Source organism: Saccharibacillus endophyticus (assembly GCF_013185185.1).
Taxonomy (GTDB): Bacteria; Bacillota; Bacilli; order Paenibacillales; family Paenibacillaceae; genus Saccharibacillus; species Saccharibacillus endophyticus.
Genome location: NZ_JAAZWE010000005.1, coordinates 518,701 through 572,013 on the forward strand (window position 1 = coordinate 518,701; position 53,313 = coordinate 572,013).

Below are 53,313 nucleotides of genomic sequence, written 5' to 3' on the forward strand. Positions count from 1 at the left end.
AAGTATTTGCGGAGCATAAGGGTGGAATCGATCGATTGGTTGTCGAAGCCTACGATCACGTCGTTGAGCTTGATCCCGGCGTCTTTGGCGGGGCCGAGGGATTCGAGGACGACGACGCCTTTTTCGACTTCTTTCGGCAGCTTCAGTTCTTCGACCTGTTCCTCGTCCATCGGGGCGTAAGGGTTATTCAGGTCGAGGGAGTAGACGCCCAGGTAAGGTCGGCTGATTTTGCCGGTGGTCAGCAGCTCTTCGGCGGTGTTCATGACTTGGTTGATCGGGATGGCGAAGCCGATGCCTTCGACGCCGGTGCTGGCGATCTTCATGGTGTTGATGCCGATCAGCCGGCCGTCGAGGTCGACCAGGGCTCCGCCGCTGTTGCCTTCGTTAATCGCGGCGTCGGTCTGGATGACCTGCTGCTCCCAATCGTAGACGCCGTCTTCGTTCAGCGATACGGGCATGACCCGCTTCGGATAGCTCACGATGCCGGAGGTGAGCGTATCGCCGAGGCCGAGCGGGTTGCCGAGCGCGATTACCGTCTCGCCGAGATCCAACGTATCCGAATCGCCGATTTGCGCGATCGCGGCCACTTTCGCGCTGCTGATCTCCAGCACGGCTACGTCGGTAATGACGTCGGAGCCGACCAGTTTCGCCTTTAGGCTTGTTCCGTCGACCAGCACGGCTTGCAGCTCTTCCGCGTCCGCGACGACGTGGTGATTGGTGATCACGTACGCTTTGCCGCCTTCTTTTTGAAAAATCACGCCCGAACCCAGTGCCGCGCTGTCCGGCGACGTGTCGCCCGCGGTGCGGTGGCTCACGATGCTAACCACTGCAGGTCGGACGGCGGCCGCGGCCTGCACGATTCGATCGTAAGGATTGGCTCCTGCGGAGATGGCTGTCGTATTCATCCGCGGCAAGACAAAACCCGCGAACAAGCCGCTGAGCAGCAGAGCCGTAAGCAGCGAGGCGAGAATCGCGCTAAAAGCAACGGCACGCGTACCGCCGGAGCGGCGACCGTTAGACTCGTAACCGCCGGAGCGTCTCCGGCCTCGGCGAGGACTGCGTTCGCTGAAACCGCGCCTTTTCCCGCTCCCGCCATAATATTCATCGTCAAACAGCCCCATGTGCATTCATCCTTCCATCCGTATGCGCCGCATTTTCTTGCCCTTTTCCTGCCTGCTATCCATTAAACCGATTATCGGCATAACGACGCCTTTTCCAAAGCCCGCTGCTGATCGTTATTCGCCCGTTTTGCTGCCCACCTCGTCCCACGGCGTCGGCATGTTCCAATACGTATCGCGCAGTTCGAATTCGCTATCTTTGAAGAAAATGCCGCAATCTTCCATCGAGCAGCGTACGGTCATTTTCGCGATATCCATCATGTTATGGTCGCGGCTGAGGTGGGCCAGGTACGTGCGCTTCAAGCGGCCGTTCAGCAGCTCGCTGAGCGCTTCGCCCGCCGCGTTGTTGGATAAATGGCCGATGTCGCTGAGGATGCGCCGTTTGATGTTCCAAGGGTAGCGCCCCATGCGCAGCATCTCGATATCGTGGTTTGATTCGAGCACCAGCACGTCGGAATCGTAGATCGCTTCTTTGACCTTTTCGCTCATGTAGCCGAGATCGGTCGCCAAGCTCAACTTGTGGATGCCGTCGTCGAAGGTGTAGCCGACCGGCTCCGCCGCGTCGTGCGAGATGCCGAACGATTCCGCTCTCAGCGAACCGAAGTCGATCGCCGCGCCGGTTTCCAGAATTTTGCGCTGCTCCGGCTCGATCTGACCGACGTACTTTTTCATGCCTTCCCACGTCTTTTCGTTCGCGTAGATCGGCATCTTGTACTTGCGCGCGAGCGCGCCGACGCCTTTGATATGATCCGTGTGCTCGTGCGTGACCAGAATGCCGCTCAGCTGCTCCGGCGACACCTCGCGTTCGCGCAGCAGTTCTTCGACTCTTCTGGCGCTGAGGCCCGCATCGACCAAGATCGTCGTGCCGCCCAGCTCGATCACGGTCGCATTGCCCGTCGATCCGCTCGACAACACGGTAAAACGCATTCCCATACTCATTGTTGATCTCCTTTTCTCCTGCTCTTGCTGCTTCAGGGACTGATGACGTCTCCGCTGGCTCCCTGCACGTAGTAGACGCTGTACGAAGACGGATCGCCGTTTTCAACCGTAAACCGCCATACCGGCGCAGCCACCTGGGTCTCCGAATCGAAGGTCTGCCCGTAAAAGCCCAGCACGATCTCTTTGACCACCGAGCCTTCCGGCAAATAATTTTCGACCAGCGTGCCCAGTGCTTTTTGCGCGGGCAGCACTTCCGTTTCACCTCCGGCATCCTGAATCTGTACGGGAGAGCCGAGGTAAGCCGTAATCTTCTGATCGGTATAAAAAAGTTCCAGATCCGCGTTGAACAACGGCCACTGCCCTTCGAATAACGGATGCAGCGTGAACGACCCGTCTTCGCTGCTGCCCGCAAAAGCGTCGTAGCTGTAATCCGCGATCCGCGGAATTTCGTTTTTCAGTGCCGATACCAGGTCTCCGGGCGTGAAAATGAGCTTGCTGTCCGCCGGAATCGCCAACTGCACCGGATCGTCCGGAAGCTCCTCGGTATACCGATAAGAAATCTTCGGCAGGCTCGGCGTATCCGCCGGAACGGAGGTCAGCACCTGAATATTTTTATTTTCCATCGCCCGCTGCGTGCTTTCGCTGAGCGAATCGAAGCCCAAGTTGGCGCCCTGCTGCTCGCGGTAATCGCTCCACAGCTGATAGCCGAGCACCAGGTTCAGCAGCAGGAACGCGTAGATCAAGACATTTTTGGCCCTTCCCCAATCCATGTTCCGCTTCCCCTTTCGCCCGGCCGACTTGGACCGATCAATTGAATGTCGCGTTCGTACCGTCGGACAGCACCGCTACCCAGCCCGGCACCAGCCGCAGCGTATCGCCGTTCATGCGCGGCGTGTACGCCGGGTATAAGTCCGTCACTTTCAAGCCGTGCACTTCTTCGACTTTGACGATCCGATCGATCAGATCCTGACCGCCGGACAACGTATACTGCGGCCCTTGCTCGCCTTCTTCCGGAGTCTCGAGCAGCGAACGCTCGTAGAACGAGACCGTCCCCTGCTGAAGCACCAGATCCATATATCCGTAACGGACCGTCCCGCTGCCGAAGATCGGAAGCGAACCGTAATACTGCCGGAAACGCACGCTCAGATCCGCATTGTAATCCTCGCCGCTGCCTGAAGTCAGTTCGGCCCGGTACGTTCCGTTCCAGCCTCCGTGTTGATTGATGAAGTCGACCGCGGACAGCACGCTTTCGGTCGCGTCCGCCCGGATCGCGGGAACCGCCGCCGGATCGGTATACGTCATCCAGCGTCCTTCGTCCTCGATCTGAAGACTCCGCTTGCTGTCCGTATAAATCTCCGATCCGTCCTGTTCATGGATATTGCGCGTCACGGCCGGATCGGCGAACAGATTGCGCTGCATTTGGTCGCTGGTAAACGCATCCGTCTCCAGCACCGCTTCCGCCAACACGATCGGCTTGGACGGCACGTATAACGTATGGTTTTTGAGCGGCCTGTAAGGCGTCCATTCTTCGCCGAACGCCACATGCTGAAGCACGTCCTGTACCGTCAGGTCGAGCTGCTTGGCTTCGTACACGTCCTGCCCGTTCGAGCTGAAGAAGAACGCGCGCGGTTTCTCCTCGCCGCTTCCGGTATAAATCCAGATCCGATCGATGTCGGCCGTTTCGAATGTCGGATCGGCAGCCAGCCGCATCGTTTTTTGCAGCAAAGGTACCGGAAGCCCCGTGCCGAACGACAGCTCGATGCCGGGATTGTTCGCCGCCACCTTTTCCCAATCCTCGGCGGAGATCGGCTGTGCTTGAAAAGCCGCGAAATCCCGTGCCTGAATACGTGCATAAATCAGCTTGTAAAAAGCCGAATTCGGATAAAAAATCGTATGCTTGTCCTCGCCCATATGAATGATCATCCGGTCGGGATACAGCGTATCTTCCACGTTCAGCTGCTCGCCCATCTCGTCGGTTCGGACATAACCCGCCGACGAGACGACGACCTGACCCGTACCCGGCAGCCGATAGATCAACAGATAGCTCTGCACCAGACTGACGGCGACGAGGAGCGTGAGCGCCGCCGTTTTAAGCTGCTCTTTCACGTTAATCCCCGCCTCCTTCGATATGGGCAGGCAGCGTGAACGTTACCCGCGTGCCTTGTCCGAGTTCCGATTCGATCGCGATGTCCCCGCCGTGCGCTTCCACGATCTCCCGCGCGATGGCAAGGCCCAGGCCCGTGCCGCCCATGCCGCGGGAACGCGCTTTATCCACCCGGTAAAAGCGTTCGAAGATCCGTCCCAGCTCTTCTTTCGGAATCCCGATGCCGGTATCCGCGATCACGACCGCATACCGTTTGCCGTCTTCGAGCGGGTAGGCATCCAGCGTGACTTTGCCGCCGTCCGCCGTATATTTCATCGCGTTGGACACGACATTGTCTAGCACCTGGTCGATCTGGTCTCGGTCGACGTCGACGAAACCGAGCTGCGGCGAAGCTTTGAGCGATACGGAGATGCCTTTGTCCCGGAGCGGGAAGGTAAAGCGTTCGGCGACTTCTTCGATCAGCTCGAACAGGTTCGCTTTTTTGCGCCGGACGGCCGTTTCTCTGGAATCCATGCGCGACAGCTGGAGCAGGTCGGTAACGAGGCGAATCATGCGCTCCGTCTCGTTTTGAATGACGCCGACGAAACGACCCGCGACCGTCCGATCATCGAGCGCGCCGTCTTCCAGCGCTTCCGTGTAGCTTTTGATCGTGGTCAGCGGCGTACGCAGTTCGTGCGAGACGTTCGCCACGAACTCGCGGCGCAGCGTATCGAGACGTTCCTGCTCGGTAATATCCTGAAGCACCGCGATCGTGCCGCTGACGCCGATTTCCGTTCCGCTTTCGCGGCGGTGAATCGGGCTGAGCGTCGCTTTGATCGTCATGTCGCCGAGTCCGTCGGGAGCGCCGGGCGAATCCGGAGTGCCGCCGCTGCCGCCGAGAATGATGCTGCGCAGTCCGGCGGACGGCAGCTCTTCGTCTTCTTCCGGCAGATCGAGCAGCTCCGAGATGCTTCGTCCGATGATGTCCGTTTCCCGCATCCCCAGCATGGCGCTGGCCACCCGATTGACCAAAATGACCGAGCCGGACTCGTCCGCCGCGATCACGCCGTCGCTCATATTGGTCAGGATCGAAGCCAGCTTTTCTTTTTCTTCTTCATTGAGCGACAACACGCCCTGCAGACGGCTCGTCATATGGTTGAACGCTTCGCCGAGCTGTCCGATCTCGTCGTTGCCGAACACGGGCATGCGCACGTGGAAACGTCCTTCCGCGACCGCCGTCGCCCGTTTGGTCATTTCTTTGATCGGCTGCGTGACCGTATGCGCCAAGATGACGCCGAGCACGGCCGTCAGGCCGAGCGCGATCAGCACGCCGGAGATAAAGATACCGTTGATCCGCTGCATCGTGTCGTATAGGCTTTGCATCGACGCGACGATATAGATCGCGCCGACGATTTTCCCGCCGCTGAACACGGGCTTGGCGACGACCTTTTTACGCAGATTGTCTTCGTCGATAATATACTCTTCGTTGTCGTCGATCCCTTGCAGCGCGCGGCTGACCACGGTCTGCGTGTTTTTGCTGTTGACCAGGTCGGCATGCGTCGACAGCGACGTGATCAGGACGCGGCCGCTCACGTCGAGCACTTGAATCTCGCCGCTGCTCATGCTGGAAAAGTTGTCGACCAGCGTGCGCAGACTTGCCGCTTTGTCTTCGGCTGCTTCTCCGCTGCCCGACCAGTTTTGTCCGGCCAACACGGAAAGAAGCTCGGCTTGTTCTTTCAGATCGTTAGTGAAGTTATTCGTCAGAGACGTCTTCATCGCGCTGACGAAATACACGCCGATCAGCTGCATCGCGATCAGGATCAGCAGCATGTACACGATAATCAGCTTGGCTTGTACCGAACGGAAAAACGACGCTTTGCGCAGCATCCGTTAAAATCCTCCCGGCTTTTTAGATCGCATCATATAACCGAGTCCCCGCCGGGTCAGGATATATTCCGGCTTGCTCGGATCGTCTTCGATCTTTTCGCGCAGACGACGGATCGTCACGTCGACCGTGCGCACGTCGCCGAAATATTCGAAGCCCCAGACTGCCTGCAGCAGATGCTCGCGCGTCATGACTTTGCCCGCGTTTTTCGCCATATAGTAAACGAGTTCGTATTCGCGGTGAGTCAGATCGAGCTGCTCGCCGTTTTTGTACACCATATACATATCCGTATCGATAAAAAGAGCATCTACCGTCAGTCCTTGCCGTTTCGGCGCTTCCGCCGTCATGCCCGGGCCGCCTGCTCCGGCATACAGCGGCGCGCCCGGCTGGTGCCTGCGCATCTGGGCTTTGACCCGGGCCAGCAGCTCGCGCGTGCTAAACGGCTTGGTCACGTAATCGTCCGCGCCCAGCTCAAGGCCGAGCACTTTATCGATCTCGCCGTCTTTGGCGGTGAGCATGATGATCGGAACCGGCAGCTTGGCGCGCACTTCGCGGCACACGTCCATGCCGTCTTTGCCCGGCAGCATCAGGTCCAGCAGGATCAGGTCGGGCTGCTCGCTCAGCGCAAGTTCGACGGCGGTAATGCCGTCGAACGCGCAGGTAACTTGGTAGCCTTCTTTTTCAAGATTGAATTTCAATATATCCGCAATCGGCTGTTCATCGTCGACAACCAGGATTTTACCCTGCATTTTCTTTCAGCCCCCCTGCTTTGATTCTTCGTTATTTTACCATAGGAGACGGGAAAAAGCGCCGACGGAAAAGGTTCCGGGGGCGCGGGACGTCTTAAATATTCATTTAAAACCAGAAGGCGGGGCGGCTCCGGGGGAAGTCCGTTACGGTCGCGTGTTGTATTTGGGAAGCTTTGATTAGACTCAGAAGGAAGCTTCCCAAATACAAAGGCGAACACTATCGTTCCTTCACGGACTTCCCCCTCCGCCTGTAGCCTTCGGAAATGAACCTTCAAGACATAAAGGCGCCGCCGGAAAATGCCGGCGGCGCTTTATTTTAGAGAGAAGAAGATCAAGGGATATGAACAGCCTCGTCGAATCGATAGGACTCGGCTATTCATATCTTTTAGTGATGCTTACTATTTAATTTCATGGTATTTCTTCATTTCTCGTTTAAGATCACGATCAGCCTGGAATATCTGCATCCGATGTGTTCTCGCCTTTCGAGTTAAGGCAAGTAAGACAAAGGATTTTGAGGGGAACCGCCTTTGCGGATCTCGAAGTGCAGGTGCGTGCCGGTGGAGCGGCCGGTGTTGCCCATGACGCCGATCGATTGGCCGCGGGAGACGGATTGGCCGCTGCTTACGCCGATGCTGCTCAGGTGGCCGTAGCGGGTCTCGTAGCCGTCGCCGTGGCTGATGATGACGATATTGCCGTAGCCGTTCATTTGTCCGGCATAGGTAACGGTGCCTGGGGCGGAGGCCATGATGGTGGAAGGGCCTGTCAGGTCGATGCCGGCATGCAGCTTGCCCCAACGGGTTCCGAACGTGCTGGAGATCGAAGCGCCGCTGACGGGCCAGCTGAAGCCGCTGCCGCTCGACGTGACTTCCTCTTGATTGGAACTTGAAGAATCGTCGGACGAGCTGGACGAGGAAGACTCCGAAGAGGACTCTGAAGACTCGCTGCTTTCTTCCGTCGATTCAACCGAAGCTGTCGATACGGCTTCTTCGACCTGCTCTTCAATCACGGGCTTTTCTTCGACGATAACCTTTGTTCCTTTAACAATAATGATCGGAGCCGAACGGCGTACGACTTCTTGGCCGATCCATTCTTCGCGCACGATCTCGCCGTTTTTTTTGGTCAAGCGGTAATCGACGCGTTTGGAGCCGCTTTTGCCTTGGGAAGCGACGATGCGTTTGCCTGAGGCCAGCTCGGAGTTATGGCGAATAACCATTTCCGGAGCGGTCGGGATCAGTTCGGATACGGACTCGACCGTCGTGACGTTCATCATCGGATCAGGCAGGGTAATGCGCAGCACTTCGCCGATCTGCAGCGTGAACTCTTTGATATCCGAATTATTGGCGTAGATCTCGTCTTGCGTGATACCGAACTTCGCCGCGATCGAACTGACGCTGTCGCCTTCGACAACCGTGTACGTAATCGGATCTTTTTTGCCGATCGTCAGAAGCTTGTAAGCCTCGTCTTCGCTCAAAATGCGCGTAGGCGACGTTTTGGTCTCCGCGTACGTGATCTTGTCGTTGATCTTGATTGAATTCAGCTTGGACGTCGAACCGTCGCTCGAAGCCGCACTTCCTGTGGAAGCCAGCTTTTTGGTCGCCGTTCCGTCCGTTTGCGTGCCTTCTTCGATATAGGAGTTTTTCGCTTTTTCAACCAGCTTTTTCGCCGTGGCTTCGTCTTTGACGATTCCGACGACTTCGCCGTTCACGACCAGTTCCGCGCCGGTAGCGTAAGCTTTGATCGTGCCGTCCAGTTTGCCCAACGTCGCTTCGGTATCGGGCACGATTTTGTAGCCCTGCATTTCTTCCGCGCGGATGCTTGCCGTATACAGCTTCATGTCCGCTCCCGGGTACTTTTTGGAGAACTCCTGCTGCTTCTTGTCGATCAGCTCGTCGAGTTCGGTTTTGTCGGCGATCGTTCCGATCACGGCGTCCCCGGAGTACACGGTATAGTAGGTGTACGTATTCGCTTCTACGTATTTGAATCCGCCGAAGGTCAGTCCGCCTGCGAGCACAACCCCGCCGACGATCCCCGCTGCCCAGCGACGAGTCCTTTTCGATTTTCCCCCAACCACGACGATTTTGCTTTCCTGCTGCATTTCCGACTTCTCGGAAGCTGCCGCCTCGCCCTGGCCTTTATTGTTCGAACTATTCATGATCTTCTCCTTTAAATGGCAAGCTTACTGATTTATTGCGCATCTTCAACATTGCTCTCAAATAGTGTCAAAATTTTAACCTTTTCAAAACCTTTGTCTACTGTACCACAGCCGGCGTCGATAGTTCAACTTTGCTAAACAGCAAAAAACCCGCGCCGGGCGCGGGTTTGGAGGTTTCTAACCAACTTTTTTCATAAGACGATTCAAGTGGTTAGGCTATCTTGCTGCTTTATACGTAGATCGGCAGGACCGGATTCGTTTGCTCGCGGTTGCGGCCGACGGAGAAGATCGCGATCGGAATGCCTGTCAGTTCGCTTACGCGGTTGACGTAATTACGAGTGGTTTCCGGAAGGTCTTCCAGCGTTTTCGCACCCGTGATATCCTCGCTCCAACCCGGCATTTCTTCGTATACCGCTTCGCATTCCGCCAGCTGCTTCAGGCTTGCCGGATAGTGCGAAATGATCTCGCCGCGGAACTTGTAGCCTGTGCAGATTTTAACCGTGTCCAGGCCTGTCAGCACGTCGAGCGAGTTCAGGGACAGACCCGTGATGCCGCTGACGCGTCTTGCGTGACGAACGACGACTGTATCGAACCAGCCTACGCGGCGCGGACGGCCGGTAACGGTACCGTACTCGTGGCCCGTTTCGCGAATCGTATCGCCAATTGCATCATGCAGCTCGGTCGGGAAAGGACCGTCGCCGACGCGCGTCGTATAAGCTTTTGCTACGCCGATCACTTGGTTGATCCGCGCCGGGCCTACGCCCGAGCCGATGCACACGCCGCCCGCGGACGGGTTGGACGAAGTCACGAACGGATATGTGCCTTGGTCGATATCGAGCATCACGCCTTGCGCGCCTTCGAACAGTACTTTTTTATCTTCGTCGATATATTCGTTCAGGACAACCGAAGTATCGCATACGTAAGGACGCAGGATTTCGGCATATTCCAGATAGTTTTTAAGGATTTCTTCAACGTCGACTTTGCCGCCGCCGTAGACTTGCTCGATGATATGGTTCTTTTCTTTTACCAAATGGCGCAGTTTCAATTCGAACTCTTCCGCGTCCATCAGGTCCGCCATGCGGATACCGATCCGAGCGGCTTTGTCCATGTAACAAGGGCCGATGCCTTTGCCTGTCGTGCCGATCTTGTTCGGGCCTTTGCGCTCTTCTTCCAACGCGTCCAGCACCATGTGGTAAGGCATGATGATATGCGCGCGATCGCTGATGGACAGGTTTTTCGTCGTAAAATCGTTATCGTGAATATAATTGATTTCCTCGATCAGCGCTTTCGGGTTGATGACCATCCCGTTGCCGATGACGCAGGCTTTGTCCGTGTAGAAAATGCCCGACGGAATCATGGTTAATTTGTATTTTTTGCCTTCGATCAAGATGGTGTGGCCCGCGTTGTTACCGCCTTGGTAACGAGCGACAACGTCGGCGCCTTCCGCCAAATAATCCGTAATCTTGCCTTTTCCTTCGTCTCCCCACTGCGTTCCCACTACGACTACTGTTGACATTTTTCATTCCTCCGTGGGTGCCTTTGCACCTTTGTATTGGTCGTCCGTCCTCTATCCCGGCAGGAATTTCGTCAGTGGAAAATACCAGCAGAGAAGCGTGCTAACGGACGAGCGGAGACGGCCTTTTCGCGCTTTTTCTTGCCCTGTTGTGGTCCGTGAAAAAGGGAAAAACGCTCCTTATGCTGCTTTAACGCAGCAGTAATAGTGTACCAGCCCGTTTTTTCAAAGTCAAATAAATGACGAACAAATCAGTGAGGATGTAAATTTAATGTTCGGAAAAAGGAGGGTGGGAGGCGCTGCGGGAGAGTTCTGTGTCGGGCGCTGTCTCAACCGGGAAATTTCTGATTGAATTAAAAAGGAGATTCCCGGTTTCAAAGGCTTCCTCTACAGAACTCTCCCTCCGCTGGGGGTTTCCTCGGCATTAAATAGCGGGAAAGGGAAAATAGAACAAGAGCGAGCTTTTTCTTTTTTCGTTTCCACAAAAAGGTTTAAATTGGGATTTCAAAGGTTAAATTAGGCTTGACTTCCCTGAAGGGCATACAGCATGAAAAATACAGCGAGGAGAAGGTGAAAAGTATGATCAAGCTGGTAGTTAAAATGTTGGCGAACGCGGTTGTGGTCGTCGGCTTGACGATGTGGTTCGGAGACGCGAGCTTTCTGAGCGCTTTGCTCGTCGCTCTCTTTCTCGGCGCCGTCGCTTACGTACTTGGCGATATGACGATTCTGCCTGCCGCCGGCAACACCGCAGCCACGGTCGGCGATGCGGCCTTGACCTATCTTGTTTTGTGGGGCGCTTCTTCGATGCTCGGCTGGAACATCTCGTATTTCGATATTTTCGTGATCGCGTTTATCGTCGGCATTTTCGAATTCTTTTTCCATATCTGGCTGCTCCAAGACGGCATTCCCGGCCGCAAAGACAACAACGGCCATGCTCGTTTCCCCGCTCAGCGTTAAGCGGGGAGACGATGTTGATCTCTTTGGAGTTTGATGTCTTTAGAAATGCAACTTTTACTTTTTAGCGCACAGCGAAAAGGCACCGGACGATTTATGTCCGGTGCCTTTTCCTATCCTACTCCACTTTGAATCCGCTGGGTTTGATGGCTTCAAAGTGTCGACAAAGCGCAACGTAGCTGGAAGCGAGAAGACGGAGAGAGAAATTCAGTTCAAGACGCCTTTGAACTCGGAAAATCCCTTATTCAAATCCCATCCATTTTCCGAGTGAGACAGCGGCTTGAACGAATTTCTCTCGCAGTCTTCTCGCTTCCCCCGCACACGTAACTTTCGAGGGCAACGTGAGGCCGTAGAAGTTACCCGGCGAACGAGTCATGCGCCCGCTCATAATTGACGAACTTATTGAAGTTCTTCAAAAACACCAGCTCGACCGTGCCTACCGGCCCGTTACGCTGTTTGGCGATGATGATCTCGATGATGTTCTTTTTTTCCGTATCGGCGTTGTAGTAATCGTCCCGGTACAAGAACGCGACGATGTCGGCATCCTGCTCGATCGAGCCGGATTCCCGAAGGTCGGACATCATCGGGCGTTTGTCTTGACGCTGCTCAACGCCCCGGCTGAGCTGGGAGAGCGCGATAACCGGAACTTCCAGTTCCCGCGCAATTTGTTTCAACGTACGCGAGATATCGGAGACTTCCTGCTGACGGTTCTCGCCCGCTTTGCCGCGGCCTTGAATCAGTTGCAAGTAGTCGATGACGATCATGCCGAGTCCGCGTTCCTTTTTGAGTCGGCGGCATTTGGAGCGAATATCCGCTACCGTGATGCCCGGCGTATCGTCGATATAAATCTCGGCTTCCGACAAGGATGCGATCCCCATCGTCAGCTTGGTCCAGTCTTCGTCGTTTTTGAATTCGCCTGTACGCATGATACTCGCGTCCAAGTTGGCTTCGGCGCAGATCATCCGTTGAACGAGCTGAGCCGCCGACATTTCCAGACTGAAAATAGCGACCGTTTCGCCGGCGCGAACCGAGACGTTTTGCGCGACGTTCAGCGCAAACGCGGTCTTGCCGACGGAAGGACGCGCAGCCAGAATGATCAAGTCGTTGCGTTGGAATCCGGCCGTCATGCCGTCCAGATCGACGAATCCCGACGGAATGCCCGTGGTTCCGGTATTGCCCGCGGTCTGACTCAAAATTTCGATACGGTCGAATACTTCCATCAACACGTCGCGTATGGCGATAAAACCGCCGCTTGAGCGGCGGTTCGAAATTTCGAGGATTTTGCGCTCGGCGTCGCTCAGCATCGCGCCGACGTCTTCGCCGCCGGTATAGCCTTCGCTGACGATTTGCGTCGCGGTGCGAATGAGTCTGCGCAGCATCGCTTTTTCCTCGATCATTTGCGCATAATACTCAACGTTGGCGGCCGTCGGAACGCCGTGCGCCAGCTTGGCCAAGTAACTGACCCCGCCGAGATCTTCCAGCTGTCCTTTATCCTTGAGCAGCGAGGTCAGCGTCACCAGATCGATCGGCTGACTCTCTTCCCCGAGCTGGACCATAGCCTCGAATATCATCTGGTGCGACTTGTCGTAGAAATCGTCGGCCGTGATCTTTTCCATGACGGTGATTAGTGCCTCGGCCTGAAGCAGCACCGCGCCGAGCACGGCCTGCTCCGCTTCCAGATTTTGCGGCGGAATCCGATCGAAAAAGAGATCCTCGCTCATCTTATTCCTCCGAAACCTGAACCTTGAGCGTCGCTTTGACGTCCTTATGAAGTTTGACCGGTACTTGAGTCACGCCGAGCGTGCGAATCGGCTCTTCCAGTTCGATTTTTCGTTTGTCGACTTTGAAGCCTTGCTTGGACAATGCTTCGCCGATCTGCTTGCTTGTGATCGCGCCGAACAGACGGCCGCCTTCGCCGGATTTGGCTTTGATTTGCACCGTGACTTCTTCCAGCTTTTTGCCGAGGTCTACCGCTTCTTGCTTTTCGTTTTCTTTGCGCTTTTCTTCTGCCGCATGCTGATTTTCAAGCGTCTTCACATTGCCGTCGGTAGCAGGCTTTGCCACTCCGTTTTTAAACAGGAAGTTCTGTGCGTATCCTTCCGATACTTCCTTCACGTCGCCTTTTTTGCCTTGACCTTTAACGTCTTTCAGAAAAATTACTTTCATTCGAATAGCCCCTCTTCCTTTTCGATATCTTCAAGCACGGCCATCAGCTTTTTCTCAGCCTCGCGCGGAGAAATATCAAGCTGTACCGCCGCGTTGGTCAAATGCCCGCCGCCGCCCAGGCGTTCCATCACGACCTGTACGTTGATTTTGCCGAACGAGCGGGCACTTATGGCGGTCAGTCCGTCAGGACGGCTGCCGATGACGAACGACGCGTTCACGTCCGTCATGTTGAGCAGCGTATCGGCCGCCTGCGCGATCAACAGCTGCGGGAACTGCCGACCCTCGTCGGTGACGGCGATCGCGACCCCGCCCATCACGACGCGAGCGTTTTTGATAATGTCTGCTTTCGAGATGTACTCGCTCAAATCCTCTTTCAGCATGCGCTGAACAAGAATCGTATCCGCGCCGCTTCGGCGCAAGAAGCCCGCGGCTTCGAACGTGCGGGAACCGGTATGCAGCGTAAAATGTTTGGTGTCCATCGTAATGCCGGCTAACAATGTGGTGGCTTCCAGAGGAGTTAACGTCATGTTGTCGTGAATATATTGCAGCAGCTCCGTGACCAATTCGCTGGCGGAAGAAGCATACGGCTCCAAATACACGATCACCGCTTCGTTAATGAATTCCTCGCTGCGGCGATGATGGTCGATGACCACGACTTGCTTCGCCTTTTGCACAAGCTTGGGTTCGATCGTCAGCGACTGCTTGTGCGTATCGACCACGACAAGCAGCGTTCGTTCGGTCATCTGCGCCAATGCTTCTTCCCGGCCGACGAAACGATCGGCCAGCGTTAAGTCGGCGCGGATACGCTCCATCATTTTGCTGATCGACGGGTTATCTCCGTCCAGCACGATGCTCGCTTCGACCTCCAGACGATCCGCGGCTTTAAGCATGCCGATCGCGGCGCCGATCACGTCCATGTCCGGATTTTGATGCCCCATGATCAGCACCCGATCGCTGCGTTTCATCAGATCGCGAAGCGCATGGGCGATAACCCGTGCCCGCACGCGAGTCCGTTTCTCCACCGCGTTGGATCGGCCGCCGTAGAACGAGAGACGCTGTCCAACCTTGACCGCAGCCTGATCCCCGCCGCGTCCCAGCGCCATATCCAGACTGGATTGCGCCAAAGCCCCGAGTTCGCCGATCTTTTCGTTGCCGCAAGCCAGTCCTATGCTGAGCGTCATCGGAACCTTCAAATCGCTTGTCGCTTCGCGTACTTCATCCAAAATGACAAAACGGCTGTTTTCCAGCTTTTCGAGTGCCGCCTGGTTCAGCAGCATCATGTAACGCTCGCTGGACAGACGTCGCAAATACACATCATACTGGCGTGCCCACCCGTTGATCAAGCTGGTTGCGCGAGCAATCGTCAATGTACGCTGTTGATCGTCCATCCCCTGAAAAGCTTCATCGAGGTTATCGAACAACAGGATGCCGATCGCCAAACTTTCTTTTTCGTAACGTTCGCGCAGCTCCGCCATTTCGGTCATTTTTTGCAGATAGATCAATCGTTCTTCCGGGTACACGCGAACGTCGTAGGTCTCTTTGCCAACCTCGATCTCCGCCCGTACCAGACTAAGCGGTTCTTTGGATCCGTCTTTTTTATCCCGGGTCAGCGGAGGGAGTCCGGGCAGCAATTCGACCAGAGGAACCCCGACCACGCTGTCCGTTTGAAACAACTGGGCGACTTGGCGGTTATGCCACTCGATCGTACGCTCGGCATCATACAGCAGCAAGCCGAACGGCAAGCGACTCGTAATTTCGCCTTCAATGCTATTCACGCGGTAGGAGAGCGTCGTGGTGTATTCGGCCAGTTCATGCCTGAATTTCATCTCTGCCCGAAGCATGACGAATATGACGACAAAAACCAAACACAACGCAAGCAAGCCGATCGGCCAGTTATACGCGGTGACAAATGCCGTTAGCGTCAGCAGCAGCAGAAACGCCCAAACGGTCCGGTAACCGTACCAGCGTTTCAACAAAAAGTTTGGCATGGTTTCCTCACCCTATCGTTTCGGTCTTGTAATGAACTCACGCAGCGGGAAGGCCAGGTCGATAATCCCGATAATGCGCATTGGCGGGAAAATGACCGTCACGATCGCCATCAGGACACTAATCGCCCGATGCCATTTTTTGACGTGTCCGATAAAGAACCAGAATCCGATCGCCTGAATGATAAAGCAGAATTGCAGCAAAGGAAGCAGATTGACCGCGGCCATTTTCCAGAATCCGTCTGCCTGATCGTAAGTCACCATGTCCACGATCAACACGACAAAGTAATAGAAAATCAGCGCGCGCGGAAGCTTCCACTCATGGGCGGCACGAAGTTTGGGAACGGCCACGCCCATCGAAGACAAAGTCGGACGAACGATGGCATGCGTGACGACCGCCAGCACGAACGAACTCACGACCATTCCCAGAGGAATCATCATGACCGTTTGGTTAGCCAGCGCGAAAATGAAATCCGGATTCCACTGATCGCTGCTGATCATCGGACTCATCTCTGCGACAACCAACAGCGGATCGAACGTCTGATGCACGAAATCGCTCACGTAATCGGACAGGTTAAAACCGAAAATCAATTTTCCTGCGGCAAGCATGACTAAGAGCAGACCGAGCAATGTGCCCATCCCGTACATAATCGTCTGAAGGGCGGGAGCACGTTTCTTGTACAGATGCCCCATCACGATACCGACAATCAAAAAATAACCGGCCAATATAAGCGTAACGGGTGCCAATGATCCGGACAGTATGCCGAGAATCGCCAATACGGGCACGATGTGCAGCCAAAATACGTTTACGCGCAGCGAGGCATAAAGTACGGCTACCGGAACGATCATAACCAGCAGCGTGATCGCGGACAGCGGCGTTAACAGCGACAGCAGGACCAGCAGGTACAAGATCGCCCACATCGCCGAAGACAAACGCAATTTCAAGTAGATTCACCTCTTGTGCGGATATGAAAGTTTAACATTCATTATAGCATATTCGTAGCGGCGCCCGATACCGAGCGAGCTCCGCGTTACGTGCTTTGCGATTCCACGTTTTGTCTCGGAACGAAGCCTGCGCAGTATTCGATAATTTGGCTGCGGCGCACGATTCCGATAAAACGGCCCCGATCGTCGACGACCGGAACGAAGTTTTGCGTTTTGGACAGGTTGATCAGGTCCGCCATGTCCGATTCGATCGAGACGGGCTTATTATTCATCCGAAGCGGAAGTTCTTTGAGCATGAAACGTGAAGCGTTCTCAAAAGTAATGCGGCCTTCGGAACGTTTCATATGCCAAAGGATATCCCCTTCGGTCACCGTTCCGGCATATTGGCCTTCTTTATCGATGATCGGAATTGCGGTGTACTGATGGTGCTCCATGCGCTCAATCACTTGACGAAGCGTCGCATCAAGCGTCACAAACGCGACTTCATGCTTGGGAAGCAGGAAAAAAGCAATATTCATAACGGATTTCTCCTTCTTTATTACGTTGTCTTCGCGATCGCAAGCGGCAGCTCGCACTCAAGCAACGCACTATTGGTAAACACGTCGGCGGACGGACATTCTTCTGTTCATCACCCGGAAAATAGAACCTTCAATCCGGTGAGCCTCATTTCTATTATAGCTTAAACTATTCCATTGACCATGTTCAAAACGCAGGTTTATGCTTCGAATAAATTCGTTACTGCAATAACAATGAGCGGGAAAATAAAAATAGCGACCGAATGATCGGTCGCTCAACGTATCGAGAAAGTCCAACGTAGCTGGAAGACAGAAAGCGGAGAAAGAAATTTAGTGAAAAACGCCTTTGAACTCGGAAAAATTCCTTGTTTAAATCTAATTCAACTTTCCGAGTGAGACAGCGTTTTGAACGAATTTCTTTTGGAGCTTTCTGGCTTCTCGCGCACGTGTAACTTTCTCCGCAGCCTGAGCAACCGAATAATCGGTCGCTGGTTTTATTTTCCCTGATCATACAAGCTTCAACCAAGAAGTTGCACGTTCCGCGAACGAACCGGACCTCGCATATCCGTAATCAAGCAGACGTCCGGCAGCCTGGAAACTTTTCTCCCGGCTATCTGCTCCCAAAATGACGACGATCAATCGATGTCCGTCGCGCTGCGCCGTACCGGCCACCGAGTACCCTTCTTTTTCCGAGCCGTAAACCTTCAGCCCGTCCATTCCGCGATAAGCATGAGGCCCTGCAAATTCCGGCAGCATCGCGTTGGTATTCATCATATAAATGCCTCGCGAGCTAATCTCGGTCTGAGCGACCGACGACATCCGCAGCACTTCGGGATGCTCCTCGATCAAAGCCCGGCATAATACGGCTGCATCTTTGGCGGTCATTCGACTGCCGTTCGGCAAGCTGTCATCTGTCGGAAGCGCAGACGCGTCGGCAGCCTCGCCCGGCTTAAACAATGCGGATGACGACATGCCGATTCGGCGTGCCTTTTCGTTCATCATCCAGGCAAAAGACTCTTCCGAGCCGCCCGTATAACGTGCCAGCACCTTCTCCGCTTCACTGGACGACGAAACGGCAAGCCCCATAAACAACTCATTCAACGGAATCTGATCATCGGCTCTTAACGAAATTCCGCCTTTGCCGGAATTAGGCTTAACCGATGCTTGAGATACCTTTTCGTCACCGCCGACGCGCACTGAATCTTCCCAATCCACATGACCGCCGCGAACCGCATCCAGCACCAGCCATTCGGTCATGAGTTGTGCCATTGCCGGAGCAGCCACTACCCGATCTCCTTCGGCTTGCCACAATATTTCTCCCGTCTGCGCATCGATCAGAACGGCTGCCGTCGCTTCGACTTTCGGACGACTGGCCAGCAACTGTTGAGGAATCAGCAGCAATAAGACGGCGATGACGACCAATATGCTCTTTTTCCAAATGCCCCCGTTCTTCAAATCGATCCGCTCCTTTCGTTCATTACTCTTATAGACGCACGAAAATTGATTTTAGTCTACAAAAAGTAAAAAAAATTTAACTATTTTATGAATTTTCTTTTTTTCGCATGATTCTTTCATAAAAGAAGTAACCAATCTATATGCGGAATGCACCATAAAGAAAGAACAAAACGACGATCAAAACGAAAAAAGCCGAGAATCGAACGTATTGTTCGATTCTCGGCTTTATGAAAAGAAGAGCACTGAATTCTTTTAAGCAAAATGGCAGGCTACAAAATGCTCATTGCCTACGTTGCGGTACTCCGGCACCTGCTCTTTGCAAATGTCCGAAGCCATCGGGCAGCGGGTATGGAACTTGCAGCCGGAAGGCGGATTGGCCGGGCTCGGAATATCGCCTTGAAGCACGATTCGTTCGCGCTTCAGGGTCGGGTCCGGAACCGGAATCGCCGACATGAGCGCTTTTGTATAAGGATGCAGCGGATTGCTGAACAGTTCGTCCGTCGGCGCCATCTCCATCATCGTGCCGAGATACATCACGCCTACCCGATTGCACAAATGCTCGACGACGCTGAGATCGTGAGAAATGAACAGATAGGTCAGCTGCTTCTCGCTTTGCAGATCGCTGAGCAAGTTGATGATTTGAGCCTGAATCGATACGTCGAGCGCGGATACCGGTTCATCGGCGACGATGAATTCCGGATTCATGATCAAGGCGCGCGCGATTCCGATCCGTTGACGCTGACCGCCGGAGAACTCGTGCGGGAAACGGTCATAGTGATAATCGGCCAAGCCGCAAATTTTCATCGTTTCGATCACGCGTTCTTTAACGTCTTTTCGACTGACCAAGCCGTGATCGAGCAGAGCCTCGCCGATCGCTTCGCCGACCTTGATCCGCGGGTTGAGCGAACTGAACGGATCTTGGAACACGATCTGCATCTTGGTACGAATTTTACGCAGGTCGCTTTTGGACATTTTGTGCATATCTTTACCTTCAAAATACACTTTTCCGTCCGTTTTGTCGTTCAGTCGAAGCAAAGTGCGACCGATGGTACTTTTGCCGCAACCCGATTCGCCAACCAGACCGAAAGACTCGCCTTTATTGATCGTGAAGGATACGCCGTCGACTGCTTTTACATCGCCAACTCGACGTTGAAATACGCCGCCTGTGATCGGAAAGTACTTTTTGAGATCTTCCACCTGAATGAGGGGTTCGCCGGTACCGCCGACATATGACTTTTCCAAAGGAGCTGCCGATTCGCTCATTGCGCTTTCCCCTCCTCTTCATACAACCAGCAAGCCGTTTTATGCCCATCGATATGTGCACGCAAAGGCGGAGCTTTCGTTTTGCAAATTTCCATACAGAACTCGCAGCGATCATGGAAATGACAATTTTCGCCCAAGTCTACCGGATTCGGTACTTGACCCGGGATCGAATACAATCGTTCTTTACGCTGATTGATGACCGGTTTTGCTTTGAGCAATCCTTGCGTATACGGATGACGAGGCTCTCGGAACAATTCGAGTACCGAAGCTTCTTCGATCACTTTGCCCGCATACATGACGACGACGAAGTCTGCCATTTCCGCGACGACGCCAAGGTCATGCGTAATCATCATGATTGCTGTATTGCGTTTTGTTTTGATATCGCGCATCAAATCGAGAATTTGTGCCTGAATCGTAACGTCGAGCGCAGTCGTCGGTTCGTCAGCGATCAGCAGCTTCGGATCGCAGCTTAACGCGATCGCGATCATGATCCGCTGACGCATGCCGCCGCTCAGCTCATGCGGGTACGAATGGAAGATTTTTTCCGGACGCGGAATGCCAACCATCGTAATCAATTCGATCGCGCGAGCTTTTGCTTCTTTTTGCGTCATATTCAAATGATAGAGCAGCGGTTCCGTGATCTGTTTACCAATCGTAAATACCGGATTCAGTGAAGACATCGGTTCTTGGAAGATCATCGCGATTTCTTTGCCGCGCAATCGGCTCATGTCTTTTTTGCTTAGCTTGAGCAGGTCTTTGCCTTCAAAAAAGATTTCTCCGCCAACGATTTTGCCGGGAGGAGATTCGATCAATTGCATCAGCGACATCGCGGTTACGCTTTTTCCGCAGCCGGACTCGCCGACGACACAAAGCGTTTCGCCTTCTCGAATCGAGAAGCTGACGTCGTTGACGGCTTTGACAGTACCTGCGGACGTTTTAAAATGGGTCTCCAGGTTTCGGAATGCGACTAATTCTTTTGCCATTTCGTCTCTCCTACTTCTTCATTATTTGCGGATCTTATCGGCTTTTCATCTTCGGATCGAGCGCGTCACGCAGGCCGTCTCCGATCAAGTTGATCGCCGTTACGGTAACGAGGATACATACGCCGGGCGGAATCCAGATCCATGGACGTTTGCGGAAATCAATCAGATTGTTAGCCGCATTGATCATATTGCCCCATGAAGGAGTCGGAGGTACGACGCCTAGACCCAAGAAGCTCAATGCCGATTCGGTCAAGATTGCACCCGCTACGCCAAGCGTCGCGGATACGATGATAATCGGAACCGTATTCGGGAGCAAGTGACGGAAAATTTTACGCGAATCGCGCAGTCCGAGTGCTTCTGTCGCTTGCATAAATTCTTGTTCGCGAAGCGTCAGAATTTGGCTTCGCACAAGGCGTGCCAATCCAACCCAACCTAATATCCCGATGATCAACATCAAGAAGTAAATTCGCTTAGACGGTTCGATCTTAAGGTCAGACAAAATCGCGCCAAGGGTAATCAAGATCGGCAGAGTAGGCAGTGCCAAAAAGATATCGGCAATCCGCATAATGATCGTATCGGCGAAGCGGCGGTAAAAACCGGCGACGGCTCCAAGCGTCGCGCCGATAACTACGGAAATCGCCGTAGCCACAAGCCCTACGGTCAACGAGATTCGTCCTGCCAACATCACCCGCAGCAAAACGTCACGGCCCAGCTTATCGGTACCGAGCCAATATTGGGCATTCGGCGCCAGATTTTTGTCTTTTATATTCGTTTGATTCAGTTCGTAAGGCGAGAACAAAGGGCCAAACGCGCAAATGATCGCCATAATGAACAAAATGATAAGCCCGATTAAAGCCAAGCGGTTTTTGGCAAAACGACGAATTGCAATTCTCCACGGAGACTCGGCTTTTACTATTTTGAGCTGCTCTTGCAGCTGCTCGGTTCGGTTTAGCGACGGCTGTTCCACTATGAATCTCCCTCCTACTTAAGACGAATTCTCGGATCGGCAACCCCATACAATACATCGGAAATCAGGTTTCCGAGAAGCGTCAGTACCGCCAAAAACATCGTGAATCCGAGCATCAACGGATAATCGCGCAAATTGAGCGAAGCCAGATAAATCTGACCGATACCCGGCCAGTTAAACACCCGCTCCAAGATCATCGCGCCGCCGAAAAGACCCGGCAGTTCGAAACCCAACAATGTAATCGCCGGAAGCAACGCGTTACGGAACGCGTGTTTAAAAATAACGGTACGTTCTTTCAGGCCTTTCGCACGCGCGGTACGAATATAGTCTTGACGAATGACTTCAAGCATACCGGTACGGAAATAACGAGTTAATCCGCCTACGGAAAGAGTCGTCATGACCACGACAGGCATAAACATATGCAAGCCGACGTCTTTGATGTACGCCCAGCCGGTGGCATTCAGTCCGGCTGTCGTCATCCCCCCGGTCGGCAATAATTTCATATCCAATGCAAAATATTTAATCGCAAGCAGACCGATAAAGAAAGACGGAAGCGACATTAACAAGAACACGAGCAACGTAACGACTTTGTCGAAAAAGGAATATTGGAACTGTGCGGAAAATACCCCGACAAAAGCCGCGATGATCCAACTAAAGACAAAACTGAAAAAGGCAATAATAAACGAGTTCCATACATAAGTGTTAATGACTTTAGTAACCGGCATCTGATGCTGAAGCGATTGACCCAAATCACCGACCAACATATTTTTTGCCCAAACAAAGTACTGCTGAACAGGCGGCAGATCCAGACCGTAAAGAGCGCGCAGTTGAGCAATTCTTTCTGCGGTCAAATTCGGATTTTGCGTAGCCGTGATGTAGTCTCCCGGAACCAACTGAGAAATAGCAAAAACAATGATCGAAATACCGATCAAAGTCGGGATCATCTGTAGCAAACGCCGGATGATGTACTGACTCATTGACACGTCTCCTTCTGGCATATAAATCGATATGCCCAGCTCTGGTTAGGAGCTGAGCATATCGGATAACCGAATATCTTATTAAACGTAATTACTGAGCGATTTCAACTTGGTGCAAGCTCAATGGGAAATCTTTGTACGGGCTGACATCCCATCCATCGAGTCTACCGTTGATACCCAGCATATTCGTTCTTTGATACATCAGAATTTCAGGAGCGTCAGCATTGATCAATTGATAAGCTTCGGCATAGATTGCTTTACGCTTTTCGAGGTCCAGTTCTTTTTTGCCTTCTTTGTACAGTTCGTCGACTTTAGGGTTCGAGTAACCGGAGTTGTTTTGCGCACCGTCCGTGATATAAACCGTGGAATCCGGATCAGGCGTCAAGCCCCACGCCGCGAAGAACATGTCATAATCGCCGCGGTCTTTTTTCTCCATGATCGCGTTGAAGTCGAGTGTTTCCACGACCAGTTTAACGCCTAATTCTTCATAGTTTTGCGTCATGATCGGAATCAGGGCGTCAACAACCGGGTTGTCTGCTGTTGCAGAGAAGTTGACTTCGAACTTTTTGCCGTCTTTTTCGCGAATACCGTCGGAACCTTCAACCCAACCGGCTTCGTCCAGCAATGCTTTCGCTTTTTCGATATCGTAATCGTAAGGATCAATGTTCTCGCTTGTGTAAGCCCACGATACGTCGGATTGCGGGATATTGATGACTTCGGCATAAGGACCGTAAGCCGCTTCCACGACTTCCGCACGGTTCAGGCCGTAAGTCAGTGCCTGACGTACTTTAACATCGGCGAACATCGGATTTTTGTTGTTCATGGCTACATAGCCGTAACCGTTGTTTTTCAAGATGTTTACATCCAGGAAACCGGCAGCTTTCAATTCTTCCACGTTATCTTCCGTAACCGTGATGTTGTCCAAATCGCTTTCGCCGTTTTGCAGCATCGCAAGATTTGTCGTGTCCGTTGTTACTTTGTAAATCAGTTTAGGAATTTTCGGTGCGCCGTCATAGTAGTTTTCGTTGGCTTCGAAGTCGACTTCTTGACCCGCTGCATATTTCGTCAGCTTGTAAGGACCTGCGCCCATAGGTTTTGTGTTGAATTCTTTGACGCTTGCAATCTCGCCTTGTTTGTAGTTAGCGCCGTAATATGCCTCGGAAAGAGGCGCGATACCGCCCAAGTTGACTTGAGTCATTGCATCATAGTCGCTTACAGTCACTTCTACCGTTTTGTCGTCAATGACTTTAATGCCGGAAATGTCCGTTGCCGTACCTTTGTTATATTCATCAGCGCCAACGACGTTCCAGCTGAGCGGATCGGATTGACCGTCATAGCTTGCGTCCATGTACAATTTCATCGTGAACAGATAGTCGCTTGCTTTTACCGGAGTGCCGTCGCTGTAGTTCGCGTCGTCGCGGATATGGAACGTGTATGTTTTGTTATCGTCGGAAATTTTGATGTCGTCGGCAAGATCGTTCTCGTAAGTGCCGTCTGTTTTAACTTTCGTCAAAGAAGGGAAAATAAGATAGTCTACGTAGAAGTCGTAACTTGTTTGGTGGAACAAAGGATTGAAAATACCTTGAGGAGCTACCGTACCGATAATTGCGGAATCCGTGCGAGCCAGTGCAGTATCGTTACCTGTTGCGATATCCTCTGCTTCAGTGAGTCCGATCGCGCTTTCGGAGTCCGTACCCGTTTCTTCCGTTGCCGTTTCATCGGGAGCCGTCGTATCCGTCGCTGTTTCCGTCGGTGTCGTCGTATCCGTGGAAGCAGCTTCTTCACCGCCGCAAGCAGCCAAGATTGAACCGAAGGCCATAAGTGTCACAAGCATCAAAGATAGTCTCTTTTTCATGTAGATCCCCCTAATCGAAGTTTAAAAGCAGCAAAAGCTATAAAAATAATCGGAAATCGCAGAGCGTTCTGATTATTTTAAACAAACTTTACGGCGATCGACATTGGGATGGTTAGCCTCGTGTGTTTCGTCAGCTTTTGTAAACTGCTTACACATCGGGTTCGTCCATCTCCGGTATAAATGCATAAACGCATTTTCAAACTTGTCATTTAACCTTTGGTCGATTTGAAACCGCGTCATGGCTTCTGCCAGAGCGCCAGCTTAATGAACCAGCGGTAAATTTAATGTAAATAATACGTGTAAAAAATACTCACGTCAACACTTTTTTTGAGAGAAAACACCTTTTTTAGTTTCATTTCTAGCTTAAAGATGTATTTTATCTCTTGATAATGTATAAATACACGTTAACAAGCAGCTAAATGAAACCTTTTAGAAAAGAATATGTAATCGCCATGCCCCTAAATGTAAGATTATCTAACAAATATGTACGGTGGAAATCTAAATTTTGAAGGAAGAAGCCTATAAAATAGGGAGTTTTTTCATTTTAGCATATCACAGGCAAAAGGATAGTCTTTTTTGTCATGCCCAGGCTTTTTTATTTTCCTTCTATTATAAGAACGTTTTCATATTTGTACAGCTTTTTTTGTCTTTGTTAACGTTCTTTTCAAAAACAAAAAAAGAGACGACCGGCCAAAGGCCAATCGTCTCTCGGGAAATTCTACTATTCCGTTGTGTAAGGCAGCAGGGCTACCTGACGCGAACGTTTGATTGCAACAGTCAGCATGCGTTGATATTTCGCGCTTGTGCCTGTTACGCGACGTGGCAAAATTTTGCCGCGCTCACTGATAAATTTACGAAGCAGGTCCGTATCTTTATAGTCGATGAAAGTGATTTTATTTACAGTGAAATAGCACACTTTACGGCGCTTGTTGCGACCACGACGGCCGCCGCTAGGACGTCTTTCGCCGTCTCCGGCATCACGTTGTCTAAAGCTCATTCGATTCATTCCTTTCTATAATTAGAATGGCAGGTCATCATCCGAAATATCGATCGGTCTTCCGTCATCGGAAAAAGGATCCTGATTATTGCTGCCGCCTCCGCGAGGAGCTTGGCTACCGCCGCCGCGATTTCCGCCGCCACCGTTACCACCGTAAGATGGTTCGGTACGGTTTCCGCCGCCGCTGCTATTGCCACCACTGTTGCCGCCTCCGTAAGAGGACGACTCGTCGCGGCCCGATCCGCCGCCGCCTTCGCGATTCGGCGATTCCAGGAAACGGACATTATCGGCAATAACTTCGGTCACGTATACACGCTTTCCTTCATTATTGTCGTAGTTCCGTACTTGAATACGGCCTTCTACCGCCGTCAGGCGTCCTTTGCGCAAATAGTTCGCGCAAGTCTCAGCCAGTTGGCGCCAGGTGACTACCGGAATGAAGTCCGCTTCGCGTTCTCCACCCTGGCTCGTAAACGGACGGTCGACTGCAATCGTAAACTGGGTTACGGCTACGCCCGCAGGCGTGTACCGCAGCTCAGGGTCACGTGTCAGCCGGCCGATCAAAATGACTCGGTTCAACATCTCGGTCCCCTCCTTTGCCGCTGGAGTCTATACCGCGACAGCAGCCTATTCGCTTTTGTCCGGATATAGTCTCTTAGATCGACTGTTACTTCGTTGGTACTGCGGTAATCAGGTAGCGGATGACATCATCGGAAATCTTCATGACGCGCTCAAGCTCTGTAACGACAGCTGGTTCAGCCGTGAAGTTAGTCAGAACGTAGAATCCGTCACGATGTTTCTTGATCTCATACGCGAGGCGACGCTTACCCATAGCATCGTGCTTGGTAATTTCGCCGTTACCGTCAGTGATGATGCCCGAGAATCTATTGATTGCGGCGTCTACCGCTTCTTGTTCAACGTCTGGACGAATGATGTACATCACTTCATAGTTACGCATATATTTCACCTCCTCTTGGACTAAGGCCCCCAATCAGGTTGGGAGCAAGGAACGGGCGTTAAGCCCGGACCGTATTATTATATCAGACTTTGCTTATGGCATCAATAAAAATTTCCAGCCCTTCAAAACAAAAAAACGACCCGCGGTCGTTAGTCTGAGTAACAATATGGCGGAGAGGGTGGGATTCGAACCCACGCACGCTTTGACACGCCTAACTGATTTCGAGTCAGCCCCCTTGGGCCTCTTGGGTACCTCTCCGTAAATAAGTGTCACAACAGAATTTATTATATAGCAGGCTCAAACAAAAATCAAGCGCTTTATCGATATTCGCAAAAATATTTCCGAAGTTCGACGAAGCTTCGATCCGAACGCCGATTAAACTCGAATCAGGTCGACGGCTTGCCTTCAGTAAATGAAGACAAGCCGCTAACCCGAAGCCTTTGCTTATTGCTCGTCCGCTGCCGCAGACTTCAGCACCTTCTTCATGTTTTTCTCGAACTTGACGCGCGGGATCAACACGCTATGCTGACAGCCGACGCACTTGATCCGAATGTCCATGCCCATGCGAATGATCTCCATTTCGTTGCTGCCGCACGGATGCGGCTTTTTCATCTGTACGATGTCTCCCAAGCCGAATACTTTGCGTTCCAACCGGGCCACCCCCTTCGCTTACTGTGCCGAATGCGGCTTGTCCTCCGTATTCGGCGTCTTCTCCGCATCGGTTTTTTCCGACTCCGGTTTGCCCGGCCCTTCCGTTTTCGTCTCCGCGATCTCGGATGACGCAGTAGCGGATTCACGGGCTTGTTCCTCTTCTGCGGCTTGAGCCTTGCGCTCGGCCTCTTCGGCCAGCGCCTGCTTCAAAGCATCGCTTCGCTCCATCGCCCGCTTCACCTCGCCCCGGATCAGGCTTTCTACTTCTGCCTGAGCGTTAGGTGCGCAGCTTACCGTAACGCGAAGCGTATACTCCCCGGTCGTCATCGTTTGCACGCCATGAATTTTCGGAGTACCCAATACCTTTTCATTTTCATCGCTAACCTTTTCCAAGGAGTTGGCAACCAGATGGGTCGCTTCATCCAAGGCACGGTCAGCGCTCATCGGAATATCGATTACGGCTTTGGCATCGGCCAATGAGAAGTTCGTTACGTTCGTGATCGTTCCGTTCGGAATCGCATAAACTTCACCGTTCCAATTACGCAGCCGGGTTGTTCGCAGACCAATGACTTCGACTGTGCCTTTGAAGGTGGCAATCTGGACAACGTCCCCTACCGCGAATTGATCTTCAAAGACGATGAAAAATCCGGTAATAACGTCTTTGACCAAACTCTGCGCACCGAAGCCTATCGCAAGGCCGATTACGCCTGCACCCGCAATCAGAGGAGCCAGATCATAGCCGAGTTCGGAGATGATCAGCATCAACATCATAAAGTTAAGCACGATCACGACCATATTTTTGAGCAGCTTGCCTATCGTCACGAACCGGCGCGGCTTGACGCGGAATTTATTTTCCCCGCTATCCTGCTTCTGTTTCAGCAAGGCCCGATCAATCACCTTGTAGGCGATACGAATCGCAATCTGCGCCAAAATGATAATCAACACAATGCGTATCGCCGTATCGGCAAGTCCCCACCACATCGCGGGGTCCGTCACCTGATCCCAAAGTTTTGCGGTAAACGATAACGCCTCTTGGACCGTCTCCGAAGGATCGCCCGCCGGTGCTTCCGGCGCGCTGCCGCCCTCTGTCCCGTCTGTAGCCGTATTCGTCGTTGCTGTACTCAAAAATCCTTCAAACATGCTACCACTCCTTCCTTTTGCAGGGTTTCAGTCGGTCGAGACCGCATACTGGCACAACGCCCGAATCGCATCAGCATCTGGGATAGACACATTGCGACCCGGGCACGGGTACCTCGTTCGTATTCGTTATAGTCGATCAGACCAATTGTTCGAAGGAGCCCTCGCCGGAAGAATCGCTAGCCCGGAAAATTCCGCGGATCTCGATATGTTCTTCTTGCACAACCGCCATGACACGCCCGAGCTCTTCCGTCGAAAAAGAAAGGCTCAACGCACATCCCGCCGTAATGGCTCCGGGAGTCGGAATCATGTCGAAAGCAATGTCCCGCTCTTCCAGCAACATTTCGGCGCGAAGCGCCTGCTGGGAGGAGTCGAATGCCATAACGCGCGCGCCCATCACTGTTGCCCCTCTCGGCGCGCCAGCTCAACCGCTTCTTTTTCTTCCGGCGACAACGCGTATTTCGACGTCCCTTGTTCAAGCGGCTTGGCGTATACGTAAGAGCTGTCCCGGTTATGCAGGCCGCTCAGAACGATACCGTTATCCAGTTCATCCAACAGCGCGAGGGAAAAACTGAGGTCGCTCCCTTGATCGGAAAATGCATTGTAGCGCTTGATGCCGAGCTTAGACTTCGACATCCGCTGACGCTGCTCGATCATCATAAGCGAACGCCGCTGTTTCTCCTGCTCGTCTTCGACGGAATCCGTCTGCATTTTCAAATTGAGCAGCAGCGATTCCAGGTCTTCGACTCCTGCACCCGCCATCATGCGTTCGTACCGCTTACGCAGTCGGCCCAGCTTGACCGATTGTACAATCGCAATAATCAGAAGGATAAGCACCAGTACTGCCAGGAGGGACATTATTACGAATATCTGCTCGGAAACTAACTCATTCAATTCTGTCATGCTTCGACTCTTTCCCTTCTGTCGCTTATCTGCGGCGCGCATGCGAGCGAAACGGATCGACAAGCGGCGATCCCGGCCACTTGCATGCGCGCCGATGTATTGGAAATGCGTAAAAGCGGTCAACGTACGAGGCTCGGGTGCATTTTCGATATTTACCCGATTTTGAGCCGCCTTACACGGAAGCTGCTATGTCCCGCATGGCGATAATCAGTGCTTCGATATCGGCCCGGGTCGTTGTGCAGCCGAAACTGCTGCGTACCGCGCCGCTTATCGACGTGTTGGCCGAATGATGCGCCAGCGGCGTGCAATGATAACCGGCTCTGACGGCGATGCCGTAATCCCGATCCAATCGGAAAGCAATTTCAGCCGAATCCATTCCCTTCAGCGTAAAAGAAACGATGCCCGTACGCGGTTCGCCCAATTGCGGGCCTAGCAAGCGAAGTCCCTCTACCGAGGACAGTTGTTCCATCAGCGATTGCGTTAACTCCCACTCGCGACGACCTATCGCAGCGGGTCCTTCACTTCGAACATAACGAACTCCCGCACCCAATCCGGCAATACCTACGGTATTCGGCGTACCTGACTCATATCGATCCGGACGCACGGACGGTTGATTGGCTTCTTCGGATTGACTTCCTGTTCCTCCATGGATCAAGGGGACAAGATCGATGGAAGGATGGATGTACAGCCCGCCTGTTCCCTGCGGACCCAGTAGTCCCTTATGTCCGGGAAAAGCCAGCATATCGATGCCTGAAGCCCCGACATCGATATCCATGACCCCCGCACTCTGAGCGGCATCCACCAAGAAGAAAGCCCCCCGGCTGCGAGCAATCTCAGCGATATCCGTCAACGGCAATACGTTACCGAGCAAGTTCGAACTGTGGTTGCATACGATCAGGCGGGTGTTGGCGCGACAAAGCGACTTTAGCTGCAGCAGATCAATCTTCCCCGTTTCGTCGACCTGAACGTAATCGATTTGAACACCGTGCTCTTGACGCATGTACTCCAACGGACGACGAACGGAATTATGTTCGATCATCGTCGCGATCACATGATCCCCCGGTCGCAGCAGTCCTTTGATTGCTTGATTCAGCGCAGCCGTGGTATTCGGCATAAAGGCGATATCGCTCGGATTCGAAATGCCGAACAGGCGAGCAAGCTCCATCCGCGTCCGCATCAGCACTCGACCTGCGGCAATCGCCATGCGGTGTCCGCCGCGGCCGGGATTGGCCGCTTCTTCCAGCATCGAATGCCGCATCGCTTCAAGCACCGAATTCGGCTTCGGCCAGGAAGTTGCGGCGTGATCGAGATAAATGACAGGCTTACCGCTTGCTCTGTTCATGTTCGGTTCTCCTTCCGTGCGCGTCCGCCTGACGCGGAACCTTCTATTGAAGCAGGTCCAGCAAACGCTGCAAATCCTGCTGGTTATAATAACTCAATTCGATCTTGCCTTTTTCCTGACTGCCCGGTTTGATCTTGACTGACGTTTTAAAATGCTCCCGCAGCGACTCCTCGACATTTTCAATGTAGGGATCGCGTCTTTTGAGTTTATTTTTCGCTTTGTTTTTCGCCTTGTTTCCCGCTTCTTGAACTGCCTCTTCAAGATCGCGAACACTCCACCCTTCACGGATTGCCTGCTCGGCCAGTTGTATCTGAATCGAAGGATTCTTCAATCCGACGATCGCTTTGGCGTGCCCCATCGAGAGCGTTCCACGTGAAACAAAGTCTTTTACTTCCTCCGGAAGCGTCAGCAGGCGCAAAAAGTTCGCGATATGCGAGCGGGACTTTCCGACTTTGACCGACAGCTCTTCCTGCGTCATCTTGAATTCGTCCATCAGCGATTGATAGGCGACCGCGATCTCCATCGCATTCAAATTCTCGCGCTGAACGTTCTCGATCAGCGCGATCTCCATCACCTGCTGATCGGTAAACTCGCGAACGACAGCCGGAATATCGGTTCGACCTGCCAAAGCGGACGCACGCGTTCGACGTTCGCCTGCGATAATCTCATACCCTTTTAACACGCTTCGAACGATGATCGGTTGGATCACGCCATGCTGACGAATAGATTCGGCCAGCTCTCGCAATCCTTCCTCATCAAACGAATGCCGCGGCTGATACGGATTGGCGCGCAACCGATTCAAAGGAACGTTTACCACATTATCATTTTCGCCTATCGATAACGAAGGAATCAGGGCATCCAGTCCTTTGCCGAGCCCTTTGCCCAATTTCTTATTCACCGATAACCACTTCCTTTGCCAGCTCCATATAGACTTCCGCTCCCTTGGATCGCGGATCGTAGGTCATGATCGTCTGGCCGTGCGAAGGCGCTTCGCTTAAACGCACATTGCGCGGAATAATCGTCCCGTACACTTTATCCTGAAAATACTTTTTCACTTCTTCGATGACCTGAATGCCGAGATTCGTGCGCGCGTCCAGCATCGTCAGCAATACGCCTTCGATCTGGAGTTCGGTGTTGAGATGCTTCTGTACGAGGCGCACCGTGTTAAGCAGTTGGCTCAACCCTTCCAATGCGTAATACTCGCATTGGATCGGAATAATGACCGAGTCGGCAGCCGTAAGCGAATTGATCGTCAGAATGCCGAGGGAAGGCGGACAATCGATGAGGATATAATCGTAGTCTTTTTTGACCAGGTGGATGTTCTTCTTAAGCCTAAGCTCCCGAGTGACGACCGGCACCAACTCGATCTCGGCTCCTGCCAGTTGAATCGTCGCCGGAATCACGTCGAGTCCTTCGATACGCGTCGGCACGATGACTTCTTTCGGATGCACTTCGTTGATGAGAATGTCGTAAATGCAATGCTCCACATCGGCTTTGTTGATTCCGACGCCGCTTGTCGTATTCCCCTGCGGGTCGATGTCGATCAGCAGTACGCGCTTACCCAGCTTGGCCAGGCCTGCGCTCAGGTTAACGGAAGTCGTCGTTTTACCGACGCCGCCCTTCTGGTTGGCAATTGCGATAATTTTGGACAATCGGATTCACCTCGGTTGGCTTTTGATGATTCCGTCAGGACTTCTTCGGAATCCGAATCACGATCTCGTAATGGTCCCCTTGGTCCGCTTCCGTCGTCTGAATATCCATTCCCGATCCCGATACCATATCGATGGACTGACGAATCGTATTCAGTGCGAGCCGGACGTCTTTCGTATACGAGACTCGCTTGGACTTTTTGGTCGACACGGCTTCCTTTTCCTTGTAAAAGGCAACCCGTGCTTCCGTCTGTTTGACGTTCAGCTCTTTTTCGACGACTTCTTTGAGTACACGCAGCTGAAGCTCTTCGCCGCTCAGCGAAAGCAACGCCCGCGCATGACGCTCCGTAATTTTACGCTCCATCAAAGCCGACTTGACTTCTTCCGGCAGTTGAAGCAGGCGAAGCTTATTGGCAATCGTCGACTGGCTTTTACCGAGTCGTTGAGCCAAGCTTTCCTGCGTCAGTTGATGCAATTCGATTAGCTTCGCGTAAGCCATCGCTTCTTCGACGGCCGTCAGACCTTCGCGCTGCAAGTTTTCGATCAGTGCAATCGAAGCGGTCTGCGAATCGTTGAACTCGCGCACAATAGCCGGGATCGTGGGAAGGCCCAACTTACGAACCGCACGCCAGCGACGCTCACCCGCAATGATCTCGTGTTTGCCGCCGCGCAGACGAACCACGATCGGTTGAATGATCCCGTGCGTTCGAATCGTCTGGCACAACTCCTCGATCTTCTCTTCATCGAAGATCGTTCGCGGCTGATAAGGACTGCCGACGATCTCGCCTACCGGAATCTGCTTGACCTCGTCTGCGGCCGAGCGTTCCGTCAGCCCGAATAATTTGGAAAATTGCTCTTTCATTCCGAACATGACCACCTATTCCGGGAAGTCGGCAGCATGCGCCGTCCTTCTCAAGAAATTTCAACTCCCGATTTCGCAAGATACCGGCGAATCTTCGGTGCCGCTGCGTTCCCCCCGCATCTTCCGACAACCGTCATATTCCGCTTCAGCCGCCATCCGCAAAACCTGTTCTTTCAGCCATTTGCAACAGGACATATGATCTCGCCGACATGACGCGCGATCGACATCCTTTTTAACGGAAACTTAATAGGATTCTCTATTCGTTAAACTCAAAAAAGTCTGGAAACAGACAACTTCAGTTTATCACTTTTCCCACATGAATCCTATCCTGAAATCCCCTGGGATTCTTTTCGCCGAATCAAAATTCGAGCTCGATCCGGACAAAAAAACGCCGCCCGAAGGCGGCGATTTTGAACCTTTTACCGTTCATGCTAGTACTTTGACCGCATCAAATCTAAGGTTTGCGTCCATCGGAAACACGCACGGTTCAAGCGGGTTTTCGGTGGACGTAACCTAACTTCTTACGCGGTCATGGTGCTGCAGTCTGTTCCACGTGAAACACAATGATTACACCAACGGTTTTTTCATCGGAAGTCCCGGGGTGCGCGGATACTTGTAAGGCGTAATCTCGAATTTCAACACCCGGATAATATGACGGTCCGATTCGTCGAACGGCAGCCGGAACGCGTCCACATTCGTGATTTCTCCACGCAGCTCGCGCAGGCTCTTTTGCGAATCGGCGATTTCTTCCGTAGGGTCCGTTCCTTTCATCGCGGCAAAAATGCCGTCCTTTTTCACGAAAGGCAAACAGAATTCGTTCAGTACGGCAAGGCGTGCCACGGCACGCGCGGTAACGAGATCGAACGAATCGCGGTAGCCTCGCTTGTGTCCCCACTCCTCGGCGCGGCCGTGCAGGAACTCGGCGCCTTTCAGCCCGATACCTTCCGAGACGGCTTTAAGGAACGTGATGCGTTTGTTAAGCGAGTCGATAATGCACAGCTTGAGATGCGGGAAAGCAATCTTTAGCGGTACCCCGGGGAAGCCTGCACCCGAGCCGATATCGGCAAGGCTGGTCACTTTTTTCATATCCACGTAAAAGGCCAGCGTCAGCGAATCGTAAAAATGCTTCTCATACACCTGTTCGCGCTCGGTGATCCCGGTCAGGTTCATCTTCTCGTTCCACTCGACCAGCAGCTTGTAGTACGTCTCGAACTGCTCAAGCTGCTGCTCGTTCAATTCAATGCCTTTTTCCTTCAATCGATCGCTGAAGCGTTGTTGAATATCGTCCATGCTTACCCCCGTGCAGCCGCTACCCGGTTATACTGTTCCAGGTAAACGAGCAGAATCGAAATATCGGCGGGCGTAACGCCCGAAATGCGCGAAGCCTGTCCGATCGACAACGGTCGAATCGCTGACAGCTTTTGCTTCGCTTCCATCGCCAAGCCCCGAACTTCATCGTAAGCCAGGTCTTCAGGCAGCTTCTTTTGTTCCATCTTTTTCAGTCGTTCCACATGGGCAAGCTGCTTCTCGATATAGCCCGCGTACTTCACTTGGATCTCGACTTGTTCTTTCATTTCTTCGTTCAATTCGATCTCCGTCGGAATGATGTCTTGAATATCGGCGTACGACACTTCCGGACGACGCAGGATGGTCAGCAGGTCGGAACCGTTGTTGATGACCGCCGAATCCAAACGCTCCAGCATCGGATTCACTTGATCCGGGTGAACCTTCGCTTTGCCCAAACGTTTGATCTCCGCTTCGACTTTTGCTTTTTTATCCAGGAAAAGGTCGTAACGCTCGTCGGCGATCAGTCCGATCTCATGACCGATCGGCGTCAGGCGCAGGTCGGCATTGTCGTGACGGAGCAGCAAACGGTATTCCGCGCGCGAAGTCAGCAGACGGTACGGTTCGTTGGTGCCTTTCGTAACCAAGTCGTCGATCAGCACGCCGATATAACCTTGCGAACGATCCAGCACGACGCCTTCGCGGCCTTGCGCTTTGCGCGCAGCATTAATGCCTGCCATGATGCCTTGACCCGCAGCTTCTTCGTAGCCCGATGTTCCGTTGATTTGTCCGGCCGTGAACAGACCCGGCAGCAGCTTCGTTTCCAGCGTCGGCCATAATTGCGTCGGAACCATCGCGTCGTATTCGATCGCGTAGCCGTTGCGCATGATTTCGACCTTTTCCATACCGGCGATCGTGCGCAGCATGCTCAACTGCACGTCTTCCGGCAGGCTTGTGGACAGTCCTTGCACATAATACTCCGACGTGTTTTTGCCTTCCGGCTCGAGGAAGATTTGGTGCTTCGATTTGTCGCTGAATCGCACCACTTTGTCCTCGATGGACGGACAGTAGCGCGGACCCGTACCTTCGATCAGACCTGAAAACATCGGGGCGCGGTGCAGGTTGTCGTTGATGATCTGATGCGTTTCCGGCGACGTATACGTCAGCCAGCAAGGCAGCTGCTCGTTGCTCGAACCTTTCGTTTCATAAGAAAAGAACTTCGGCTTGTCGTCGCCCGGTTGGATTTCCGTTTTCGAAAAATCGATCGTATCTTTGTGCACGCGCGGAGGCGTACCGGTTTTGAAACGAACCAGTTGGAAGCCCAGTTCGCGCAGGTTTTCCGAAAGGCGAACAGAAGGTTGTTGGTTGTTCGGGCCGCTTTCGTACGTCAGTTCGCCCATAATGATCTTGCCGCGCAGGTAAGTGCCCGTGGTAATCACGACCGATTTAGCCATGTAGCGTGTACCTGTCTTGGTTACGACACCAACGCACTTGCCGTCTTCAACAATCAGTTCTTCGACCATCCCTTGACGCATCGTCAGATTCGGTTCTTTTTCCATCGTTTCTTTCATCGTTTGTTGATACGAGAACTTGTCCGCTTGGGCACGCAGAGCGTGAACAGCCGGGCCTTTACCCGTGTTCAGCATACGCATCTGGATGAAGGTCTTGTCGATATTGCGTCCCATTTCGCCGCCGAGCGCATCGATTTCGCGCACGACGTGTCCTTTTGCCGGACCGCCGATCGACGGGTTGCAGGGCATGAACGCGACCATATCGAGGTTGATGGTGACCATCAATGTTTTGCAGCCCATCCGGGCCGCGGCCAATGCCGATTCGACGCCGGCATGTCCGGCGCCGACGACGATAACGTCGAATTCTCCGCCTGTGTATGTCATGTTGATCCTCCTGGGGTAGCTGCGCCTGGGGTGAACTCGCTGCGTGGAATGTCCTTACGATCGCGTGCTGTTTTCGGAATGCCTGATTGGATGTATGGCTGAGGGGGCATTCCGAAAACAGAGGCGAGTACCTTGTCAACGCTAAAAGTAAGGTCACGTCCGTCTGAAATCCACCTAAAGCGTGTGGATTTCAGCCAACCGTAATTCTCTGATTAAGAGTTGACAAGGTACTAGCGCTGCGCTTCTTCAGGACATTCCACTTCCCTCGTTCACCGGCTTCGCTTTGGTTTTTGTGAAAAGAAAAGGGCTGCTTTGTTCGGTTGAACATCGCTTTTTAAGGGCAAGGAAAGGATTGGAGAAATTTCAGGGGTAGGGTCCTGAAAAATTGCTTCATCTATATAGGGCCGATATGAGGCTGAACAGAATGGTTAATGCGAAAAGCAAAAGAATGAAAAGCTCTGTACGAAATCGACCTTACTTGCCCAGACAGAACTGGGAGAAGATCTGATCGATCAACGAGTCTTGGGCAGTGTCGCCGACAATCTCGCCGAGTTGTTCCCAAGCCAAGCGGACGTCGATCTGGATCATGTCGATCGGGACGAACATTTCGGCTGCTTCGATGGCATCAATCAACGAGCGCTTCGTTTGGTGCAGCAGCGCGATGTGGCGAACGTTGGATACATAGGTCAGGTCGGCGCTTTCGAGTTTGCCGGCGAAGAACAAGGACGAGATCGCTTCTTCGAGTCGGTCAACGCCTTCTCCCTCTTTAACGGTCATCGGCACAATCAGCTCTTCTTTGTAGAACTGACGCACTTTTTCCGTTTCGACTTTTTGCGGCAGGTCCATTTTGTTCAAGATCACGATCGATTGACGACCGCTGATCTGCTCCATCAACTGCTGTTCTTCTTCGTTCAATTCGTCGCCGTTGTTGAGCACGAGCAGGATCAGATCGGCTTCGTTCAGCGCGGTACGCGAACGTTCGACGCCGATTTTTTCGACTACGTCCAGCGTCTCGCGAATCCCGGCGGTATCGAGCAGTTTGAGCGGGATATTGTTGATGGTGATAAACTCTTCAATCACGTCGCGCGTCGTGCCCGGGATATCGGTCACGATGGCGCGGTTTTGACCGGACAGCGCGTTGAGCAGCGAAGATTTCCCGACGTTAGGACGTCCGACAATAGCAGTAGTGATGCCTTCGCGCAGGATCTTGCCCTGATTCGATGTGTGGAGCAAGCGCTCGATTTCCGTCAAAACCGAACCGCATTTTTCCTGGATAAATAACGAGGTCATCGATTCCACGTCGTGCTCGGGGTAGTCGATATTGACTTCGATATGCGCCAATGTCTCGATCAACGTCTGCCGCAGTTGTTGAATCCGACGGGACAGATCGCCTTCCACCTGCTTGAACGCGACGGAAAAAGCTTTGTCGGACTTCGAACGGATCAAGTCGATCACGCCTTCCGCCTGCGACAGATCGATACGTCCGTTCAAAAAGGCGCGCTTCGTAAACTCGCCCGGTTCCGCCAGGCGGATACGCTGCTTGAGCAGCAGCTCCATGATCCGACGAACGGATACGACGCCGCCGTGCGCGCTGATTTCCACCACGTCTTCGGTCGTAAACGATTTGGGCGCCAGCATAACCGTAACCAGCACTTCTTCCATTTTTTCTTTCGTGTCCGGATCGATCATGAATCCATAATGGACGGTATGACTCGGCACTTCCGTCAACGGCGTCGCGCCGCGGAACAATCGGCTCACTTCGCCTACCGCTTCAGGACCGCTAACGCGGATTACGGCAATCCCGCCTTCGCCGACTGCTGTGGAAATTGCCGCTATTGTATCGCTAATCATTAGGTATGCCTCTCTTTCCAAGCCTGACTTTTGCCTGTCTTATATACAAGAAAAAACGGGAGGCCTCGGTCGATAAACCCAAAGCTTCAATTCCCCGTTTCTTTCGATTTCAAATTCAATGGTTTACCCAAATATTCGATCGCGGCGCAAACAGCAGAGGCCCTCTTTGCCGCAGGGGACAAAGAGGGCGCTCGCCTGAATGCTCACTTTGGAATACACCGTTATTTGAGCGTGATGACGACGCGGCGATTCGGTTCTTCACCACGGCTTCCCGTATCGACTTCAGGATGATTTTGCAACCTGGCGTGAATAACCTTTCGCTCCTGCGGAGGCATCGGCTCCAGCACGACTTCCTTGCGGGTTCGAACGACGCGTTCCGCCAGGCGATCCGCCAAGTCTTCCAATGTTTTCGCCCGGCGACGCCGGAAATTTTCCGCATCCAGCGTCAACCGTACAAACTTATCGGAACCTTTATTCGCAACGACGCCGGCCAGCAGTTGAAGAGCATCCAACGTCTGCCCCCGCCGTCCGATCAGCATGCCAAGCTCCGGACCGGAGATATCCAGCAGGCCGCCATCCCGATTTTTCCGAACGTCGACCTCCACGTCAAGTCCCATCGCACCGGCAACTTCACGAATGAAATCGGCGGCCTCGTGGTAACGTTCCATCGGGCGAGCGCCTGTCGTCTCATCAGAGAGCGACTCGGCTTCATCCGGCGCAAGCATGACCGGATTCGGCTGCTCGCGCCTTGGTGCGGATTCCGCATGCGCCGAGGCTTCTGCTTTCATGGGCCCCGGTGCCGCAGAATTCGGACTTCCCAATCGAGTAGACGTAGAGCGGTTATTCTCGGCTTCGACAATCGGAGCAACCTGAGCTGCCGTTTCTTCCGGCACACGTCCGGAACGAACCAATGACAGCTCGACTTTGGCTTCACGCCCGCCGAACAAACCGAGGAATTTTTTTGAAGGGTGCTCCAGCACGTTCACTTCAACCTGATCCCTCGTTACGCCAAGCTGCCCAAGTCCCAGCGAGATGGCTTCATCTACCGTTTTTCCTACAGCCGTCACTTTGCTCGTCATCGAATCCGCGCCCCCTCATGTTACGCTTCGTCTTTTGCACACGCTCGTTATTCAGCTATCTTCTATGATCGTAAACTTAACGTTTTTTCTTTTTCTTTTTGCGGCTCGATACCGGGCCTGCGCCTTTGGACAAGCTCACGCCGCCGGAAGTACCGTTTTTGCCGGCAGGTTTTGCTCCGCCTTGCTGCGCGATCACGGCAGCTGCCGCTTTCGAATCGTTGTTGCGGTACAAGAAGAAGTTTTGCACGATCGTGTACACGTTACTCATTGCCCAATAGAGCGGGAGAGCGGACGGGAATTGATAACCCATGAAGAAGATCAGTACCGGATAAACGAACAACATGAACTTCATCGGTCCTTGCTGCTGTGCCGGATTTTGACGCATCATCAACCAAGTTTGCAGGAACGTCGTCGCCGCCGCAAACAGGGTGAGCGGAATGTCCGGTTTGCCCAGCTCCATCCAGAGGAAAGAGTGCTGCGCCAAATCGCTGTTATAAATGATCGCATTGTACAGCGCGATAAAGATCGGCATTTGGATGATCAAAGGCAAACAGCCTGCGGCCGGATTGACCTTGTTCTCTTGGAACAGGCGCATCTGCTCCTGCTGCATGCGCTGCGGATCGTCCTTGTATTGTTCTCTCAGCTTCTGCATTTCCGGCTGGATCGCCTGCATCGCTTTCGAGCTCTTGACGGATTTGATCGTCAACGGCAGGATCAGCGTACGTACGATCAGTACCAGCAGCAGGACGGCCAGGCCGTATTCGCCGCCGAACCATTCCGCGAACGAGTCAAGCGCCAGCGCGAACCAGTAGACGACGTTGCTCTGCCAGAAGCTGCCGCTGTTTTTCAAGTCTTCCGTCGTATGCAGCGTCGTGGCCGGCGTACAGCCCGCAAGGACGGCAATCAGCAGAACAGCGGCGATAACCATCACCCACTTGCCTCTGCGTTTGAACAAATGAGACACTAGATAACCCCTCTCTTAACCTTCATGTACCTGCACTCCCGCAGGACTTCCTCCCGCATCGGGCAAACCGCTTGCAGTTGTGAAAATCATACCATAATTAGCCCTTCATTTGAAACGCGAAAAAGCGCTTCACTTCGAAGTCTCCCCCGGTCGGTCCTGCCGACCTTTACGCTTGAGCAGCAAGGACTTGCGAAGCACGTGCAGCACGCTCTTCTCCAATTCCTTGTAATCCATGTCGACCGCGCCTTTTCGAATAATGAACACCAGATCGACATGATCCACGATTTCGCCGGCATGATGCCGAACGATTTCCTTCATTAAACGGCGTATCCGGTTTCGGACAACCGCATTGCCTACCTTTTTACTGACCGACACGCCCATGCGAAACTGATCGACATCCCGTTTGTGAAACCAATACAGGACCAGCTGCCGGTTCGCGAAGGACTTGCCGTGACGGTATACGCGGGTAAACTCGGCACGGTTCCGTAATCGCAGCTTCTTTTGCACCTTTTCTCGCGTCCCCTTTATTAAGAAAAAAAGACCACCTCCAGGTGGTCTTCGCTCATGTGCCCAAGCTTACGCGCTCAGCACTTTTCTGCCTTTGAGACGACGAGCAGCCAGCACCTTGCGGCCGTTTTTCGTGCTCATTCTTTTACGGAATCCGTGCACCTTTTTGCGCTTGCGGGTGTTTGGTTTGAAAGTAGGACCCATTACAATAGCACCTCCTTTTACGGGTAGTACAGGTTTTGCAATATGCTAAACCAATATAATTACACACATTCGTTCTTCTTCTCGCAGAACATGCCTTTTATCATTTAATCATGCGTTTCCAGCAAAGTCAAGTAAACTTCTTCGTAATCCTCCCTCTTTTTTAACGAAAAAAATAGGCTTGGAATACTTATATATAAGGAAAGGCAATTCCGCAAGCAATCTTCCTCGCATTGCTAACTTGGTTTAAATCGACTGGAAATGGCGCCGTTCCGGCCTTTTAAACAAATGAAGTCTGCTGGACTGCGCTCGATTGCCGAGCTGCGCCGGAATACATTCGACGGCGATCCAAGAACGGATCGGGCCTCTTCGCTCTTTTTGAACAATTCGACGAATCCGTTCGCGGGCCCGAACGAATTGCTTCCTCTTTCCCTTTTTAAAAATCGCGATTATTCGTTGCTCCCTCTTTTTCGGCTTTGTCCTTTTTTCGATCTTTTCCCTTGGACCTTCGACCCTCTCGAACTTCAGGTTTTTCGCAATCCGGGATCCGAATTCGGGTTTCGGGTGTTCTCATGGTTATCCACAGCCCCCCTTTCAAACCCTACCTGGCTGCCGTGCGAAAGAGACGTTTTTGCGTAACCCACTTTTCCACCGTATTGCCTTTTGGCCTGTGTATATTTTTGCGCAGTCATTTTATTCACAGGTCAATTTTAAACACGTTATGAACAATATCTAGTGGTGTGGATATGTTTTATGCACAAGGTCTTGGTTTTGTGGATAAAATAGCATGAACCGTTGAAATGAACGGCTTCTTTTGCTATGATTAGATTACTTTTCGGTGTGAATATTCGGTTTTAGCCTCTATATTATCAACAGTCTGTGGATAACGTTGTGAACAAGTTCTGTTTATCCTTCTTTTTTTGTTCCCATAATTATGGATCGTGGGGATAACCTCTCTCGGCTTCCCTAGGTTCGTCTTCGTTATGCTCCTCGTTTCGCGAACTCCGCTTCTTGATCGGCTTCCGGCCTGAGTGGGCGCGGCGGCGGAAGTGAAGAATCAGATTCGAACGAGTCGTTTGAAGACAACCTGCAATCCCGAAAACTCTCGGCGGACGCTCCGGCTTAAGCCACATCGCACGATTTTCAAAGGAGTGACAGTTTGTGGACAGCCATACCGCTCAATTGTGGCAACAAATTTTATCTATCATCCAAACTAAGCTGAGCAAACCCAGCTTCGACACCTGGTTCAAAGCGACTCAGGTCATTCACCTCACCAACGGAGCGCTTACCGTATCGGCGCCGACGACTTTTGCCGTGGAATGGTTGGAAAGCCGATATACCAAACTGGTGGCGCAGGTCGCTTTCGACGTGCTCGGACGCAGCGTCACGGTTAAGTTCGTCATTGAAGAACCCGGACACGAAGAAGAGTCGCTGCAAAAGCAGTCGACTCCGCCGCCGGCTCCGGTTCAAATCAATGTTGAAGCGAATGCCAATATGTTGAATCCCAAGTACACGTTCGATACGTTCGTCATCGGCTCGGGCAACCGGTTTGCCCACGCGGCATCGCTCGCCGTCGCCGAGGCGCCGGCAAAAGCCTACAACCCTTTGTTTCTATACGGGGGCGTAGGTCTCGGAAAAACGCACTTGATGCACGCGATCGGCCATTACATTTTGCAGCATAATCCGAGCAGCCGCGTCGTTTATATCTCTTCGGAGAAATTCACGAACGAGTTCATCAACTCGATCCGCGACAACCGCGGCGAAAGCTTCCGGAACAAGTATCGCAATATCGACATCCTGCTGATCGACGATATTCAGTTCATTGCGGGAAAAGAGTCGACGCAGGAAGAGTTCTTCCATACGTTCAATGCGCTGCATGAGGAGAGCAAACAGATCATTATCTCCAGCGACCGGCCTCCGAAGGAGATCCCGACCCTGGAAGAACGTCTGCGTTCGAGGTTCGAATGGGGATTGATTACCGATATCCAGCCGCCGGATTTGGAGACTCGGATCGCGATTTTGCGGAAAAAAGCACGTGCGGAGAAGCTCGATGTGCCGAACGAAGCGATGATGTACATCGCGAACCAGATCGACACCAACATTCGCGAGCTTGAAGGTGCGCTGATTCGCGTCGTAGCTTATTCGTCGTTGACCAATCAAGACGTGACCGCCCATCTGGCAGCCGAAGCGCTGAAGGACATCATTCCGTCCAGCCGGCCTCGGATCATTACGATCCAGGACATCCAGCAGCGTGTCGGCGAGTACTATAATTTGAAAATGGAAGACTTTAAGGCGAGAAAACGGACCAAGGCGATCGCCTTCCCGCGCCAAGTCGCCATGTATCTGTCGCGCGAACTGACCGACTACTCGCTGCCCAAGATCGGCGAAGCGTTCGGCGGACGCGACCATACGACGGTCATTCACGCGCATGAAAAGATCACCCATTCGTTGAAAGTGGACCAAGAACTCTCGAAAGTTGTCCACAGCCTGACCGAGAAAATAAAAAATCCTTCCTGAATAAACAAAAAGCCTATGCACAACTTATACACATGTGGATAGGCTTAGTTTGTTATGTTTTTCGGCACTTTTCTGAGTTTATCCACATATTCAGTGCCCCTACTACTTTTACTATAAAGATCTTAAAGAATATATTATCTATTACAGGAGTGACGAGATGAAAATCAGCATTTCCAAATCCCACCTCAGCGAAGCCATTCAACATGTATCCAAAGCCATTTCCAGCCGAACCACGATTCCGATTCTCGGCGGGATTAAATTCGACGTGGCTTATCATGGTGTAACATTAACGGCAAGCGATACCGACATTTCGATCCAATCCTTTATTCCGGCGGAAGAAGGCAACAAAACCGTCGTAACCGTGGAAAAAGTGGGCAGCGTCGTGCTTCCGGCCAAATTTTTCGTGGAGATCATTAAAAAGCTGCCGACCTCGGAGATCGAGATGGAAGTGGGCAGCGGATTCCAGACCTTTATCCGTGCGGGCGCAACGGACATTCAGCTCGTAGGTCTGGACCCTGAAGAGTTCCCGGTACTGCCGAGCATCGAAGAAAACCGCGTACTGTCCGTACCCGGCGATTTGCTGCGTCATATGATCCGTCAAACGGTATTCTCCATTTCGACTCAGGAGACGACTCCGATTCTGACCGGCGTAATGTGGAGCTTGAAAGAAGGACAGCTCAAATTCGTCGCAACCGACCGTCACCGCCTGGCGACGCGTACCGTTCGACTCGAAGGCGCGGAAGAACTCGAATTCAACAACATCGTCATTTCCGGCAAAACGTTGAACGAACTGAGCAAAATCATTCCGGATCAAAACACTTTGGTTGATATCGTCGTCGCCGACAACCAGGTCCTGTTCAAAGTCGATCGCGTCCTGTTCTACTCGCGCATCCTGGACGGCCTGTACCCGGACACGTCGAAAATCATTCCGTCGAGCCATAAAACAAGACTGCTGCTCGACACCAAAAACCTGAGCGAGTCGATCGACCGCGCCTACCTGCTGTCCCGCGAAGAAAAAACGAACATCGTGCGCATGCAGACGCTTGAAGAAGGCGGCATCGAAATTTCGTCCAGCTCGACCGAACTGGGCCGCGTGCAGGAAGAAATTCAGTTAGCCGAATTCGAAGGCGAACAACTTCGCCTGTCGTTCAACTCCAAATACATGCTCGACGTTCTGAAAGTCATCGAAAGCGAGCAGCTGACGATCCGCTTCACCGGCGTCATGAGCCCGATCATCATCGAACCGACAGACGAGAGCAACAGCCTCTACATCATCCTGCCCTACCGCACGACGAACTGATCTCTAAAGATTTATCCCTAAAATACAGATACCCAGTCCTGAAGAAAAGGCCGAAGGCGCAGGGGAAGTTCCAGTGAAGAAGCGATAGCGCTCGCCTTTGACCTCGGGAAGATTCCACTTTAAAATCCAATCCTTCTTCCCGAGGGAAACAGCGATCGTAACGGCACTTCCCCGCAGCCGCAGAGCCTTTTCCTCAGCACCTCCCCCGAAAGGAAGACAAAACCGATGAACGAAGTTTCCATCCGCACCGAATACATCAAGCTGGATACCTTTTTGAAACTCGCCGACTGCATCTCCACCGGAGGCAGCGCCAAAATGCTGATCGCCGAAGGCTTGATCAAGGTCAACGGCGAAAGCGAAGAGCGCCGCGGGCGCAAACTGTATCCGGGCGACACCGTCGAAGTCGACGGCGAAGGCACGTACAAAGTCATCAAGGAAAACTAATCCTTTTCCCGCAAAAATCGTGTTATCCACAATCCACAGCAGACGGGGCGGCTTTGCAGGATGCAAAAGCGGCCTCGTCTTCATTTTGCGGCAGGCGCACAGGAGGCATCGAAATCACGTGCAAGTTAGGGACATGGCACTTAGGAATTACCGCAACTATGACGAATTGAAACTGGAAAACTTCGGCAGCGTGAACCTGATGATCGGCCGGAACGCCCAGGGAAAAACGAATATGCTGGAGTCGTTGTTCGTTCTCGCACTGACCAAATCGCACCGTACGTCCAAAGATCGCGAGCTGATCGCATTCGGCCAAGATGCCGCTTACGCAAGCTGTCATGTGGAGAAAAAATACGGAAACGTCCACCTTGAACTTTCTCTTTCGCCGAAAGGAAAAAAAGCGAAGATCAACGGTCTGGAGCAGCGCAAATTGAGCGATTTTATCGGTACGCTGAACGCGGTCATGTTCGCCCCGGAAGACCTGGAGATCGTCAAAGGTACCCCGGGGATCCGTCGTCGTTTTCTCGATATGGAGATCGGTCAGGTTCAACCGAGTTACCTGTTCCATCTCCAGCAGTATCAGAAAGTGCTGCTCCAGCGCAACAACATGCTGAAACAGTCCTACGGCAAGACCCCGGACCCGGTCATGATGGAGATCTGGAACGAACAGCTTGCCGAGCACGGTGCCAATATCGTGCGCCGACGCAAGCGGTTTATCCGCAAGCTGCAAGTCTGGGCGGAAGATATCCACAAGGGGATAACCGGCGGCAAGGAACAGCTTGTCTTGCGTTACGTCCCTTCGTTCGGCGAAGCCGAGGAGGAAGATGAAGCTGTCTTATTGGAACAATTTATGATAAAATTATCACAAGTGCGCGAACAGGAAATCCGTCGGGGAACGACCCTTGCGGGACCCCATCGGGACGACCTCAGCTTTTTCATCAACGAAAAAGAAGTGCATAATTTCGGTTCTCAAGGCCAACAGCGGACGACTGCGCTCTCGCTGAAGTTGGCAGAGATTGAACTCATTCATGAAGAAATCGGCGAATATCCGATTCTTTTGCTCGACGACGTATTGTCCGAACTCGATCCGTACCGACAGACCCAGCTGATCGAGACGTTCCAGAGCCGGGTGCAGACGTTCATTACCGCAACGGGAATCGAAACGATTCATGCGGAGAAGCTGCAGGGCGCGCATATTTATCAGGTCAGCGAAGGGCATGTCGAATCCTAAAGGCGTTCTCAAGGAGGCTTCGAGTTCTTATGTATATCCATCTCGGCGGCGAAAAAATCATCCGCTCTTCGGAGCTGGTCGCCATCTTCGACGTTTCGATCGAAAAGTCTTCGCGCATCTCCAAGCAGTTCGTCAACGCCGCCAGAGAAAACAAAGTGGTGGAAACGATCGGCGAAGAGGAAGCCAAATCGATCGTCGTCACCAAGTCTGTCGTCTATTACTCGCCGATCTCCTCCGCAACGCTCAAAAAGCGTTCGAAGTCGTTCGTGTCGGGCCTATAACGCCGGATCGTCCGGTTTATAGCGATTCCTTTTCCTAATTGCGTTGACTGAATTGATGCTGCAAGTTTTCCCTGCGAACCATGGATTCGTTCCCGAACGGCGAACGAATTTATTCAAGCGAAATCTTCATATCGAACGCAGTCGACGTATGGATACGCCGCCATTCCCGCCGCAGCCGATTTTGGCTCCGGGAGCGGGCGTTTCGTATTCTTTTCTCGCAATTTCACAACTTACAGGAGTGGGTGAACGAAGCATGTCAATGGATCAACAATCATATGATGCCAGTCAGATACAGGTTCTCGAAGGACTTGAAGCGGTACGCAAGCGGCCGGGTATGTATATCGGTTCCACAAGCGAAAGAGGCCTTCACCACTTGGTGTGGGAAGTCGTGGACAACAGTATCGACGAAGCGCTCGCCGGTTACTGCGATCATATTCAGGTGATCGTGCATGAGAATAACAGCGTTACGGTAATCGATAACGGCCGGGGAATCCCCGTCGGCGAACATCCGAAACTGAAACGTCCCGCTCTTGAAGTCGTTATGACCGTGCTGCACGCAGGCGGTAAATTCGGCGGCGGCGGATATAAAGTTTCGGGCGGCCTGCACGGTGTCGGCGTATCCGTCGTCAACGCGTTGTCCGAAAAGGTCATCGTGAAAGTTAGACGCGACGGCAAGATCTACGAGCAGGAATATCGCTACGGCGCTCCTCAGTACGATCTGCGCATCATCGGCGAGACGGACGTGGAAGACACCGGTACGACGACGACATTCCAGCCGGACCCGCAGATTTTCACGGAAACGACCGTGTTTATCTATTCCACGCTGCTCACGCGTATTCGCGAGCTGGCTTTCCTGAACAAAGGAATCAAGATTTCTTTGCTCGACGAGCGGACAGGCGAAAACGCCTCGTTCCACTACGAAGGCGGAATCAGCGAATATGTAGCTTTCCTGAACCAAAACAAGGAAGTCATTCAGGAGGAGCCGATTTACGTCGAAGGGCAACGCGATATGATCGCCGTCGAAATCGCTCTTCAGTACAACGACAGCTATACGGAAAATATTTATTCGTTCGCGAATAATATCCATACCCATGAAGGCGGTACGCACGAATCCGGCTTCAAAAGCGCATTGACGCGGATCATCAACGATTATGCGCGCCGCGCAGGCGTCGTGAAGGATGCCAGCAACAACCTGACGGGCGACGACGTGCGCGAAGGTCTGACGGCGATTATCTCCGTTAAGATTCCCGAGCCGCAGTTCGAAGGCCAGACCAAGACCAAGCTCGGCAACAGCGAAGTCCGCGGGATCGTGGAATCGTTGTTCTCCGAAAAGCTGACGGACTTCCTGAACGAAAATCCGTCCGCGGCCAAGCGGATTCTCGACAAAGGCCTGCAGGCGGCCAGAGCGCGCGAAGCAGCCAAGCGCGCACGCGAACTGACGCGACGCAAGAGCGTGCTTGAAGTCAGCGCCCTGCCGGGCAAACTGGCGGACTGTTCGTCGAAGGACGCTTCGATCTGCGAAATGTATATCGTCGAAGGGGACTCCGCAGGCGGTTCGGCCAAGCAAGGACGCGACCGTCACTTCCAAGCGATCCTGCCGATCCGCGGTAAAATCCTGAACGTGGAAAAAGCACGTTTGGACCGCATTTTGTCGAGTGCCGAAATCCGCGCGATCATCACGGCGATCGGTACGGGCATCGGCGAAGATTTCGATATTTCGAAAGCCCGTTACCACAAAATCGTCATCATGACCGATGCCGACGTCGACGGCGCGCATATTCGCACGCTTCTGCTGACGTTCTTCTACCGTTACATGCGTCAAGTCATCGAAGCGGGCTACGTGTATATCGCGCAGCCGCCGTTGTTCAAGGTCGAGCGCAACAAAACGATTTTGTACGCGAACACGGAAAAAGAACGCGACGAGATGATCGCAAGCTTCGGCGAAGGCGCGAAAGTCAACGTGCAGCGCTATAAAGGTCTGGGCGAGATGAACCCGACGCAGCTGTGGGAAACGACGATGGATCCGGATGCGCGCACGATGCTTCAAGTTTCGATCGGCGACGCGATGCTTGCGGATACGATGTTCGATACGCTGATGGGCGACAATGTCGAACCGCGCCGCGACTTCATCAACGAGCATGCGCAGTATGTGAAAAACCTGGATATTTAACGAAAGTTTGTTTCCGCTGAAAGGGTACGATTTTCAGGAGAGGCGGCCCGCTTCGGGTTCGCCTTTTCTTTTTAGTTTCAAAGCGCTTTTCCGCCATAAAATACGGACATTTGTTTGGATTAATGGTATAATAATAAGGATGTGGAAGCCCAAGATTCCGGGTATTTTCAAGGCGTTTTCAAGCTTTGCTTTCAAATGCAAAACGCAAAATCCAAAAACGAACCGCATGCTTATGCAGGTACTTATGATGTATCCGTTCTTTTTTGAAGTAACCGATCGATCGGAGTACATCCAAGATAGAAGGAGGCCGTCATGGCGGAAGAACAAAGATCGCATGTCGTAGACCGGGATATCAGCGTAGAAATGCAAGAATCCTTCATGGACTACGCAATGAGCATTATCGTCAGCCGCGCGCTGCCCGATGTCAGGGACGGGTTGAAGCCGGTTCACCGTCGCGTGCTGTACGCGATGTCCGAACTCGGGATGTCGCCGGATAAACCCCATAAAAAATCGGCGAGAATCGTCGGCGAAGTCATCGGTAAGTATCACCCTCACGGCGACTCCGCCGTTTATGAAACGATGGTACGGATGGCGCAGGACTTCTCCATGCGCTACATGCTCGTCAACGGTCACGGGAACTTCGGTTCCATCGACGGCGACGGCGCAGCGGCCATGCGTTATACCGAAGCCCGCCTTTCCAAGCTCGCGATGGAAATGCTGCGCGACATCAACAAAGAAACGATCGATTTCCAGGACAACTACGACGGGGAAGAACGCGAACCCGTCGTGCTGCCCGCGCGTTATCCGAACCTGTTGGTCAACGGCGTATCGGGGATCGCGGTCGGCATGGCCACGAACATTCCGCCGCACAACTTGGGCGAAGTGATCGACGGCGTGCAGGCCTTGATCGAGAATCCGGATCTGACGCCGCTTGATCTGATGGAATATATTCAAGGTCCCGACTTCCCGACCGCGGGATTCATTCTCGGACGTTCCGGCATCCGTCAGGCTTATCAGACGGGCCGCGGTTCGATCACGATGCGCGCCAAAGCCGAGATCGAAGAATTCGGCAACAAAGCGCGGATCATCGTGACGGAGATTCCTTACCAGGTCAACAAAGCGCGTTTGGTCGAAAAGATCGCCGAGCTGGTACGCGAGAAGCGTCTGGACGGCATTACCGATCTGCGCGACGAGTCCGACCGTACCGGCATGCGCATCGTTATCGAGCTGCGCCGGGACGTGAACCCGAGCGTCGTGCTGAACAACTTGTACCGCCACACGGCGATGCAGTCGACGTTCGGCGTCAATATGCTGGCGATCGTGAACAACCAGCCGAAAATCCTCAATCTGAAAGAAGTGCTGTACCACTATCTGGAGCACCAGAAAGTGGTTGTACGCCGCCGCACGGAATTCGATCTTAAAAAAGCGGAAGCCCGCGCTCATATTTTGGACGGTCTGCGCAAAGCGCTTGATCATCTGGACGAGGTTATCGCGATCATCCGCGGTTCGCAAACGGCGGATGCCGCCCGCGAACAATTGACCGAGCGTTTCTCGCTCAGCCAAGAGCAGACTCAGGCCATTCTCGATATGCGTTTGCAGCGCCTGACCGGCCTGGAACGCGAGAAGATCGAAGCCGAATACAATGAGCTGTTGGCCAAAATCAGCGAATACAAAGCCATTCTCGCCGACGAGACGCTGCTGCTTCAGATCATCAGCGACGAGCTGAACGATATCAAAGAGCGTTATGCGGACGCGCGTCGTTCGGAGATCACGATCGGGGAAGACAGCATTCTGGACGAAGACTTGATTCCGCAGGAGGAAGTGGTCATCACCATTTCCCATACCGGTTACATCAAGCGTCTTCCTGCAAGCACGTACCGCAGCCAGAAGCGCGGCGGACGAGGCGTCATGGGCATGGGCACGAAAGACGAAGACTTTGTCGAGCATCTTTTCGCGACCAATTCCCATAACCACCTGCTGTTCTTCACGGACCGCGGCAAAGTGTACCGGATCAAGGCTTACGAGATTCCGGAACTTAGCCGTACGGCGCGGGGAACACCGGTCATCAACTTGATCCAGATCGAGCAGGGCGAGTCCATCAATGCCGTTATTCCGGTAAACGAGTTCAAAGAAGACCGCTTCTTGTTCTTCGCCACTTGCCGAGGAATCGTGAAAAAGACGCCGTTGACCGACTATGGAAACATCCGCAAAGGCGGCTTGATCGCGATCACGCTGCGCGAGGACGATTCGCTGATCGGAGCCAAGCTGACGGACGGCGAGCAGGAGATCATCATGGGTACCGCTTCCGGCTTGTCGATTCGTTTCAAAGAAAGCAATGTTCGTTCGATGGGCCGAGGCGCGACCGGCGTCAAAGGCATTTCGCTTGAAGGCGAAGATACCGTGATCGGCATGGACGTCGTGAAGCCGGATCGCGAAGTGCTGATCGTAACGAGCAAAGGCTACGGCAAGCGGACGCCGATCAGCGAATACCGGATTCAAACCCGTGGAGGTAAAGGGATCAAAACGATCAACGTCACGGACAAAAACGGACCGGTTGCCAGCTTGAAAGTCGTGAAATCGGAAGAAGACCTGATGATTATCACGAACGGCGGCACATTGATTCGTACGAGCATGGACGGCATTTCTTCGATGGGTCGTTACGCGCAAGGCGTTAGATTGATCAATATTCGTGAAGATGAAGCGGTCGCGACCGTTTGCCGGATCGATAAGAGTGAAGAGATTGACGAGGATGAATTGGCTGAAGGCGAATTTGTCGAAGGCGAAGCGGGAGCTGTAACTTCAGATGAAGCTGCTGAGGACGCACCTGCAACCGATGAAGAGTCAGTTGAATAGTTTAAATCGTTACTGATGCAGGGAAGGGGGTTCTTTTGAACCTCCTTTTTTGTGTAAAAACCTCCTTTTTGATAAAAGATTGGGCGCAAGACCGATTTCGGATATTTTTGGTATTGTTGCGCTTGGTATCACGGCATATAATCGAAATGGTAAGCAAGCGGTATATGGCAACAAGCAAACGAATATTGCTGGCTGCCACGCTGAACCCGCAACAGGCGGAAAAGCCCGCAGTCAGGCAAATATTCAATTCTGCAAACCCGAACGACCGCAATAGAGGAGGTGGAATGCCATGGTGAGTATACCCGTGAGCGAGCTTGAAGCAGGCAAGAGAATCGTAGCCGATGTTTATACGGATAAAGGCAATCTGCTTTTTCAAAAAGGAAGAGTGCTGCTCCCGAAAGACCTAGAGGTTTTGCAAGCGTTTATGATCGACTACGTAGAGCTTCAAGGCGTCGCAGGGGACAGCGAGAAGACAGCTTCAGAACAAAGTGGCAAGACCTCCGCAACTCCACATGTTGAAGCTGGCCGAAATATGATTAGCCGTAGGGAACAAAGCTTTATCGAAGAATACGAGCAAACGGTGGCTTTAATTAAAACAGGGTTTCCTTCTGTACTGGCAATGGAGATGCCGATCTTCCAGTGGCGGGCACAGCTTGAGAAACTGATTGATCAGATTCAAGGATATCGTATTCTCGGCTTTACTCCGCGTATGCCGGACAAGCACGATTATATGTACCATCATGCCGTATTATGTGCGTTGACTTCATATATGCTTGCACGTTGGCTTGATATTCCTCAGAAGAACTGGATTCAAGTCGCATTAGCCGGGCTGCTGCACGATATCGGTAAAGTCAAAATTCCACCAAACATTCTGCATAAACCCGATCAACTCGGTCCGGAAGAAAAAGCAGAGATGAACAACCACACAACGTACGGTTATCAAATCTTGAAAAATGCGACCGCTTTGCAGGAAGGCGTATTGCTGGCAGCCTTGCAGCACCACGAGCGTGTGGACGGCAGCGGTTATCCGTTCGGCTCAACAGGTGAGAAGCTGCACATCTACGCGAAGATCGTGGCCGTGGCCGATATCTTCCATGCCATGACGCTGGATCGTCGCTATCAGGGCTCTACGTCGCCTTACTTGGTGCTTGAGCAATTGGAACAAGATTCGTTCGGGAAGCTCGATCCGGCGATCGTGCGTACGTTAATCAAGCACACCACGCAATTGTCGCTGGGTACTCGCGTTAAACTGAGTAACCGCAAGATGGGCGAGATCGTTTATGCCGATGCGCATCAGCCGACAAGACCGATCGTTTCTATTAATGGAGAGATCATCAATTTGATCCAGGAACGCAAGCTGTTCATTCTGGAAGTCTTATAACGCCATATAATGAGGCTTCCTGAGCGATCAGGAGCCTTTTTTCATAAAAAGAAGGTTTTTTTGAAAAAGTGCTTGCTATCTGAATGTCAGCATGATATATTCTAAGAACGGCCTTGAGAGAGCGCCGATGCGGTTCGAAGAAGTGAGCGAGTCCAGATGAGATCGAAAAGAAGCTTCGAACGAAGCTGAAAAAAAGATTTCAAAAAAGACTTGCAAAACAAAAACGAACATGCTAATATATAAGAGTTGCTGCTGCGAGCGAAAGACTGAGCGGCAGAAACGAGAAACACAGTTTGCTCCTTGAAAACTGAACAGTAAGTGAGTCGCGATGATGAAGATCATCGTGAGAATATAGATT

Annotated in this window: 46 protein-coding genes and 1 tRNA gene (1 of these 47 only partly in view); 9 read left to right on the forward strand and 38 right to left on the reverse strand. The window is 52.6% G+C overall.

Annotated features, from left to right (window positions below):
* The 8 genes from HRQ63_RS19605 to HRQ63_RS19640 form a co-directional block, all read right to left on the reverse strand.
* Positions 1–1,121 carry the 5' portion of a S1C family serine protease gene (locus HRQ63_RS19605; protein WP_172246850.1) on the reverse strand. The gene continues 109 nt to the left of window position 1, outside the view, so 1,121 of the gene's 1,230 nt are visible here — the first part of the coding sequence; its start codon is at positions 1,119–1,121; the stop codon falls past the left edge of the window.
* A gap of 114 nt (positions 1,122–1,235) precedes the next feature.
* A complete protein-coding gene (locus HRQ63_RS19610; protein ID WP_172246931.1) occupies positions 1,236–2,051 on the reverse strand; it encodes an MBL fold metallo-hydrolase in 816 nt (271 codons plus the stop codon).
* Positions 2,052–2,089: 38 nt separating this feature from the next.
* The gene (yycI, locus tag HRQ63_RS19615; protein ID WP_172246851.1) at positions 2,090–2,827 is read right to left on the reverse strand and encodes a two-component system regulatory protein YycI; all 738 of its coding nucleotides are present in this window, start codon (positions 2,825–2,827) and stop codon (positions 2,090–2,092) included.
* A 37-nt stretch (positions 2,828–2,864) separates the two neighbouring features.
* Positions 2,865–4,163 carry a YycH family regulatory protein gene (locus HRQ63_RS19620; protein WP_172246852.1) on the reverse strand — a complete coding sequence of 433 codons (1,299 nt, stop codon included), beginning with the start codon at positions 4,161–4,163 and terminating at the stop codon, positions 2,865–2,867.
* Position 4,164: 1 nt separating this feature from the next.
* Positions 4,165–6,027, reverse strand: a complete 1,863-nt coding sequence (gene walK / locus HRQ63_RS19625) for a cell wall metabolism sensor histidine kinase WalK (RefSeq protein ID WP_371873245.1) — start codon at positions 6,025–6,027, stop codon at positions 4,165–4,167.
* Between the two features lie 3 nt (positions 6,028–6,030).
* Entirely contained in the window at positions 6,031–6,774 is a 744-nt protein-coding gene (gene yycF, locus HRQ63_RS19630; protein WP_172246853.1) for a response regulator YycF, read from the reverse strand.
* A 487-nt stretch (positions 6,775–7,261) separates the two neighbouring features.
* Positions 7,262–8,926 carry a M23 family metallopeptidase gene (locus HRQ63_RS19635; RefSeq protein WP_172246854.1) on the reverse strand — a complete coding sequence of 555 codons (1,665 nt, stop codon included), beginning with the start codon at positions 8,924–8,926 and terminating at the stop codon, positions 7,262–7,264.
* Positions 8,927–9,155: 229 nt separating this feature from the next.
* Positions 9,156–10,442 (reverse strand): adenylosuccinate synthase, encoded by a 1,287-nt coding sequence (locus HRQ63_RS19640; RefSeq protein WP_172246855.1) that lies wholly within the window; start codon positions 10,440–10,442, stop codon positions 9,156–9,158.
* Between the two features lie 576 nt (positions 10,443–11,018).
* On the opposite strand from HRQ63_RS19640, the gene HRQ63_RS19645 reads away from it, so the two are divergent.
* Positions 11,019–11,396 carry a DUF2512 family protein gene (locus HRQ63_RS19645; RefSeq protein ID WP_172246856.1) on the forward strand — a complete coding sequence of 126 codons (378 nt, stop codon included), beginning with the start codon at positions 11,019–11,021 and terminating at the stop codon, positions 11,394–11,396.
* A gap of 353 nt (positions 11,397–11,749) precedes the next feature.
* Here the strand turns inward: HRQ63_RS19645 and dnaB are convergent, their stop codons facing one another.
* From dnaB to rpmH, 30 genes are all read right to left on the reverse strand, one after another.
* Complete coding sequence (gene dnaB, locus HRQ63_RS19650) at positions 11,750–13,114, reverse strand: replicative DNA helicase (RefSeq protein ID WP_037286152.1); 1,365 nt, start codon at positions 13,112–13,114, stop codon at positions 11,750–11,752.
* Position 13,115: 1 nt separating this feature from the next.
* Positions 13,116–13,559, reverse strand: coding sequence for a 50S ribosomal protein L9 (rplI, locus tag HRQ63_RS19655; RefSeq protein ID WP_037286150.1), 444 nt, complete (start codon positions 13,557–13,559; stop codon positions 13,116–13,118).
* A complete protein-coding gene (locus HRQ63_RS19660; protein WP_172246857.1) occupies positions 13,556–15,547 on the reverse strand; it encodes a DHH family phosphoesterase in 1,992 nt (663 codons plus the stop codon). The genes rplI and HRQ63_RS19660 overlap by 4 nt, the downstream gene beginning before the upstream one ends.
* Positions 15,548–15,559: 12 nt before the next feature.
* Positions 15,560–16,489 (reverse strand): DUF2232 domain-containing protein, encoded by a 930-nt coding sequence (locus HRQ63_RS19665; RefSeq protein ID WP_172246858.1) that lies wholly within the window; start codon positions 16,487–16,489, stop codon positions 15,560–15,562.
* 86 nt (positions 16,490–16,575) lie between these two features.
* Complete coding sequence (locus HRQ63_RS19670) at positions 16,576–17,007, reverse strand: CBS domain-containing protein (protein ID WP_172246859.1); 432 nt, start codon at positions 17,005–17,007, stop codon at positions 16,576–16,578.
* A gap of 504 nt (positions 17,008–17,511) precedes the next feature.
* Positions 17,512–18,459, reverse strand: a complete 948-nt coding sequence (locus HRQ63_RS19675) for a D-alanyl-D-alanine carboxypeptidase family protein (protein WP_172246860.1) — start codon at positions 18,457–18,459, stop codon at positions 17,512–17,514.
* 252 nt (positions 18,460–18,711) lie between these two features.
* Positions 18,712–19,722 carry an ABC transporter ATP-binding protein gene (locus HRQ63_RS19680; RefSeq protein WP_172246861.1) on the reverse strand — a complete coding sequence of 337 codons (1,011 nt, stop codon included), beginning with the start codon at positions 19,720–19,722 and terminating at the stop codon, positions 18,712–18,714.
* Positions 19,719–20,705 (reverse strand): ABC transporter ATP-binding protein, encoded by a 987-nt coding sequence (locus HRQ63_RS19685; RefSeq protein WP_172246862.1) that lies wholly within the window; start codon positions 20,703–20,705, stop codon positions 19,719–19,721. The genes HRQ63_RS19680 and HRQ63_RS19685 overlap by 4 nt, the downstream gene beginning before the upstream one ends.
* A 34-nt stretch (positions 20,706–20,739) precedes the next feature.
* Complete coding sequence (gene opp4C / locus HRQ63_RS19690; RefSeq protein WP_216674008.1) at positions 20,740–21,639, reverse strand: oligopeptide ABC transporter permease; 900 nt, start codon at positions 21,637–21,639, stop codon at positions 20,740–20,742.
* A 47-nt stretch (positions 21,640–21,686) separates the two neighbouring features.
* Complete coding sequence (locus tag HRQ63_RS19695; protein ID WP_172246864.1) at positions 21,687–22,649, reverse strand: ABC transporter permease; 963 nt, start codon at positions 22,647–22,649, stop codon at positions 21,687–21,689.
* Between the two features lie 91 nt (positions 22,650–22,740).
* Positions 22,741–24,504, reverse strand: coding sequence for an ABC transporter substrate-binding protein (locus tag HRQ63_RS19700; protein WP_172246865.1), 1,764 nt, complete (start codon positions 24,502–24,504; stop codon positions 22,741–22,743).
* Positions 24,505–25,225: 721 nt separating this feature from the next.
* Positions 25,226–25,501, reverse strand: coding sequence for a 30S ribosomal protein S18 (rpsR, locus tag HRQ63_RS19705; protein ID WP_018976953.1), 276 nt, complete (start codon positions 25,499–25,501; stop codon positions 25,226–25,228).
* 21 nt (positions 25,502–25,522) lie between these two features.
* Positions 25,523–26,080: a single-stranded DNA-binding protein gene (gene ssb, locus HRQ63_RS19710; protein WP_172246866.1), complete on the reverse strand. Its 558-nt coding sequence runs from the start codon at positions 26,078–26,080 to the stop codon at positions 25,523–25,525.
* An 85-nt stretch (positions 26,081–26,165) separates the two neighbouring features.
* On the reverse strand, positions 26,166–26,456 hold the full coding sequence (rpsF, locus tag HRQ63_RS19715; RefSeq protein ID WP_037286125.1) for a 30S ribosomal protein S6: 291 nt from the start codon (positions 26,454–26,456) through the stop codon (positions 26,166–26,168).
* Positions 26,457–26,623: 167 nt separating this feature from the next.
* Positions 26,624–26,714: transfer RNA gene (locus tag HRQ63_RS19720), tRNA-Ser, on the reverse strand.
* Positions 26,715–26,900: 186 nt separating this feature from the next.
* Positions 26,901–27,107 carry a DUF951 domain-containing protein gene (locus HRQ63_RS19725; RefSeq protein ID WP_037286122.1) on the reverse strand — a complete coding sequence of 69 codons (207 nt, stop codon included), beginning with the start codon at positions 27,105–27,107 and terminating at the stop codon, positions 26,901–26,903.
* A gap of 18 nt (positions 27,108–27,125) precedes the next feature.
* Positions 27,126–28,247: a mechanosensitive ion channel family protein gene (locus HRQ63_RS19730; RefSeq protein ID WP_172246867.1), complete on the reverse strand. Its 1,122-nt coding sequence runs from the start codon at positions 28,245–28,247 to the stop codon at positions 27,126–27,128.
* 136 nt (positions 28,248–28,383) lie between these two features.
* Positions 28,384–28,641 carry a putative Se/S carrier protein gene (locus HRQ63_RS19735; protein WP_172246868.1) on the reverse strand — a complete coding sequence of 86 codons (258 nt, stop codon included), beginning with the start codon at positions 28,639–28,641 and terminating at the stop codon, positions 28,384–28,386.
* Positions 28,641–29,147, reverse strand: coding sequence for a DUF4446 family protein (locus HRQ63_RS19740; RefSeq protein WP_172246869.1), 507 nt, complete (start codon positions 29,145–29,147; stop codon positions 28,641–28,643). The genes HRQ63_RS19735 and HRQ63_RS19740 overlap by 1 nt, the downstream gene beginning before the upstream one ends.
* Positions 29,148–29,319: 172 nt before the next feature.
* The gene (locus HRQ63_RS19745; RefSeq protein WP_172246870.1) at positions 29,320–30,489 is read right to left on the reverse strand and encodes an aminotransferase class V-fold PLP-dependent enzyme; all 1,170 of its coding nucleotides are present in this window, start codon (positions 30,487–30,489) and stop codon (positions 29,320–29,322) included.
* 43 nt (positions 30,490–30,532) lie between these two features.
* The gene (locus tag HRQ63_RS19750) at positions 30,533–31,375 is read right to left on the reverse strand and encodes a ParB/RepB/Spo0J family partition protein (RefSeq protein ID WP_172246933.1); all 843 of its coding nucleotides are present in this window, start codon (positions 31,373–31,375) and stop codon (positions 30,533–30,535) included.
* Between the two features lie 4 nt (positions 31,376–31,379).
* Positions 31,380–32,141, reverse strand: a complete 762-nt coding sequence (locus HRQ63_RS19755) for a ParA family protein (RefSeq protein ID WP_172246871.1) — start codon at positions 32,139–32,141, stop codon at positions 31,380–31,382.
* A gap of 34 nt (positions 32,142–32,175) precedes the next feature.
* Complete coding sequence (noc, locus tag HRQ63_RS19760; protein ID WP_172246872.1) at positions 32,176–33,000, reverse strand: nucleoid occlusion protein; 825 nt, start codon at positions 32,998–33,000, stop codon at positions 32,176–32,178.
* Between the two features lie 567 nt (positions 33,001–33,567).
* On the reverse strand, positions 33,568–34,290 hold the full coding sequence (gene rsmG, locus HRQ63_RS19765) for a 16S rRNA (guanine(527)-N(7))-methyltransferase RsmG (protein WP_172246873.1): 723 nt from the start codon (positions 34,288–34,290) through the stop codon (positions 33,568–33,570).
* 2 nt (positions 34,291–34,292) lie between these two features.
* Complete coding sequence (gene mnmG, locus HRQ63_RS19770) at positions 34,293–36,179, reverse strand: tRNA uridine-5-carboxymethylaminomethyl(34) synthesis enzyme MnmG (RefSeq protein WP_172246874.1); 1,887 nt, start codon at positions 36,177–36,179, stop codon at positions 34,293–34,295.
* Between the two features lie 474 nt (positions 36,180–36,653).
* Positions 36,654–38,030 carry a tRNA uridine-5-carboxymethylaminomethyl(34) synthesis GTPase MnmE gene (gene mnmE / locus HRQ63_RS19775; protein WP_172246875.1) on the reverse strand — a complete coding sequence of 459 codons (1,377 nt, stop codon included), beginning with the start codon at positions 38,028–38,030 and terminating at the stop codon, positions 36,654–36,656.
* A 221-nt stretch (positions 38,031–38,251) separates the two neighbouring features.
* Positions 38,252–39,109 carry an RNA-binding cell elongation regulator Jag/EloR gene (gene jag, locus HRQ63_RS19780; protein WP_172246876.1) on the reverse strand — a complete coding sequence of 286 codons (858 nt, stop codon included), beginning with the start codon at positions 39,107–39,109 and terminating at the stop codon, positions 38,252–38,254.
* Positions 39,110–39,185: 76 nt separating this feature from the next.
* Positions 39,186–40,073, reverse strand: a complete 888-nt coding sequence (locus HRQ63_RS19785) for a YidC/Oxa1 family membrane protein insertase (protein ID WP_229714296.1) — start codon at positions 40,071–40,073, stop codon at positions 39,186–39,188.
* 129 nt (positions 40,074–40,202) lie between these two features.
* Positions 40,203–40,580: a ribonuclease P protein component gene (gene rnpA, locus HRQ63_RS19790; protein WP_172246877.1), complete on the reverse strand. Its 378-nt coding sequence runs from the start codon at positions 40,578–40,580 to the stop codon at positions 40,203–40,205.
* 69 nt (positions 40,581–40,649) lie between these two features.
* Positions 40,650–40,784, reverse strand: coding sequence for a 50S ribosomal protein L34 (rpmH, locus tag HRQ63_RS19795; protein ID WP_018976936.1), 135 nt, complete (start codon positions 40,782–40,784; stop codon positions 40,650–40,652).
* Between the two features lie 1,158 nt (positions 40,785–41,942).
* Between rpmH and dnaA the strand changes: the two genes are divergently transcribed.
* The 8 genes from dnaA to HRQ63_RS19835 all read left to right on the forward strand — a co-directional run bounded on the left by dnaA (position 41,943) and on the right by HRQ63_RS19835 (position 52,955).
* Complete coding sequence (dnaA, locus tag HRQ63_RS19800; RefSeq protein ID WP_172246878.1) at positions 41,943–43,298, forward strand: chromosomal replication initiator protein DnaA; 1,356 nt, start codon at positions 41,943–41,945, stop codon at positions 43,296–43,298.
* A 157-nt stretch (positions 43,299–43,455) separates the two neighbouring features.
* Complete coding sequence (dnaN, locus tag HRQ63_RS19805; RefSeq protein ID WP_172246879.1) at positions 43,456–44,598, forward strand: DNA polymerase III subunit beta; 1,143 nt, start codon at positions 43,456–43,458, stop codon at positions 44,596–44,598.
* A 225-nt stretch (positions 44,599–44,823) separates the two neighbouring features.
* Positions 44,824–45,042: a S4 domain-containing protein YaaA gene (yaaA, locus tag HRQ63_RS19810; RefSeq protein WP_172246880.1), complete on the forward strand. Its 219-nt coding sequence runs from the start codon at positions 44,824–44,826 to the stop codon at positions 45,040–45,042.
* A 133-nt stretch (positions 45,043–45,175) separates the two neighbouring features.
* Complete coding sequence (gene recF, locus HRQ63_RS19815; RefSeq protein ID WP_216674011.1) at positions 45,176–46,270, forward strand: DNA replication/repair protein RecF; 1,095 nt, start codon at positions 45,176–45,178, stop codon at positions 46,268–46,270.
* Between the two features lie 29 nt (positions 46,271–46,299).
* Positions 46,300–46,551, forward strand: a complete 252-nt coding sequence (gene remB / locus HRQ63_RS19820; RefSeq protein ID WP_172246882.1) for an extracellular matrix regulator RemB — start codon at positions 46,300–46,302, stop codon at positions 46,549–46,551.
* A 253-nt stretch (positions 46,552–46,804) separates the two neighbouring features.
* Positions 46,805–48,721, forward strand: coding sequence for a DNA topoisomerase (ATP-hydrolyzing) subunit B (gene gyrB / locus HRQ63_RS19825; RefSeq protein ID WP_172246883.1), 1,917 nt, complete (start codon positions 46,805–46,807; stop codon positions 48,719–48,721).
* A 312-nt stretch (positions 48,722–49,033) separates the two neighbouring features.
* The gene (gene gyrA, locus HRQ63_RS19830; RefSeq protein WP_172246884.1) at positions 49,034–51,574 is read left to right on the forward strand and encodes a DNA gyrase subunit A; all 2,541 of its coding nucleotides are present in this window, start codon (positions 49,034–49,036) and stop codon (positions 51,572–51,574) included.
* A 289-nt stretch (positions 51,575–51,863) separates the two neighbouring features.
* Positions 51,864–52,955: an HD-GYP domain-containing protein gene (locus HRQ63_RS19835; protein ID WP_172246885.1), complete on the forward strand. Its 1,092-nt coding sequence runs from the start codon at positions 51,864–51,866 to the stop codon at positions 52,953–52,955.
* Positions 52,956–53,313 lie beyond the last annotated feature (358 nt).

Bases quoted from the DNA above. Each gene is read 5' to 3' on its own strand.
- HRQ63_RS19740 (WP_172246869.1), bottom strand. From the start codon at position 29,147: ATGACAGAATTGAATGAGTTAGTTTCCGAGCAGATATTCGTAATAATG.
- yycI (WP_172246851.1), bottom strand. From the start codon at position 2,827: ATGGATTGGGGAAGGGCCAAAAATGTCTTGATCTACGCGTTCCTGCTG.
- noc (WP_172246872.1), bottom strand. From the start codon at position 33,000: ATGAAAGAGCAATTTTCCAAATTATTCGGGCTGACGGAACGCTCGGCC.
- ssb (WP_172246866.1), bottom strand. From the start codon at position 26,080: ATGTTGAACCGAGTCATTTTGATCGGCCGGCTGACACGTGACCCTGAG.
- rplI (WP_037286150.1), bottom strand. From the start codon at position 13,559: ATGAAAGTAATTTTTCTGAAAGACGTTAAAGGTCAAGGCAAAAAAGGC.
- dnaN (WP_172246879.1), top strand. From the start codon at position 43,456: ATGAAAATCAGCATTTCCAAATCCCACCTCAGCGAAGCCATTCAACAT.
- mnmG (WP_172246874.1), bottom strand. From the start codon at position 36,179: ATGACATACACAGGCGGAGAATTCGACGTTATCGTCGTCGGCGCCGGA.
- HRQ63_RS19685 (WP_172246862.1), bottom strand. From the start codon at position 20,705: ATGGCAAAAGAATTAGTCGCATTCCGAAACCTGGAGACCCATTTTAAA.
- HRQ63_RS19700 (WP_172246865.1), bottom strand. From the start codon at position 24,504: ATGAAAAAGAGACTATCTTTGATGCTTGTGACACTTATGGCCTTCGGT.
- rsmG (WP_172246873.1), bottom strand. From the start codon at position 34,290: ATGGACGATATTCAACAACGCTTCAGCGATCGATTGAAGGAAAAAGGC.
- HRQ63_RS19835 (WP_172246885.1), top strand. From the start codon at position 51,864: ATGGTGAGTATACCCGTGAGCGAGCTTGAAGCAGGCAAGAGAATCGTA.
- HRQ63_RS19680 (WP_172246861.1), bottom strand. From the start codon at position 19,722: ATGAGCGAATCGGCAGCTCCTTTGGAAAAGTCATATGTCGGCGGTACC.
- HRQ63_RS19645 (WP_172246856.1), top strand. From the start codon at position 11,019: ATGATCAAGCTGGTAGTTAAAATGTTGGCGAACGCGGTTGTGGTCGTC.
- yycF (WP_172246853.1), bottom strand. From the start codon at position 6,774: ATGCAGGGTAAAATCCTGGTTGTCGACGATGAACAGCCGATTGCGGAT.
- HRQ63_RS19730 (WP_172246867.1), bottom strand. From the start codon at position 28,247: ATGTTTGAAGGATTTTTGAGTACAGCAACGACGAATACGGCTACAGAC.
- HRQ63_RS19640 (WP_172246855.1), bottom strand. From the start codon at position 10,442: ATGTCAACAGTAGTCGTAGTGGGAACGCAGTGGGGAGACGAAGGAAAA.
- gyrA (WP_172246884.1), top strand. From the start codon at position 49,034: ATGGCGGAAGAACAAAGATCGCATGTCGTAGACCGGGATATCAGCGTA.
- HRQ63_RS19660 (WP_172246857.1), bottom strand. From the start codon at position 15,547: ATGCCAAACTTTTTGTTGAAACGCTGGTACGGTTACCGGACCGTTTGG.
- rpmH (WP_018976936.1), bottom strand. From the start codon at position 40,784: ATGGGTCCTACTTTCAAACCAAACACCCGCAAGCGCAAAAAGGTGCAC.
- rpsF (WP_037286125.1), bottom strand. From the start codon at position 26,456: ATGCGTAACTATGAAGTGATGTACATCATTCGTCCAGACGTTGAACAA.
- HRQ63_RS19695 (WP_172246864.1), bottom strand. From the start codon at position 22,649: ATGAGTCAGTACATCATCCGGCGTTTGCTACAGATGATCCCGACTTTG.
- jag (WP_172246876.1), bottom strand. From the start codon at position 39,109: ATGACGAGCAAAGTGACGGCTGTAGGAAAAACGGTAGATGAAGCCATC.
- dnaB (WP_037286152.1), bottom strand. From the start codon at position 13,114: ATGAGCGAGGATCTCTTTTTCGATCGGATTCCGCCGCAAAATCTGGAA.
- HRQ63_RS19635 (WP_172246854.1), bottom strand. From the start codon at position 8,926: ATGAATAGTTCGAACAATAAAGGCCAGGGCGAGGCGGCAGCTTCCGAG.
- mnmE (WP_172246875.1), bottom strand. From the start codon at position 38,030: ATGATTAGCGATACAATAGCGGCAATTTCCACAGCAGTCGGCGAAGGC.
- HRQ63_RS19670 (WP_172246859.1), bottom strand. From the start codon at position 17,007: ATGAATATTGCTTTTTTCCTGCTTCCCAAGCATGAAGTCGCGTTTGTG.
- yaaA (WP_172246880.1), top strand. From the start codon at position 44,824: ATGAACGAAGTTTCCATCCGCACCGAATACATCAAGCTGGATACCTTT.
- remB (WP_172246882.1), top strand. From the start codon at position 46,300: ATGTATATCCATCTCGGCGGCGAAAAAATCATCCGCTCTTCGGAGCTG.
- HRQ63_RS19735 (WP_172246868.1), bottom strand. From the start codon at position 28,641: ATGGGCGCGCGCGTTATGGCATTCGACTCCTCCCAGCAGGCGCTTCGC.
- gyrB (WP_172246883.1), top strand. From the start codon at position 46,805: ATGTCAATGGATCAACAATCATATGATGCCAGTCAGATACAGGTTCTC.
- walK (WP_371873245.1), bottom strand. From the start codon at position 6,027: ATGCTGCGCAAAGCGTCGTTTTTCCGTTCGGTACAAGCCAAGCTGATT.
- HRQ63_RS19610 (WP_172246931.1), bottom strand. From the start codon at position 2,051: ATGGGAATGCGTTTTACCGTGTTGTCGAGCGGATCGACGGGCAATGCG.
- rpsR (WP_018976953.1), bottom strand. From the start codon at position 25,501: ATGAGCTTTAGACAACGTGATGCCGGAGACGGCGAAAGACGTCCTAGC.
- recF (WP_216674011.1), top strand. From the start codon at position 45,176: ATGGCACTTAGGAATTACCGCAACTATGACGAATTGAAACTGGAAAAC.
- HRQ63_RS19745 (WP_172246870.1), bottom strand. From the start codon at position 30,489: ATGAACAGAGCAAGCGGTAAGCCTGTCATTTATCTCGATCACGCCGCA.